Raw genomic sequence first — 56,478 nt, 5'->3', positions numbered from 1 at the left:
CTCGAGTCGGCTTCTCCGGTCCTCTGGCGTGAGATGGAGAAAGGCGTTGACGATCACCAGCTTGTGGACCCGTTCGGGCCGATGCGCAGTGAATGACAGGCCGGCGCGAGCGCCTTTGGACAGGCCTATGATCGACACCTGATCGATCTCGCAGTGGTCGAGCGTGGCCTCAATCGCGTCCCGGTATTCCCGGAAAGACACGTCGACGCCCGTGGAGCGACCGTGTCCGGGCAGGTCCAGCGCGATCACGCGGTGGGTTCTCGAGAAGTGACGGCGCTGGTGAAGCCAATTACTGGCGTTCCCTCCCAGACCGTGCAGGAAAAGGATGGGCGGACCTGTCCCCTCATCGGTGCAGTGCAGCCTTTGCTTTCCCCAGTCGAACATCATCGCGGTGTCCTCCCTTGCCGCTCATCGCATCGCCGGCGGTCGAGTGCCTCGCGGGCCGCACTGCACCCATGCCCGGCCATGAGGCGCGGAGCTCAGGCGTTCTTCTTGTGTCGCGTGTAGTGGCGGCGGGCCTTGGTGCGGTTGCCGCAGACGGCCATGGAGCACCAGCGGCGGCCGCCGCTCTTGGAGATGTCGTAGAAATGCAGCACGCACTCGGGGTTGGCGCACTTGCGGATGCGGCCGGGGTTCTCCTCCAGTAGTCGCAGGTAGGCATCGGCCGCCTTCCAGGCCGGGAGCCAGCTGGGGGAGTCGGTGTCGACGACGGTCTCGGGACCTTCGGGGCCCAGCCGGCGCTGGAGCCTGCCGTGCCGGAGGGTCTCGTTCAGCCCATTGACGGCCTGCCGGCGATCGGCCTTCTCGTCGAGGAGTGCGGCAAGTGCCGTGCGGGTGGTCAGGAGCGCGTCGAGGGTCTCCTGGGTGTGCGGTGCGGTGTCGGCGAGACCCGCGGAGGAGAGCCAGATCCCCACTCCATCGGGGTATTCCAGCAGGTCGTGCGCACCACTCTCGTCGATCCAGCGGCTGTTGAGCAGGTCCAGCGGCAGTGGCTCACCGATGAGGGGGCGGGGGTCCGCGCCGATGGCGCGGGCGGGGTCACGGTTCATCAAGATGCCCTTTCGCGTCGTGTGGCCAGGATAACCGTTGATCCACATTTTACCGGTTGACCCCGACCAAGGTAACCGCTAACGTTCGTTTCAACGGTTAGATCGGACTGGTCTTGTCCGACTCCGTACAACGGAAGGCGTCCCTCATGCCCCTGTCCCTCGCCGGCGCACCCCTGCAGACCGGCCACGTCGGCCTGAACGTGAACAACCTCGACACGTCGCTGCCGTTCTACAACCGCGTCTTCGGCTTCGAAGTCATCGCCGAAGGCAAGGACGAGGCCCAGCGCTGGGCTTTCCTCGGCCGCGACGGCCGCCTCGTCCTGACCCTGTGGCAGCAGAGCAGTGCCTCGTTCGCCACCGGAACCGCGGGCCTGCACCACCTGTCCTTCCAGGTGGAATCCATCGACGACATCAAGACCGCCGAGGCGGTCCTGCGGGAGCTCGGCGTCGATCTCATCCACGATGGCGTCGTCTCCCATGGCGAAGGCGCGGCATCCGGCGGCATCTTCTTCACCGACCCCGACGGCATCCGCCTGGAGATCTACGCACCCACCGGTGCGGAGAACGCCCCCGCCCCCGCGGGGGCCGCTCCGACCTGCGGGTTCTTCTAAGCCTGTATCGGGTTTCTGCCGGGCCGGCAGCGTCTTCCGCTTCCACCGCGAGTTGTCGTCGGTCGCCAGTGCTCCGCGGTCACTCCCTGCCGCGCCCTGCTTTTGAAACCGCGTGACGCCGCCCCGTTGATCCAGCCGGAATGACGACATGGGCCTCCGCGCTCGGTACATGACCTTGGCTGGGGGCGGCTTCTGGTGCGGCGCGTCACATGGCCGCCCGCCGGCCATGGCACAGGCAATGTCACCAGACGTCATGAGTGAGCCCGTGAAGGTCGCGGGCATCCGGACATTCCGGCTCCTGGGCTGCCGCTCCATGCGGCAGCCCAGGAGCCGCCATCCACCGACCCGGAAAGGAGCCGGACATGGGCGCCTACCATCACGGCGAACGCATCGCGCAGGAACGAGCCGGCCTGCTGGACAATGCCGACTTCTCCTCCGCGGCCATCGGGGCGGCGATCCCCGGCATCGCCCGCGAGTTCCTCGCCGAACAACCCGTGATCGTCATCGGCGGCACCGACGCCAACGGTGACGTCTGGGCCTCACAACTCACCGGCGAACCCGGATTCATCTCCGCCGGCGGCCCAACGTCCCTGGACATCGCCGCCATGCCGGCACCCGGCGACCCGCTCCACGAAGCACTCAGCCACCCCACCCACCTCGGCATGCTCGCCATGGAGCCCACCACCCGGCGACGCATGCGCATGAACGGCACCGCCCAACCCACGGCCGGTGGCCTCCACATCACCCTCGACCAGGTCTATGCCAACTGCCCCAAATACATCCAAAAGCGGGAACCCACGAAGCGACCCGCCATGCCCGCCGCCCCTCGCCACAGTCGCGAACTCAGCACCGAACAAACCACCTTCCTCACCGGAGCCGACACCTTCTTCATCGCCACCACCGACCAGGACGGCAATGCCGACGCCTCCCACCGCGGCGGCAACCCCGGCTTTCTCCAACCCCTCAGCCCCACACGACTTCGATGGCCCGACTACGTCGGCAACGCCATGTTCAACACCCTCGGCAACATCCAGGTCAACCCCCACGCCGGCCTTCTCGTCCCGGACTGGGCCACTGGCACCCTCCTCCAGCTCACCGGCACTGCCACCGTCGACTGGGATCCCCACCACGCCGAAGCCATCCCCGGCGCCCAACGCATCGTCGAATTCACCATCCACCACATCGTCCAGACCGACCACGCCTCCCCTCTGACCTGGAGCACCCCCCAGTACTCCCGCTTCAACCCACCCCCGCCCCGGCCCATCGAAGGAGCCACCGCATGAGCGCCACCGTCAACGTCACCGTCGACATGAACCTTTGCGAAAGCCACGGCCAATGCGTCTTCGCCGCCCCCGAGGTCTTCTCCTTCGACGACGACGACTATCTCGTCTACAACGCCGAGCCCGACTCCGCCCTCTACGACAAGGTCGTCAAGGCCGCTGCCTCCTGCCCCGTCCGCGCCATCACCGTCGAAAAATCGCCGTGACCACCACGCCCCACAACATCGTCATCGTCGGCGCCTCCCTCGCCGGACTCCGCGTCGGCCAAGCCCTGCGCGCCGGCGGTCACCAAGGCCCTCTCACTCTCATCGGCGCCGAACCCCACCCGCCCTACGATCGGCCCCCACTCTCCAAGGAATTCCTCTTCGGGCACGCCGGGCCCGAAGCCCTCACCCTGGAAAGCACCAAGCCACTCGGCCTCACCGAACGCTACGGACAGTGCGCCGTCCACCTCGACACCACCACCCACGAAATCCACCTCGACGACGGCTCCGTCATCCCCTATGACGGACTCGTCATCACCACCGGAGCAGGCGCCCGCACCTGGCCCGACTCCGTTCCCACCACCGGCGTCCACACCATCCGCACCCTCCGTGACGCACAAAACCTCAGAAACGACCTCGCCGCCGACCAGCGACACATCCTCATCGCCGGCTCTGGATTCATCGGCTGCGAGGTCGCCTCCGTGGCAACTCAACTCGGCCACCGCGTCACCCTCGTCGGCTCCCAACCCCTTCCCCTGCACAACACCGTCGGCGCCAAAGCCGCCAGTTTCCTGACCCAGCTCCACCACGACTCCGGCGTCACCGTCATCACCAACGCCTCCGTCACCAGCCTCCACGGCACCCACCGCCTCACCGGTGCCACCATCGCCGACAACACCGGCACCAGTCAGCACATCACCGCGGACACCGCGCTCCTCGCCCTCGGCGCCCGCCCGCACACCGACTGGCTCACCACCTCCGGCCTCCAACTCCACAACGGTGGCCTGACCACCGACGAATACACACGGACCCTCAGCACCGACGGCACCCCTCTACCCCACATCGTCGCGGCCGGCGACGTCACCCGTTTTCCCCACCCACACGCTCCCACCCGCATCAGCCTCGGTCACTGGAGCAACGCCGTCGAGCAAGCCCAGATCGCAGCCCACAACCTCCTCAACCCTCACCACCCCACCCCCTACCACCCCGTCGCCTCCTTCTGGTCCACCCAGTACGCCGTCCGTTTCCGCGCCGTGGGCCTACCCCACTACGCCGATCACACCGAAGTCCGCGAATTCGACCCCACCCACCGCCGCCTCGATGTCGCTTACTACCGCAACGGCCACCTCATCGGCGCCCTCACCGCCAACCGCGCCGCCCGCATCACCGCCTACCGCACTCAACTCGCCGAGCACCTCGCGACCCAGACCCACCCCTGACCCGCCCGGCCGACAGGGCACCTGCGCCCAGGCGGCAGCGATGAGATCCACATCGCGCCGCCTTTGACGCTTCACATCACCGCGCCGCCCTCACTTGCCGGTCGCCGGGCTCGTTTCAATGCCGGTTCCCGCCGTCAGCCGGCTGAGAAATAGTCAGCCTCATCGACGCAGGGCGATTGCAAAGTCCGATGATCTTGGGTTGACGCTGGTCAGCTGAGTCCGAGGAGGGTCAGCGGTCGCTCGAAAGGTCGGAGGTCCATCTCCCGTAGTCCGGCCGCGATGTTGGTGTGGCCGGCGGCACGGAGCTGGTTGATGGCGAAGCTACGGAGGGCGGCCATGTTCTCCGGGCCGTGTCCGGTACGGATCTTGGAAGCGTCCTCGCGGTAGGCGGTGTCGCGTACGAAGTGGAGCCGGTTTTCGATCACCCACTGTGATCTGACGATCTTCGCGATCCGTTCCGGGGAGGCTTGCCTGCTGCTCAGATCGGTGATGACGTAGACGGTCTCGCGGCTGCGTTTGCCGGTCGTGACGCTGGTGCGGTGCCGCACGATCTTCGCGACCTGGACGGCGTGCGGAAAGTCCACGCCGAGTTCGGTGACGGTCAGCGCTTGCACCACCCGGGTCTCCAGGCGTCCGTGTCCTGTGGTCCGGTCGTAGAACTTCGCGGTCGCCTGCTGCCAGGGCAGGGTGCGCAACTGCTCGTACAAGCCCTTCTGGTTCTTCTTCACGGTGAACGCGTAGTGGGGCCTTCTTGCCCTCCACCAAGAATCGGGCGTGGTCACGCTGGGTGTGCAAGGCGTCTGCAGTCACCGTGACGCCGGTCAGGTCGAAGGGCTCCAACAGGGCGGCGAAGCAGGTGATTTCGTTTGTCTTGTCCGGCACTCGCAGCTGGGTGACGGCCTGCCCGCCGCCGGTCATCGCGGCTGGCAGGTGGGCGGCCGGGGTGGTGCCATGACGCGAGCCGCGGGCGCTCTTGCCGTCCACAGCCACCGTCTCGCTCCCGTCCGGCTCGCATCCCAGCAGGTCGGCCAGACCGCCGGGGCAGGTGTGCAGAATGACCCGGCGGATCGTCGCTCCACTCGGTGCCACCCGCACACCGAGCGCGGTGGCGGTGCGCGCCCCGAGCCGGATCAGGACGTAGTGCGGCGCGTTCTTGGCCCACTGCCCGATGGCCGCGAAGGACTGTGCTCCGGCGGTCACCGCCGAGCAGGCCACCAGCAGCACCGCCACGAACGGGTGACGCCTCCCGCGCCGCGAGCGCGGATCAGCCAGCGTCTGCAGCCGCAGCGCCAGCGGACCGATCGACCGATGCTGACGGCTGGGCCACCTGGTCAGGCAGACGGTGGCAGACTGGCGGCACATCGAAGCTCCGTTGGGCGAAGGCGACTTGGGAAGGTCACCTCCACAACGGAGCTTCGTTGCGTTGCGTCGCGCGCCCAGCAGACATCGTCACACCGTCGTGACCTGCACACTCACAAGATCACTCAGAATTTGAAATCACCCTGATGGCGGAGGGCCTGGTATCCGCTTCTGTGATGTTTCGAAAGAGCGCTGCGCTCTCTTTCGACTCTTTCGGTTAGGGGATTCGAACCACTCGCCGAGCCTTTGCCATGTGGCGGCGTAAGCATGACAGATTTTGGCCGCCTCTTTCGGTGGCAGCTCGGAAACTCCTGAGGCATCGGCGTCGAGCAGCTTGTCGAGCCATTGCTGGCTCTTACTGACCACCGACGCGCGCCCGTTTAGATCCGTGTGCAGCTTATCCAGGAGATCGGGGAGATTCTTTGGGGCATCCTTGGATTTTGGCTTGCCTTCCAAGTCTTCTGGGGACGGAATACCTGGAGGGACATTCCCCATTCCAGTGACTGCTACAGGGGATGCCTTTCTGACCTCTCGTATCAGAGCAACCCTGGTCGGCCAGTCGCGAGCGCTTACCGCTGCGACCTTCTCCACCGAATCCCAGACGCTTTTCTCCTTACGGAACCACTCAATCATGGAGTGAATATCGGCACAGGAGTTTCCGCTTCGTCGATGCCAGGCTTGCTCCATAGCGCGGGCTTCTGCTGCTAGGAATTGTTCGTCATAGGTGGCCATCTGGTGCTGAACGACACCGGGAGGAGTTTTGGAGAGCGCTCTGGCGTGCGGGTACATATGGCCCACAAAATCCCTGAAGGCATCCGTCTTCCTGAGATCTGCCAAATCGGGATCAATGGCAATCAGCCACATGTTCTTCTCGGTCTCGACGGTAGTGTAGGAACTGTCGGAAGCACGCAGCGCCTTCTTCAGTTCGTCAATTGCATGTTCGGCTAGGAGTGGATCACGTGTCTTCTTATACGTTTTCTGTCGTGTCTCATCGTTTTTCGGATCCCATATTTTTCGACTATCTCGCATTGCGGCCCCGTACACGCAGGCCGCGTTGTAATGATCCTGCCACTGCCTGCTTTCCGTTCGCAGCGGCCAATCCATGCGCAGCGGCCAGTGCGAAAAGTAGAGGTACTTCTTGACCCGTTCCCTTAGGGCATCGACGGACAAAGGTGACGGCAGTCCGGTAAACGGCCGATGCGTTGTTCCCCGCCAGCCGAATCCTGGGAGAGCGATAGGGTTTTCCCCAGGCTCCGCCTTTGAATACTCATCCCACGCCCGGGACAATTCCAGAGGGACCAGCAGGTCACGGCAGATTCGCAGATTGGTCCATGTGCGAGTCCTGGAATTCGCGCCACCTGGGACGATGAAAGCGAGCTTACAGTCTGCGGCAAGTCTGACCATCTCCTGTTCAGATGCCCGCTGGAAGAACAAACGGACTCGCCTGCAAGAATCGCTGCTAAGAATAGCTTCGACACACTTTCGCGCATCCTCCCTTTTCTTTGGATCCGCACCTTCGAAGCTCCGCAGCCTCTCGGCTTTGACCATTTCCAGGTAGCCGATGGGCCAGTATCGATTCGCCAATATTGGAATCAGTCGCCGGCGGATACCTTCGCGTACCCTCGCGCGCGAATCATCTCCATTACGCTTGCACCACTGCGTCGCCAGGTCCCGATCATCGTTCCGGTCATCCGCAGGGCGTCCGTGCCAAGGTCGACAACGCGGGCGCCGGTTTTCGCCCTCGTCTCGGTCATCGAAGAGTCGAAGCAACATCGCGTGGGCGTATCGCACTTCAATCGCGTCTGGACGTCGCCGCAGATGCAACAAATATCGGGGGCGGCGGAGATGTCCGAATGACTGCCAGAGTCGCCGCGTGTAGTCGTCTTCCCGCTGTCCGTCAGATATAAGCGATCCTTGGATCATGTCAAGGGCATCGATGTACAGGCCGCATTCCTGCTGCACTTTCGACAATTCGAATCGTATATAGGGGTTGAGCGGGTCAAGTTGCAGCGCCTTGTAGTACCAGTGCATTGCCTCATCATTTTGGTGAACTTTGTGGAGCTGATTTGCTCTCTGGACTGCCTCAAACAGCTCAGGGGGAATATCACGCCCTACCCAGTCACGCCAGGGAAGGCGCTTGCCTGCTCGGGTGACGGGCAGGAGCGACGCGACAACCCAGTACGCGGCGCTGCTGACAGCCTCTTCCCAATTTGATCCCCACACCGTTGTCATTCGGCAGCCGCCGAGCGCGTACGAGGTAACGGTCACGGTTAGGCCGTAGCGCGGTTCTTGGTCGCGAGCCCGTAGCTCTCCCCTGACCCGGTATGCGAGCTTCGGCCTCAAGCGCGCCAGGAACCGCATCATGCTTGCCCCGAGACGCTTTGGGTCGGGGTCCATGTCCCCGACCAGGTCGAGAACGCTTTCCTCAGGTGGCTCGGGGACACCAGGCGGCGGGTACAGGCTTGTCTCCGAAAGCTGTTGGCGAAACTGCGCGGTCAGACCGGCGACTGGCGGAGTAGTAGCGGACGTCCCGGTGGCATCCTGAAGCGGCTGTACTTCGACTGGCCCAGGCTTGTACGCACTGCGAGCGAGCAGCGCACGCCGCCAAGCCGCGAATATCCACAGGAGCAGCGCGAGTGCCGCAAAACGGGCACTCGCCGGTACGTTTTCGCCCCCGTTACTTCCAGTCACCAGCCCTGCGATACCGCCAAAGAGTTCATTCAGCCACGCCCACGAGTGCCATTCAGCCGAACTGCTGCCCTTCCACATATGACCGGCCCAATAAGCCATGGCGAGGAGTCCAGCCAGCAGGACGCCAAAGTACAGCCACCGGCGCCCTGGGTATCGGAGCGGGAGGGATGAGGGAGCCACTCGGGCCCGCTTCGGATGCGTCATCATGGATTTCCCCATGCATCTCGGATCCGTATACTTCCCAGCCTGAAGCAGGATCCCGCAGCATGCATCTCGGCGCAATGCCAGCGGAGATGGCTGCAGCAAAGACGATCCGCGCACGGCAACTCAGTTCCGGTCTGGGCGGCGGGGCCGGGAGCCCAGGGTGATTTCAAAGTCTGAGTGATCTTGTGAGTGTGCAGGTCACGACGGTGTGACGATGTCTGCTGGGCGCGCGACGCAACGAAGCTCCGTTGTGGAGGTGACCTTCCCAAGTCGCCTTCGCCCAAAGGAGCTTCGATGTGCCGCCAGTCTGCCACCGTCTGCCTGACCAAGTCGCCCAGCCGTCAGCATCGGTCGATCGGTCCGCTGGCGCTGCGGCTGCAGACGCTGGCTGATCCGCGCTCGCGGCGCGGGAGGCGTCACCCGTTCGTGGCGGTGCTGCTGGTCCATCGCATCGTGGCCACCTGCGTCCGCCTCGGCATTCCCGCCCTGGCCGACCTGGCCTACCTCGGCGCCGGCGGCACCTTCGCGACGCCCACCCGACGCCCGCCCCGCAACGAGCTCACCGCCCGGCAAAGATCGATGAACCGCTCGCACGCCCGGCTCCGTTATCCCGTCGAACGCGGCATGGCCACCCTCAAGCGCTGGCGCATCTTCCGTCACGCCCGCTGCAGCCCCAACCGCCTGTCGTCAGCAGCCAAAGCCATCCTCACCCTGGAGTGGCAACGCTGAAATGGCTCAGTGGCTTTACCCCGGCGGCCCGTGCGTTCGAGGACCGGCACGTTCGGCTCACTCGGTCCAGAAGTCAACGCCGTGCTGCCCCGCGAGGAGAGCGCCGCGGTGGAGTGGACAAGAGGGGTGGCAAGTCTCCGGCTCGTTGAGGTTGTGAAGATGCGGGTGGCCCGCCAGCGTCGCTGGGCCGGGATGACGGCCTCGAGTTCCTGAAGTTTCGGGGTCGCCGTCTCCCCGCCGCTTCTGCTGCGGCCTGCAGCAGGCGGGCGGGCAGCGTAAAAGCCGGCCAGATCCGGGCGAGGTGCCGGGCGGCTGGTGTCGCGTACCAGCGGGTGCAACCGCCCGATCGGCAGCGCGTCCAGCCCGGCCGCGGAGTGCCGGGTCAACTCGACACTTCCTCCGGTCGCCGGTCATCGCTGGCTGTGGCGGGGATGGCGTTGTCGATGAGGACGGCGGCGATGGCGGCGGCGGTGGGGAAGGCGTCGGCGTTGAGGACCCGGGTGCGGGCCGCGGCGCCGTCGATGAGCAGCGCGAGCTGCTCGCCGAGCTGTTCGGGGTCGGGGGCGCCGGCTTCGCGGGCGGTGTCGGCGAGCCGCGCGGCGACGGCTTTCTTGTAGTCGCGTGCGTACTGGGACGCGGGGTGCTGGGGGTCGTTCAGTTCGACGGCGGCACCGATGTAGGGGCACAGGGGGGTGGTGGGGGGGATGTCGAAGGCGGCGAGGAGCCGTTCGCGGGGCGTGAGGTCGGTGCGGTCGAACACGCCGGACAGAACGGAGGGGTCGAACCGGCGCAAATACTCGGCGACGAGTTCGTCCTTGCTGGTGAAGTGCTGGTAGGCCGTGCGCTTGGACACCTCGGCCGCCGCGCATAGCTGGTCCATGCCGGTGCGGTTGATGCCCTGCTCGCGGAACAGCTGCTGGGACGCGCTGAGGATGCGCTCGCGGGCGCCCCGGCCGCGGCGGCGGCCCGTGGGGCCCTTCTCCAACTCCGTCATAGACCCATGCTACCCGACATGGGTAACGGACGGTGTACATAGTTGCACCCCGGCCGCCCGCCCCGTACGGTACGTACACAGGGCGGTGTACATAACGCCGCCGTCCCAGGTGCGCACGGCACCACCGACTCAAGGGAATGACTATGGGAAAGCTCGACGGCAAGGTAGCGGTCATCACTGGCGGCACCACCGGCATGGCGCTGGCCGGCGCGAAGCTGTTCGTCGACGAGGGAGCGCACGTCTTCATCACCGGCCGCCGCCAGGAGGCCCTGGACGAGGCCGTGAAGCAGATCGGCCGCAACGTCACCGGCGTCCAGGGCGACGCCGCCGACCTGGACGACCTGGACCGCCTGTACGACACCGTCAAGCGGGAGAAGGGCAGTCTTGACGTGCTGTGGGCCAGCGCCGGAGGGGGCGAGCCCGCCCCGCTCGGCGAGATCACCGAGGCCCAGTTCGACACCTGGTTCGGGCTCAACGCCCGCGGCACCCTGTTCACGGTCCAGAAGGCCCTTCCGCTCTTCAACGACGGCGGCTCCATCCTCATGACCGGCTCCAACGCCTCCCTCGGCGCCTTCCCCGGCTGGAGCGTCTACGCCGGCAGCAAGGCCGTCCAGCAGGCCTGGGCCCGCATCTGGCTCAACGAGCTCAAGGACCGCCGCATCCGCGTCAACGTCCTGACCCCCGGCCAGGTCGCCACCGCCAAGCAGGAAGAACTCTTCGACGAGGCCACCAAGCGCCAGTTCGAGTCCCTCATCCCCCGCGGCCAGATGGGCCGCCCCGAAGAGATCGCCACCGCCGCCCTCTTCCTCGCCTCCGACGACTCCAGCTACGTCAACGGCATGGAGCTCGTCGCCGACGGCGGCACCACCGCCCTCTGAACCGGACAACATACGACCAGGGCAGGACATCTCATGAGCAGCATCAGCATCATCGGCACCGGGAACATGGCCCGCACCATCGGTGCGCGGGCGATAGCGGGCGGCAACACCGTCGAGGTCATGGGCCGTGATCAGTCCAAGGCCGCTGACCTGGCCAAGGCTCTCGGCGGCGGCACCACGACGGGAGAATGGGGCACCGCCCCGGCCGGGGACATCGTCATCGTGGCCCTGTTGTACGACGGTGTCGTGCCGGCCGTCGCCCAGTACGGAGACGCTCTCGCGGGCAAGGTCATCGTCGACATCAGCAACCCCTTCAATTCCGCGTTCGACGGGCTGGCCCACCGCGAGGAGACCTCGATCGCGCAGGAAGTCGCCAAGGTCGCCCCGGCCGGCGCCAGCGTGGTGAAGGCGTTCAACACCGTCTTCCGCCATGTCCTGGAGAAGGGGCGGCCCGACGTCTTCATCGCCGGCGACAATGCGCGGGCCAAGGCAAGTGTGGAGGCGTTCATCGAGAGCCTCGGGATGCGCCCGCTGGACGTCGGCGGCCTGAAAATGGCGCACTGGCTGGAAGGAGCGGGCGTGGTCACGGTGGGCCTCGCCAACCACGGGGTGGGGAACTTGGACTTCGCCCTCAGCATCACCGAACTTGCCGTCTGAGCAGCCGGTTGACGGATGCCCGCGCCGGTCTGTGCGGTGAGCGTCCCGGCCCACTGCGGATCGCCGGGGACCGCCTGGAGAAGCTGAGTGTTGATCAGGATCAGCCTGGATCGCAGGAGATGGAGAGCGAGCATGGAGACCTCGGCGTGCTCGCGTTCGGCGCCGGTGAGGACGCTCTCGCGGCCGTAGGAGATCTCGTCGTTGGTGGAGTTCCAGCTCTCGACGACCTGTAGTCCGCCGTTGATCTCGCGCCGGAGATGCTCATCAGCGAGATAGTCGCAGGCGGAGATCGGTCCTGACCGCCGCCCGAGTTCTCGGCTTCAGGAGTTCGAGGCCGTGACCGGGGCGTGTACCGGTGGTTCTGGAAATCGGTGAGGCCTCTCCGCAGCGTTGGAGGGGCCTCACTGGTCATGCGGTCAGATCCGTACCGGCTTCGTGCGTCGGGTCGTGGAGGTTCGATCTCAGGGTTTGCCGGCGCCGGCGGAACCGCTGCCTGCGACGCCGCCTACGCGGGCAGCGCGCCGCTCTGTGCCGTCTTGCGGCGGCGCGCGGACAGGCGGGAGCCGGACTCGCGGCGGGCGGCGCGGCGCAGGAGGGGCACCGCGAGGAGGAACCCGAGGACGGCCCAGGCGGTCAGGACCAGGGCGACCGTGGGCAGTTCCCAGGAGCCGGCCACCTCGGCGGTCCGTGCGGCGTCCGGCAGCAGCACCGAACGCAGGCCCTGTGCCATCCACTTGAGCGGGAAGACGGAGGCCACCTGCTGGACCGGCACGGGCAGCGAGGTGATCGGGAACATCACTCCGGAGGTGATCAGCAGCCCCATGGTGGGCAGCATGGTCCACGCCAACGCCTCGCGCGGGTTGGGCAGCACGGCGCCTATGGCCGCGCCCAGCGGTACGACGGCGAGCAGCCCGAGCGGGGTGACCCATAGCAGCGTCAGCCAGCCCCCCGGCCCGCGCGGCAGTGGCCCGTCCACCAGCAGCGCCCCGGCGACCAGGAGCAGGGCCAGGGTGCCGAGCGCCATGACGACCACCAGCAGGCACTTGGCGACGAGGAAGGCCGGTATCCCGCCGGGCGTGGCGCGCAGCCGCAGCAGGGCGCCCTCCTCCCGCTCGGTCACGAGGATCTGCGGGAGGTAGATCAGCCCGACCTGGAATAGCAGATAGGCGGCGAAGCCCGCCAGCACCAGATGAGTCATCGGGGTATGGGTACCCGGCACATCGTCGTCGATGTAGGCGGCGACGAGCAGCGCGACGACCACGTTGGTCAGATGGCCGGACACCTCCCTGCCGTTGCGCAGGAGGTGTCGCAGCTCGATTCCGCCGCGCCGGAGCCCGGCACGCCAGATGTTCGTCCTGTTCGTCTTGTGTGCCACCCTCATGCGGCCCGTGCCTCCTCGTCCGCGTCCCTGTCCGTGCCGTCGGCCCCATCCGTGCCATCGGCCTCCCGGTGCACCATGTGCAGATAGGTGTCCTCCAGCGTCGGGCGGCGGATTTCCAGGTCGGCGATCGGTCCGGCGGCGTGCCGGTGGAGTTCCCAGACCAGCCGTGAGGGGTCCTCGGTGCGTTCGCGGCGGGGCGTCCCATCGTCGGCCGTCCAGCGGACCTCGGCCTGGGCGGCGGCTCGCCGGGCCAGTTCCGCGGGTGGGCCACAGGCCCTGATCCGGCCGCCGACCAGCATGGCGATCCGGTCGGCGAGCCGCTCGGCCTCCGCAAGGTCATGGGTGGTGAGCAGGACGGTGACGCCCTCGTCGCGGGCCAGCCGTTCGACCAGGACGTGGAACTCGTGCCGCGCCTGGGGGTCGAAGCCGGTGGTCGGCTCGTCCAGGAAGAGGAGTTCGGGGCGGCCGACGATGCCGAGCGCGACGTCGAGGCGCCGGCGCTGGCCGCCGGACAGTCGGTCCACCTGCCGGCCGGCCTGGTCGGTGAGGCCGACCAGGGCCAGCAGTTCGGCCGGGGCGCGCGGGTCGGGGTAGTAGGTCGCGAAGTGCGTCAGCAACTCGGCGACCCGCCAGCGGCGGTGGTCGCGCCAGGACTGAAGGACCAGGCCGATCCGGGCTCGCCACGCGTCGCCGCCCCGCTCGGGATCCGTGGCGAGGACGCTCACCTCCCCGCCGGAGCGCTGCCGGAAGCCCTCCAGGATCTCGACGGTGGTGGTCTTACCCGCGCCGTTGGGCCCGAGCAGCGCGAAGACCTCGCCGCGGTGGATGTCCAGGTCGACGCCGCGCAGGACGTCGACATCGCCGTACGCCATGGTCAGATCGCGTACGTGGATCACGGGCTGGACGCCGGTGCGCCCGAACGTCGTCATCGGCCCGCCTCCGCGGGGTACTGCTGTTGTGCCGCCCCGGTCGCGGGTCCGGCGCTGTCAACGATGGCCCGGAGTGCCGCCACATGTCCCTCGAAGGCGGTGCGCCCGCGGTCCGTCAGCCGTACCTTCGTACGGCGGTTGCGGCCGCCGCCCTCCTTCTGGATCTCCAGGTATCCGGCCCCCTCCAAGGTGTGCAGCTGCTTGGAGAGCGCGGAGTCGCTGAGCGAGAGGCTGTCGCGGACGAACGCGAAGTCCGCCGACTCGGTGGCGGCCAGCAGCGCGACCACTGACAGCCGGGTGGCGGGGTGGATCAGCTCGTCGAAGCCGGCGGGGGTGCTCATCGGCCCGTCGCCTCGCCGACCGCCGGTTCGCCGCCGCTCCGCACCGAGTCAGCCGCCCAGCGGTTGGCGGGACCGAGGGAGAGCAGGTACACGGCCACCGCGGCCGTGGCCTGGATGGGGCCGGAGTAGATCGGCGCCAGCGGCTCGGTCAGGTGGTCCGACAGCACGATCGTCCCACCGACCAGCACCGCCGCCGCACCGAACGCGGCCCACGTACGCCCGGGGCAGCGAGTGTGATGCAGTCGCATCCGGCTCCTGCGGCTGCTCATCACGACCAGCACGCTCAACAGGCCGGCGTAGGCGGCCATGAACAGTCCGACGCCCCACTGGGGCAGGTCCATGCCCACGCCGGCAAGGAACACCCACATGAGCGCGGCCGTGCCGTAGGCCATGCCGCGCCCGCCGGACACGGAGCGCTCGAACTCGTCGTACACCCGCTCCTGCGGCACTCGGATGCGCTGGAGATCCTTCCATGCCTGTTCGGCATCCACCGGCATGCTCACGGCCATCACCCTCCTGTCCCCGATAACTTTCCTATCAGGAAAGTTACTCTTGGCTTTCCTGGTAGGCAAGACGGAGGGAACTTCGTCTTCACGCCTCCCCGCCTGGAGCAGGCCGCGGTGGACATCGGCGCGGGAGGAGCAGGCGGGACCGCGCTTCAGGACGGCCAGCCGGGCACCACCAGCTCGGTGGACAACGGTCTCGGCAGCGTCGCGCGCGCATTCGGCGGCAGCGGCGCGCGGTTCGCCTCCACCGGTGGCTCGGGCGGCAACGCCTCCTGTCCCGGGCAGGGCACGGTCCGAGAAGGCGCCGCCGGCGGGGCCCGGCGGGACCACCGCTCCGCCGGGCCAGGGAGGTCGTCCCGCGGTGGACGGCGTCATCCAGCCGGCACCGTCGAATGCGGGCATCGGCGGCACAGGCGGCAGCACCTCCAGCCCCAACACCGGCGAGGCCGGCGGTCCCGGATACGTCGTCATCTGGTGGTAGCCCACGGGCCCCCGCAGACCTATGTGCGCCACCGGAGTCCCGTCGCCACGCAGGGCCCCGACCGTCCGCGGTCGGGGCCCTGCCCTCGCCGTGCGATGGTGAGAACGACCGGCTTTCCGCCGTTGACGACCAGGTTGGAGACCTTCGTCGTGCCGGCCTGCTCGTCACCCCGGGTCCCCGGTTCGCCGAAGGCGCGGATGACGGTGCGCCGGACGCTGCCGCCTTCGTCGTCGACGGCCGTGGCCGACGCGGCCCCGGCCCGCAAGATCTGGGACGGCCCACGCACCGCCTCCGCTGTGAAGCTGTGTTCCGGCCTCGCGATCGGGGTCGGCCTGAAGGGTCTTGCGGCCACCAACACGGTGCCGCAGGGCGGCGCACGCCCTGTGTCACGTCAAGGCCACAGATTCCGGTGACCGGCCTGCTCGGGCACGTCCCGGTGGTAACTTCCACCGATCACTTGACCCTGCCTTTACGAGATCCAGGGGGAATCACGATGGCCACTCCGCCGCCACCGCCCGGCACCAACCCGTACTCCCAGCAGCCGCCCGCCCCGTACGGTCCGCAGGGCGGCAACCCGTACAGCGTGCCCGGCCCTCCGGTGCCCGCACCCGCGCGCCGCGTGAGCGTCAAGGCCATCGTCAGGGGGATCGCCGGCCTCGTCGTGATCGGCTTCGTGGTCTACGGCGGCTACACCGTCTGGTTCGGGGGCGCCGCGACCGCGGACGCGGGCGACTGCCTGCACGCCGGGAACGCGGCGGCCACGGGCGTGATCTCCGTCGGGGACCCGGAGTTCGAGATCGTGGACTGCGGTGACACGAAAGCCCAGTTCAAAGTCGTCAGCAGGCAGTCCGGGACGGACGGCACCTGCGACGACCCGTACCGGACGTACAGCCAGGGCGGCGCCGGCCGGGACTTCACGCTCTGCCTCGAACCGGTGAAGTGAGCCCTCACCCTCGCCCCTGAGGCCCGCCCCGGCCACGGTGCGGTCCCGGACGTCGGCGCCGACGTCGTCAGCGGCGACGGCGCCGCCGGCGGCTCCGCGCCTGCGTACACCGCGGCCCGCGAGGGTCCGCGAGGGCCACTTCGTCCGCACCCCGGGGCGACGTGCCCTTCGGCGCCGCCAAGACCGGCGACACCAGCCCGCTCAAGGCCGCCCTGGCCGGCGGCGCCCCGATCGTCAGCACCGACCTCCCCGTCCCGGGCCTCGCCGCCCGCTCGGCAGCGCCTACGCCGCCCAGCCCCCGGCGGCGGGCCTGCCCGCTGCGACCCGTTGATCGCGCCGAAGTCCCGCCGCTCCGTCAAGGGCTGACCGACGGCGTTGCGACGCGAGAGGGCCGGCCGCCTGGCGTCCGGCCCCTTGCGGTACCGACGGCCGGGCGTGAGTGGGCGCAGCGGTGGGCGGGGGTGCGACGCAGCAGCGCGAGCAGGGAGAACGTCACAGGGCGCGGCGTACGCGTATGCGCAATCGCAATCGTTTTGTGCGCCGTCTGTGCAACCCGCCTGCGGCGCGGCGGAGTAGTGATGGGTGAGCGGATTACCGGCGGTGGGGCACGGCGGGGTGCGCATGAGGTTCATCAACCGAGGAGGAGCGTCGAGTTGTCCGGATTCAGAGGTGTCGCAAGGGCGGCCGCACTGCTGGGCGGAATCCTGTTGCTGACAGGGTGCACGGGATCCTCCGGGTCCGACTCCGCCGCCCGTTCGGCCACTTCACCCTCGACGGACGCCTCCGCCACGCCCGGCCCGTCGGCGAGTGACTCCCCCTCGGCGCTGCCGTCCCACTCCGTCACGTCGCCCTCCGCCACGGCCCCGACGCCCTCGACCCGCTCCACCGCCCCCGCCACCTCACCCAGCACGCGGCAGGCCCCCGCCCGTCTGCCCGGCTGCGGCAATCTGACCGTCAGCGGCGAGGTCAAGGCCGCGGTGACGCGGGCGTACCGGAACCGTTCCCCGCGCCTGGTACACATCGAGCCGGCGCCGCAGCGGTTCTTCTACGGTCAGTGCGGTACCGTCCGCTACGCCGCCGCCCAGTTCCAGCCCACGAGGGGCGCGACCGAGGGCGAGCTGGTGAGCTTGCAGGACGAGGGCAGCGCGATGAAGTACTTCCGCGCCGCCTCCGGGAGCGACTGGGTCTACATCGCCACCGACGGCTTCCCCGCGGGCGAGGGCGGTTGCCGCGACATCCCGCAGATCCCCCGGGCCCTGGCCACGGCCTGGCGGAATTGCGCCGTCGCACGCTGACGGCACGCCGCCGGGCAGGGCGGCGGCGAGGACTCCGCCCTGCCCGGCGTCAGGGCGACCCCTGGACGGCCACGCGCACCGGGGCGGAACCTCCGGGCGGATCGCGCCGCCGGGTCCGTCAGGTCGCGGGCCGCAGGACTGGCCTGTCACCAGGACGGCGCAGCGCGGCAGCGGCGTTCCGGACCAGGCGCGGCCCCCGGCGTGGAGGGGGATCGCTGGTCAGGGCCGCCCGTGCGGTCGCGCCCTGCCCAGCGGGCAGCCTTCCGCTCGTCGCGCCGAATGTCCCGTTTGGATAGATTCCCAGGGAACCGCCCTGAGGTGTGGACACCCGCGACGCCTCCCGGCGCAGGGAACCGAGTGCGCGCCAGGGCAAGCGGCGGCCGCCACGGCCGCCCGTCCGTACGGGACAACAGGACCTTCGGCCCGTGGAGGCCGCCGAGGAACGGGGAACCGACGATGGCCACCGACTCACCCGTGCAGCTCGGCATGATCGGGCTCGGCCGCATGGGCGCGAATCTCGTGCGCCGGCTGATGCGCGACGGCCATCCATGCGTCGTCCACGACCTCAACCGCGACGCGATGCTGGAACTGGAGAAGGAGGGGGCGACGGCAGCCGCCTCCCTCCAGGACTTCGTGGAGAAGCTGGCGCCGCCCCGGAACGTATGGCTGATGGTCCCGGCGGGGGTCGTGCAGTCGACGCTCGACGAGCTCGTCGCGCTGCTGGAACCCGACGACACCGTCATCGACGGCGGCAATTCCTACTACCGCGACGACATGGCCCGCGCCCGGCAGCTCGCCGAGCGGCGAATCCACTACGTCGACTGCGGCACGTCCGGCGGCGTCTGGGGGCTCGACCGCGGCTACTGCCTCATGATCGGCGGCGAGGACGAGCCGGTGGCGCGACTGGACCCGGTCTTCCGCACCATCGCGCCGGGCCGTGGGAACGCCGAGCCCACGCCCGGCAGGACCAGGACCGACGGGACGGCCCCGGAGGGCTATCTGCACTGCGGGCCGAGCGGCGCCGGCCACTTCGTGAAGATGGTCCACAACGGGGTGGAGTACGGGATGATGGCCGCCATCGCCGAGGGCCTCAGCATCATCCGGCACGCGGACGCGGGGCTGGGCCGCAGGGACGTCGACGCCGAGACCGCACCGCTGCGCGAGCCTGAGGCGTACCAGTACGAGATCGACGTGGCCGAGGTCGCCGAGGTGTGGCGGCGCGGCTCCGTCATCGGCTCCTGGCTGGTCGACCTCGTCGCCGACGCGCTCGCCCGTTCACCGCGGCTGGACCAGTTCACCGGCCGGGTCTCGGACTCCGGGGAGGGCCGCTGGACGGTCCAGGCGGCCATCGACGAGAGCGTGCCCGCCCCCGTCATCAGCGCCTCGCTGGCCGAACGGTACGCCTCGCGCGGGCTCGGCGAGTTCGGCGACAAGGTGCTGTCCGCGATGCGCGGCGAGTTCGGCGGCCACGCCGAGAAGACCGGGTGACGGCGCCATGTCCGGCCGTTCCCCCTCGCCGAGTCACGGTCCGGTCCCCGAGGACCACGTGGTGGTGCTCTTCGGCGCGACCGGCGACCTCGCCCGGCGCAAGTTGCTGCCCGGCCTGTTCCACCTCGCCAAGGCGGGGCTGCTGCCGGACCGCTACCGGATCGTCGGCTCGGCGCCGGCCCAGAGCGCGCTGAGCGACGAGGACTTCCGCAAGCACGCGCGGGACGCGGTCGCCGAATTCGGCCGGTCCAGGCCCGAGGGCCGCGCGTGGCAGGAGTTCGAGGCCGCCCTGTCGTTCGGCGCGTGCGATCCCGGCGCCGCAGAGCCGCTGGTCGCGGCCGTACGGGAGGCCGAGCAGGCCGTCGGCGGGAAGCCGCGGCGCCTGTTCCATCTGGCGGTGCCGCCGAGCGCCTTCACCTCCGTGGTGGAGACGCTCGGGGCGTCCGGCCTCGCCGAGGGCGGCCGGGTGATCGTGGAGAAGCCCTTCGGCACCGACCTCGCCTCGGCCCGGGCGCTCAACGCGTCGGTCCACGCCGTCTTCGACGAGTCCCGGGTCTTCCGCATCGACCACTTCCTCGGCAAGGAGTCGGTCGACAACATCCTCGCCCTGCGTTTCGCCAACGGCCTCTTCGAGCCGGTCTGGAACCGCGACCACATCAGCCATGTGCAGATCGACGTGCCGGAGAGCATCGGCATCGAGGGGCGAGCCCAGTTCTTCGAGGGCACCGGGACCTTCCGGGACATGATCGTCACCCATCTCTTCCAGCTCCTGGGGTTCGTCGCCATGGAGCCGCCCACGGCACTGCAGGCACAGTCCCTGCGGGACGAGAAGGAGAAGGTCTTCGAGTCGCTGCAGCCCGTCGACCCGGCCCATGTCGTCCGCGGGCAGTACGAGGGGTACCGGTCCGAGCCGGGCGTGGACCCGAAGTCGGACACCGAGACGTTCGTCGCCCTGCGCGTCGGCATCGACAACTGGCGCTGGGCCGGCGTGCCCTTCTACCTGCGCTCGGGCAAGTCCCTGGCCGAGGCGCGGCATGTGGTGACCCTGGGCTTCCGGGAACCGGCCCTGCGCATGTTCCCGCTGGCCGCACGGGGCCACTCCGGTGCCCGGAGCAACGCGCTGGTGATCGACTTCGACGACCCGGGCCGCATCACCGCCTCCTTCCTGGTGAAGGAGCCCGGCCCCGCCATGCGCCTGAGCACGGCGGAGATGGTCTTCGGCTACGCCGACTCCTTCAACACGATGCACGCGCTCGAGGGCTACGAACGCCTCCTCCTGGACGCGATGCTGGGCGACCAGTCGCTGTTCACCCGGTCCGACGGCATCGAGCGCCTGTGGGAGGCGTCCACCCCGCTGCTCGACGATCCGCCGCCGGTCCAGCCGTACGCACCCGGCTCCTGGGGCCCGGAAAGCGTCCACCGGCTGATCGCACCGCATCACTGGAGCCTTCCCGGCCACGCGTGAGAGGCAGGCAGGCGAGCCGGCCTCCTCTGTCCGCGCCGCGGCGGGTCACCGGCGGGCGCCCTGGAGACCGTGACGCCTTCCGTCCGGACCGCACTGCTCGACGGGGGCCGTGTCCGGGCCGGGGGCCCGACTCCCCGCCGGCTCGTGCGGGGTCGCCCGTTCCAGGAGGCCGGACATCGCAGGCGCCTCGGCGGCGCAGATGCCGCCCACCGTCCGGTACCGGAGTACTTCTCCCCTCGGCGGTCCGCCACGTTCCGGCAGGTCCGTCATGTACGCGACCGTCGCCGCGACTTCGCCATGGGGCTGCGATTCGGTAACGGCATGCTCTGCAAGTTGGTTCGACTGTGCAAAGTTTGCATAGTCTAAAGCCATCAGGAGGTCGGCCGCCGGATCCCTGTACGCCCTCGCGCCTGCCCGGGATCCGGTGCGCCACACCTCACATCGCGCGATTCCGGGGAGTTCATCTTCGTGTCACCCAGCCATAGCCTGTCCCGCAGGACGTTCCTGACCAGCGCTGCCGCTGTCGGTGGATTCGCGGCCGTACCCGGCCTGCTGTCGGGGTGCAGCTCGACGGACAGCTCGGACGACCTGCTGGCCACGATCCGCAAGCAGGGGTACGTACGCATCGGCTTCGCCAATGAGGCGCCGTACGGGTTCAAGGACGGCGGGCAGTTGGCCGGCGAAGCCCCCACCCTGCACAAGCAGATCTTCAAGGCCCTCGGCGTCCCGCAACTCAGAGCCAGCATCGTCGAGTTCGGAGCGCTGATCCCGAGCCTCAACGCCAACCGGTTCGACGTGGTGAGCGCGGGGATGGCGATCACTTCGGAGCGATGCGAGAACGCCATCTTCTCCGAGCCGGAGTTCATCTCGCCCACGGCGCTGATGGTCCGCAAGGGCAACCCCAAGAAGCTCGCGGACCTGGGCACCTGCTCGTCGGCCGGAGTCAGGGTAGGGGTGCTGACCGCCGCGGTGGAGAAGAGCTATGCCCAGGCCGCGGGCGTGAGCAATGACAAGATCATCTCGATCCAGGGCCAGCAGGACGGGCTGGACGCCCTGGTCGCGGGCCGGATCGACGCCTTCGCGTTGACCGGCATCTCGCTCAACTGGCTCGCCAAGGCCAACGCGGGCGCGCCCGTCGAAGTGCTCTCGCCCTTCGTGCCCATGGTCAAGGGAGAGAAGCAGTACAGCCCCGGCGGCGCGGTGTTCCGGTCGAAGGACACCGCTCTGCGCGATGCCTTCAACGTCGAACTGAAGAAGATCACCTCTGACCCCGACCGGTATGTCGGCCTCGTCGGCAAGTACGGCTTCGGCAAGTCCGAGATCCCACCCGCCGACCTGACGACCGCTGCGCTCTGCAAGAGCTGACGGCGGCTGGTCATGGAAGACTTCTTCACCGAGTTCTTCCGCTCATGGCCCGGTGTCCTGGAGAGCCTTGCGGTCACCGTGGAGGTCACCGTACTCGGGGCCCTGCTCGCGCTGGTGCTCTCCTTCCTGCTGGGCTTCGCCGCGGGTGCGCCGTGGCGACCGGTCCGGGGCGCGTGCCGCACCGTCGTGGAGTTCTTCCGCGGCACTTCGCTCTTCGTGCAACTCTTCTGGCTCTTCTACGCCCTCCCCATCATCGGCTACCAGCTCGTACCTCTGGCCTGCGCCGTGGTGGCGCTCGGTCTCAACTTCGGCGCGTACGGCTCCGAGGTCGTACGGGGAGCGCTGGCAGCCGTTCCCCGGGAGCAGCGGGAGGCCGCGATCGCGCTCAACATGACGGCGGGCCAGCGGATGCGTCTGGTGGTGCTGCCGCAGGCGTGGCCGCAGATGATCCCGCCCTTCAACAACCTGCTGATCCAGGTGCTGAAGTCCACCCCGCTGGTCTCCCTGATCACGGTTGCCGACATCACATTCCGGATCCAGCAGTTGCGCTCCGCCACGGGTGAGACCAAGAACGCCTACCTGGTCCTGCTCGTCCTGTACTTCGTGCTCGCGTACGTCCTCACCCTCGCCATGAACGCCCTGGAGAGGGCGGGGAAGGCCCGCCTGGGCCAGGGGAGCGCACGCACGACCCGCCTGCGTGGCACGGGCACCCCGCTGAACGCGGCTGCGCCGAAGGGAACCGTGTGATGTGGAACTGGGACAACGCGGCCGACTCGCTGCCGATCCTGCTGCGCGGATTCCAGCTCACCCTCGCCGTCACCGTGCTGGGCTCCCTCGTGGCCATCGTGCTGGGACTGGTCGTCGCGATGGCGTACCGCGGGCGGACATGGATTCGCCTGCCGGTTCGGGCCGCGGTCGAGTTCGTGCGGTCGACACCGGTGATGATCCAGCTGTTCGCCGCCTGGGTACTCCTTCCGCACCTACCCGTGATGACGATCGGCGTCGCCGTACTCGGAGTCCACTACGCCGCCTTCACCTCCGAGGTGTACCGGGCCGGCATCGACGCCGTGCCCAAGGGGCAGTGGGAGGCCTGCGTGGCGCTGTCACTTCCGCGTCGCCGGATCTGGCGGGCCGTCATCCTGCCGCAGGCGGTGCGCAACGTGGTTCCGGCACTGGGCAACTACGTGATCTCGATGTTCAAGGAGACGCCCTTCCTCAGCGTGATCGGCGTCGCCGAAATGGTCCACCAGGCCGACGAGTTCGGATCCGAGCACTTCGCCTATCTCGAAACGCTGACGCTCACCGCCGCGATCTTCCTCATCGCGAGCTATCCGACCTCGGTCGCCATGCGCAAACTGGAGGAGCGCCTTGCCAAGCCCTACTGAATCCGTACCGCTGGAGACGTCCTCCACCGAACCCGTCGGCAACGGCATCGACCGGATCACCTTCGACGGCGTGGTGAAGCGGTTCGGTGATCACACCGTTCTGGACCAGCTGGACTTCGGGGTCCGGCGCGGTGAACGCGTGACCTTGATCGGGCCGAGTGGATCGGGCAAGACGACCATCCTGCGGTTGCTGATGACGCTGGAACGCGTCAGCGAGGGAGTCATCTACCTGGACGGGCAACCGTACTCGCACATGCCCGGACCACGCGGAGAACTGGTGCCGGCCAGCGAGAGCCACTTGCGGCAGCTCCGCAGGCGGATCGGAATGGTCTTCCAGCAGTTCAACCTGTTCCCCAACATGAGCGTGCTCGCGAACCTCACGGAGGCGCCCGTACACGTGCTGGGCATGGACCGGGACGAGGCCGTCGAACTCGCAAGGGAACTCCTCGCCCTCGTCGGACTGAGCGACAAGGCCGACGCGCACCCGACAACGCTGTCCGGCGGACAGCAGCAGCGTGTGGCCATCGCCCGCGCCCTGGCCATGCAGCCAGAGGTGCTGCTCCTCGACGAGGTGACCTCATCGCTGGACCCCGAACTGGTCGCGGGCGTCCTCGACGTGCTGCGGGACATCGCCCAGACCGGCATCACCATGCTCTGCGTGACCCACGAGATGGGTTTCGCCCGGGACATCTCGCACCGGGTCATGATGTTCGACGGCGGACGCGTCATCGAATCCGGACCCCCGGAACAACTGTTCAACGATCCGCGGCAGCAACGCACGCGCGAGTTCATAAGGGCGGTTCTGTGATGGATACGGGCTCTGCCGTGGCAGTAACCCCCTACGCCGGAGTGACCTTCAAGCGGCCCAAGATCCAGGACGGTGCCGGGATGTGGCGGCTGGCCCGGCGAAGCGGGACGCTCGATCTGAACTCGTCCTACAGCTACCTGTTGTGGTGCCGCGATTTCACCGAGACGTCCCTGGTCGCCAAGGGTCCGGACGGCGAGCTCTGCGGATTCGTCACCGGCTACATACGACCGGAACTCCCCAACACCCTCGTGGTCTGGCAGATCGCCGTGGATACCGAGCTGCGCGGCCGCGGCGTGGCAGCAGCCATGCTGGACACGCTCGTATCACGTACCGGCTCCGCCGGGGCGTCGCATCTGGAGGCGACCATCACTCCGGGGAACACCGCTTCCGCGCGGCTCTTCGTTTCCTTCGCCGGGCGGCACGAAGCCCCGGTCACACGCGAGGTCCTCTTCGACACCGTTGTCTTCCCCGATGCACACGATACGGAGTTGCTCTACCGCATCGGGCCGTTCACCCCCACTCTCGCCAGGAGGTAACCGGTGGCTCTTCCCACCGCACCGACCACATCCGTCTTCGAAGCCGTGGAATCCGAAGTACGCAGCTACTGCCGTGACTGGCCCACCATCTTCGACCTGGCGCAAGGCAGCCGCATCCGCGACGAGGAAGGCCGTTGGTACCTGGACTTCTTCTCGGGTGCCGGGGCGCTGAACTACGGCCACAACAACGCAGGACTCAAGGACGCCCTGCTGGAGTACCTCGGACGCGACGGCATCACCCACGCCCTCGACATGAGCACGGTCGCGAAACGCGAATTCCTGGAAACCTTCCGCGATCTGGTCCTGCAACCGCGCTCCATGGACCACAAGGTGATGTTCCCGGGGCCCACCGGGACCAACGCCGTCGAGGCCGCGCTGAAGGTCGCACGCAAGGTCAAGGGACGAGAGGCCGTCATCTCGTTCACCAACGCCTTCCACGGCATGTCGTTGGGCTCGCTGGCCGTCACGGGCAACGCCTTCAAGCGGGCCGGCGCGGGCATCCCGCTGGTGCACGGAACCCCGATGCCGTACGACAACTACTTCGACGGCTCGGTCCCCGACTTCCTGTGGTTCGAACGGCTCCTCGCGGACCGCGGGTCCGGTCTCAATGAACCGGCTGCCGTGATCGTGGAGACGGTCCAGGGGGAAGGAGGGGTGAACGTGGCACGACCGGAGTGGCTTCGGGCCCTAGCCGACCTGTGCCGGCGCCACGACATGCTGCTGATCGTGGACGACATCCAGATGGGCTGCGGCCGCACCGGCACCTTCTTCTCCTTCGAAGAAGCAGGCGTCGTCCCCGACATCGTGACGCTCTCCAAGTCGATCAGCGGGTACGGCCTGCCCATGTCCCTGGTACTGCTACGGCCGGAACTCGACGTGTGGGAACCAGGCGAGCACAACGGAACCTTCCGGGGCAACAATCCCGCTTTCGTCACGGCTGCGGCCGCCCTGCGGTCCTACTGGTCCGACGACGTGCTGGCACGGCAGACACGGGCCCACGGCGAGGTCGCGCGGGCGGCGCTCGGGGCGATCTGCTCACGGCACGAGGGCGCGGTGCACCGCGGACGGGGCCTCGTGTGGGGGCTGGAGTTCCCCGACCGGTCCAGAGCCGCAAAGGTGTGCGCCCGCGCCTTCGAGCTCGGCCTGCTGGTGGAGACCTCCGGTCCGGAGAGCGAGGTCGTCAAGCTCCTGCCCGCGCTGACCATCTCCCGCGAGGAGCTCGCCCAGGGCCTCGGCCTGCTCGCGCAGGCCGTCGACGAAACCTGCTGACGGCAACACAGGAGGCAACGACAATGATCGTCCGGACCTTGCACGAACTCGAGGGAACCGACCGGGACGTCTCCGCCGAGAGCGGCACCTGGCGCAGCAGGCGCATCGTCCTCGCCGGAGACGGTGCCGGCTTCTCACTGCACGAGACGGTGATGTACGCGGGTACCGAGACCACCATGCAGTACGCGAACCACATCGAGGCCGTGCTGTGCATCGACGGCACGGGCGAGGTGACCGACCACGAGACAGGCCTGACACACCGCCTCTCACCCGGCACCCTGTACCTGCTCGACGGTCACGAGCGGCACACCGTGCGGCCTGCCACCGACCTGCGGTTCGTCTGCGTGTTCAACCCCCCGGTCACCGGGCGGGAGGTACACGACGCGACCGGTGCCTACCCGCTGATCACCGAGACCGAAGAGGTGTGAGCCGAGCATGACCGTCCCCATGACGAACACGGATGTCTACCCCACCCGAGGCGTGGCGGAAGTCATCACGTCCCGCCTCGACCCGGTCGTCTGGTCGGAACGCCCCGGCCCCTTCGCGACCGACGAGTTGCGCGGCTACGAACGCAACGGCTTCCTCACCGTGGGTGCCCAGATCACCGCGCAGGAGCTCGGCGTCTACCGCGCCGAGCTCGAACGCCTCCGCACGGACCCGACCGTCCGGGCCGATCCGCGCGCCATCGTCGAGCCCGCCTCTGACGAGATCCGTTCGATCTTCGAGGTCCACAAGATCAGTGAGACCTTCGCGCAACTCGTCCGGGACCCCCGGCTGGCCGAGCGGGCGCGCCAGCTCCTGGGCTCCGACGTCTACGTCCACCAGAGCCGGATCAACCTCAAGCCGGGCTTCGGAGCGGCCGGCTTCTACTGGCACTCGGACTTCGAGACCTGGCACGCCGAGGACGGACTGCCGAGGATGCGCACCGTGTCGGTCTCCGTCGCCCTCACCGACAACCTCGCCTGCAACGGCGGACTGATGATCATGCCGGGGTCGCATCACCAGTTCCTGGGCTGCGCCGGCGCCACGCCGCCCGATAACTTCCGGCGCTCGCTCCAGATGCAGGTGGCCGGCACTCCCTCCCACGAGGCCCTGACCGGCATGGCGAGGCGGCGCGGCATCGAACTGCTCACCGGTCCTGCCGGATCGGCGGTCTGGTTCGACTGTAACTGCATGCACGGCAGCGGCGACAACATCACCCCCTATGCGCGCAGCAACGTCTTCATCGTCTACAACAGCGTCGAGAACGCCGCCGTGGAGCCCTTCGCCGCACCCACTCGGCGCCCGGAGTACATCGGCGCGCGCGACTTCGCGCCACTGGGCTGAGCCCACGGCGGGAACCCCGCGCAACGGAAAGGGGTTCGTTCGAGGCGGAAGTCACGGCAGATGCGGCTCGGTGCCGGTGAGGGCGTCGGTGTTCCCCTCTCCGGCACCGGGCGTCTGCGGGTGGTGTCAGCAGCGGCGGCCGCTGTTGATGCAGTACACGGCTCGGCGCATGAGACGGTCCGGCATGACGTTGATGAAGTCGTCGTGATCGGTGATGGGCTTGTGCAGTTGTTCGGGGAAGCCGTCCACGGCGAAGTTCGGTTTCGCCGGGACGTTGTAGACCAGACGCATGACGAGCTGCGGAATGGCCCGGAAGCCCTGGGGGCAGCGGCCGTCCGGTCGGGCGAAGGCGACGTGGCTTCGGTGGTTGGCGCTGTCGGTGTTCTTCCCGTCCCAGCAGTTCTGGAAGGCGTAGCTGCGGACGACCCGGCTGCCGCGCGGACACAGGGGGTACTTGTCGGTGAGCTGGACCCGGTTCTCGTAGCCCGTGCAGCTCCAGTGGGCGTTGGCATTGGCCGTGCCGTTGGTGAAGGCCTTGGCGTCGCCGGTGATGATGCGCAGGAAGCGCGGCATGGCGGTCACCTTCCCGACGGGGCTGCCCCGGAAGCTGATGGTCGCCTGATCCGCGGTGACGATGCGGCCGATGTTGCCTTCGAGGCCGCCGCCGAGCTGGTCGGCGTCCGTCTCGCGGGTGCCGTCCTGGACGCGCAGCACCGGCCAGTAGTACGAGGACTTGTCGCCGTTGGTGCAGCTGGTGCCGGCCGCGGCGAGGCTGTCGTCCGTGGACTGGAAGTCGGTGGAGTCGTTGCCGACGTAGTCGTGGGTGTGGTGGGCGCCGTTGGGCACGCCGGGAGCAACGATGACGTTGTCGGTGTTGCGTCGCTTCTGCGCGTTGACGCCGCAGCGGGACACGAAGGTGCCGGTGGACGCGCCACGACGATTGCGGACGTGCTTGACGTTCGGGGCGACGGTGGTGATGTCCACGAAGTCGTCGGCGGTCGGTCCGCTCGGGAGCGTCGCGGAGGGGGAGGCGCTGGGTCCGGCGGAGCTGGGGATTCCCTTCACCGTGCAGGCGGCGAGCGAGACCAGGCCGCTGGGGCGCGCCGCGACCCGGTCGATGGCGGTCGCGATGCGATCGAGCGTCGCCTTGCGCTTGGCGCTCAGCGGGCCCAGAACGGCGTTGCGCACGAAGTCCTCGTCGGCCTGTCCTCGGCGCTGGGCGGTCCGCAGGCGCCGGTTGGCCTCCTCGATCTGCGCTCCGAGCTGCTCGAGGTTGCGGCGCACTTCGGCGCGTGCCCGGCTGGGGACGTCCGGCAGGTGCCTGCTCACCTTTGGGCAGTCGACGGTGGGCGCGGCACCCTGCCGGTTGCGGTACTCCCCGGCGCTGGCGGAGACGTTGAGGGTCGCGATGACGCCGCCGCCCAGGAGGAGGGCGGTGGCCGCGACGAGCGTGGTGTTCCTTCGCCTGGCGCGTGAGCCATTGCGGGTCATGGGTCGCATGGGGTTACCTTCGGTCGGGCGGTCGGGGTCAGTGGGGTATGGAGGAGGCGACGTCCTCGAGCGTCGCGTCGGTGACGAGGCCGGTGTCCTCCAGGACTTCCATGTGGTCCTGGACGGTGTCGTTGGCCTGCGTTGCCAGGCGCCGGACGAGGGGGTTCTTGGTGGTGGCCCGGACCTCGCCGATGACGATGAAGACCTTGCCGTGGGAGTTGCGCAGCAGGTCGACGAAGAGCTGGTCGAACTGAAGCCCCTGGGCGTTCTCCAGTTGGCGGACCCATGCCTGCTGTTCCGGGGTGGCCTGGTCGGGTATGGGGACGCCGAGGCCCCTGGCGTCCTCGCGTACGAGTTGGTCGAGCTTGCTGTGCCCGTCCAGTAGATGCATCCCGGCGCGTTTGACGGCCTCGCTGGAGGCGTGGGTCTGGGCGAGTCGGCCCGCCGGGATCTCCCACAGCCCGGCCTGACGCACCTTCGTCAGAAAGGTCTTGTCCAGGTCCGTGAGGTTCCCCGTCGTGTTCGACCTGGTGGCGTTCGGAAGGCCGGCCGCGACGGCCTCGCTGGAGAGACCGTCATGACGGGAATCGAGCAGGGAGACCGCGGCGATGACCGCCGCCACGACAAGGACGACGGCCGTGGCCGTAACGCGGCGGGAGGAGTAACGGGCTTGTCGGGCATGGGAGTTCACGGGGTGCCTCCTGGCTATGGGGCGTCAGGGCACCCGGCACGCTACCTTTGCACAATGCAAAGTTCTCTCTTTTGACGATTCCAGCCGCCGCGGGGGGTGCCCGGGCTACACTCCGCCGCCCTCTCTGCGCTCTGTACGGATTCGCGCACCGATGCGTTCAGCGTCGCGTCCGCGAGCGCGGCGAGTACGCGCGCGCCGGGCCGGATTCGCGCGGCTTCCGTCCACGGCGTGCCACGGGGCGCGGAATCGATTAGACTGTGCAATGTTTGCATGGCCTAATCAATTGGCCGGGAGGTGGCGCCATGCCTCACAGGACCAGGACGGTTCAACCCCCGACCGGGCTGCGGCGCACATTGCTGCGGGCGCCGATCCAGCTGTACCGATGGCGTCTGGGCTGGCTGCTCGGCAGCCGGATGCTGCTGCTCACCCACACGGGGCGCGACACCGGACTGCCCCGGCAGGTCGTCCTCGAGGTCACGGGCCGGGACCCGGACACCGGCGCATACCGGCTCGCCGCCGGCTTCGGCGAAGGATCCCAGTGGTACCGCAACATCCGGCGCACTCCGTGGGTGACGATCCAGACAGGGCTCCGAACCACGCCGGCCGTCGCCCGACCGCTCCCCCCGGACGAATCAGGCCGGCTCATGGCCGCGTACGCCTCGCGGCACCCCCGCCTGGCGCGGCGGCTGATGCGCCTGTGCGGCCTGGAGACGGACGGCAGCGCCGACGACTACTACCTGATCGGCCGGGACCACATCCCGTTCGTCGCGGTGACCCCGGCACCTCCTGACGAGTGATCCGGGCGACGATCTTCCACGCAGATAGGCGAGTTTCCATACTTTTGCGCTGGGCAATAAAATGGACATCCACCCACACAGTGGAGGAGATGGCACATGAACGACAGGGGAAGCCACGAGGCGTACTCGTTCGTCTGCCTTGGCTGCGGACGCGGGTGGGAGCAAACGTACGAGATTCGGCACGCCACCGACGTGTCAGGACGGCCCTTGACCGAGTACCACGCGGACGGCGTGCATGTGCCGTCCCCGTTGGCGCATCCCAGGTGTCCCTCATGCACCAGCACGCAGATCCGCATCCTGCGTCCTGGGCGTGTGGACGGGGCCAAGCCCTGAGTCCGGGCGCGGCCGGGTGGGCCGCTCCCCGTATCACCAGCCGACGTGCCGCTGCGTCCCGTCGGTCACGGACGGCTCGCCGCCGGCCTCGGTGAAGGCCTGCAGGGCACGGATCAGATGGCGCCGCTGACCGGGTGGCATCGCGTCGACGATGCCGGCGATCTGGGACCTGCGATGTTCGGTGGCCTCGTGCACGGTTCGCCGGCCGGTGGCGGTGAGGGAGATCACGCTGGTGCGCCGGTCGGTCGGCTGGTGGCCGCGCATCACCATGTGCACGGCTTCCAGGCGGTCGAGCATGCGCATAGCGGTCGACGGCTGCACACCCAGCTCGGCCGCGAGCTGTGACAGGCTCAGCGCGCCGCGGGTGTCGAGGACGACCAGCATCCGGAACTGCGGCAGTGTCAGGGCGTCCTCGACGGCCGCGAGCGAGCGCGCGGACACCGCGACGAGGAGGCGTGAAGCGGTCAGCACAGCACTGACCATCGCCTCGGCGTCGGATTCGGAAGCTGGGGTTCTGGCGGCCATGGGTCATTTGTACAACGTGCCTCCACACACGTGGTGGCACACCCCTGCCTGAGGCGGATGTCCGGTGCGCGGCGCCGGTGCCGCCGGACGGGCCATGTGCCGGATCCCACCCGGGCGAGAGCCCGTGCACCCAAGCAAATGCCGCAGCCGCAACCGCCCGCCGCACGGTCCGCAACCTCGGCCACTGCGCGCGTCGTCGGCGGCATCGGGCAGCTCCGTCCCCGGCCGGTGCCCGCGGACCGGTCGGCGCATCAGGTGCGGGCGAGGTCGGACAGGAGTACGGACAGGAGGCGTTCCTCCATGACCGCCCGGCCGGACCCCGCCAATGCCCGGGCCAGTCCGGGGTCCCAGGGGCTGGGTGCGGGGGGACCGGCAAGGGGCGTGGATTCGCCGTAGCCGAGGGCGGCGGTGTAGTCGGCCTCGGTCATCCGCCAGGGTTCGGCGCCGTGCCGGGCCAGGGCCGCGGCGGTGATGCGCAGGCCCGGCCAGTCGAAGTCGGCGCGCCAGCGCAGGCGTACGCCCGCGCGGGCGGCGTCGCCGAGCAGCCGGTGGCAGGCGGCGGACGGTACGCCCTCGGTGCAGACCAGGGCCGCGCCGCTGCCCTGGAGTTCGGCGGCGGCCGCGCGCAGGACGGCCGGGTTCTCGCAGACGAAGACGGTGCGGGCGGCCGGGACGACGGGGTCGGGGGCGGAGGCCAGCTGGTGGAGGGTGAGCCGGAAGGGGATGCCGGCCTCGGCGGCCTCGCGCAGCCAGCGGCTCACCGGGCCGTCGCCTCTGGCGCCGGTTCCCAGGACGAGCACCTGGCTGGCGAGGTCGTCTGCGACGACTCCGGCGCTCTCCCACAGGACGCGCCGGCCCACCCGGTCGCGCGGCACCTCGCCCGGGGTGCCGCCGCGTTCGGCCAGCGCCCGCAGCACGAGCTGCTCCAGGGGGCCGCCGGCGGCGAGGGACTTGGTGTCGCCGGTGGCCCGTTCGGCGAGCACCGGCAGCGGCACGATCCGCGACGGGTCCTCGGGGAGCCGCTCCAGGACCCGGACGGCGGCGCCGAGCAGCGGCGGTCCGGTGCGGCGCACCAGGCGTGTGAGGGTGCCGTCGGCCGCGATCTGGTCCAGCCAGCGGGTGAACCAGGCGTCGCCGGCCAGCCGGCTCGCGCGGGCGGCGTCCAGGGCCGCGGCGCGGCGGGTGTCCTCGGCGGCGCGTTCGGCGGGCCGGTCGCGCAGCGGGCCGTCCAGCCCGGCCAGGGTCTGCGTCAGCCCGGTGCCGTAGCGGCGCCGCAGGTAGTCGTCCAGGTCGCGCAGCGGCACGGTCAGGCGTGCGACGGTCTCGGGCCGGTAGCGGCCGGTGATGCCGATGACGGTGCGGCGTTCGCTCTCGTCGGGCGCGGTCAGTCCGATCTCGCCGTCCAGCGCTCCGCCGCTACGCTCCAGACGGCGCCGGGCCGCGGCCAGAAGCCTGGCCCAGCCCGCACCGCGCAGTTCCTCGTGGGCGGCCGGAGGGTCCTCAGCCGGCAACAGCGGCCTCCGGTTCCGCGGCCGGAACGCGCCGGGTACCGGGCGAGCCGAGGGCGGCGGTCAGGTCGCCGGTGTCGTCGGCGAGCAGCCGGGCGCCGTCCCAGACCAGCAACAGCGCGGAGACGGTGTGGTCGATCGCCGAGTGGGCGAGGTCGTAGTGGGCGGCGGCGGGGACCTCGGCGTGAGCGGCCCACAGGTCGTACCCGGTCATGAACAGGTCGAGGTCGAACTGGGCGGCCAGCGACATCAGTTCGCCCCGCCCGGTGTCGTCCACCCCCGCGAAGGCCTCGTCCAGGGCGAGCAGCCGAGGGGCGTGCGGGTGGGCGGAGTTGAGCATGGCGTGCGCGGCCGCGAACAGCGGAAGGTGCAGCGAGACGGACTGCTCGCCGCCCGACAGCCGGCTGTGCCGGGCGCGGGTCAGCTTCTCCTCGGTCTTGTCCGGGCGCACCAACTGGAACGCGAACTGCCGCCAGCGCCGGTAGTCCAGTACCTGGGTGAGCAGGTCGCGGTAGGGCAGGTCGCGGTGGCGGGCCCGGGCGTTCTTGATCTGCGCGGCGAAGTGGACGCGCATCCGGGTCAGCCCGTCGGGGCCCAGCCGGGCGGCGTCGGCGTCGAGCAGGGCGCAGACGGCGCGCTGCTCCTCGTCGAGCTGGTCGGCCAGCAGCCAGCTCACGCCGACGGTCGTGCCGGAGGACATGGTGCGGCTGCGCATGTCGGTGTTCATGCGGCGGATCAGGTCGCGGGCGTCGACGGTGCGGTCGTGGATCTGCTGGGCGAGCCGGGTGAGCAGGGCGTCCTCCAGGATGCGCTGCTCGGAGTCGCTGAGGAGTTCGGCCTGGTCGCGGCGGTGGGCGGCGATCTTCTCGGCGAAGGAGCCGACGGGCAACGGGCCCTCCTCGTCGGCGACGCGGACCAGGATCACACCGTCGGAGCCGTCCCATTCCGGCCGGTAGTCCTGGCCCGCGGCGGCGAGCTGCGCCTGGAGCTCGTCCAGGGCCCGGGTGAGGCGGGTGACGGACTGCTTGACGCTGTTCTCGGTCGGGGTGAGGTCGCGGGTGGCGGCCAGGACGGCCTGGTGGACGGCGTCCACGGCGGGCGGCAGGTCGTCGCCGGCCCAGTCGGCCTCCTGCGCGGGCCAGACCAGGCCCGGCGGGCAGCGCAGGATGTCCAGCAGTTCCCGGGCGGCGTACGGGCGCAGGCCACGGGCGGTGTCCTTCTCCTCGGCGGCGGCGACCGACCGGGCGTCGGCGGCGGCGGTCCGGCGGGCCTCGGCCGCGGCGGTGGCGGCGATCGCGGTGTGCTGGGCGGCGCGGGCCGCCTCCGCCTCCCGGGCCAGGCCGTCGATGCCGTCCTCGGTCTCCTGGACCTGGCGCATCACCTCCTGTGCCTCGGCCCCGACGGCCTCGTGGAGGGCGTCGAGCTTGGCCGCCTCCTCGGTGTGCCGGCGGCGCGCGGAGCGTTCGGCGTCGGCGGCGGACTCCTCGTCCTCGGCCGCGGCGGTGAGCCGGTCGGCGGCGGCACGGGCCGCCTCACTCTGCGCGGCGTGCTCACGGCGGCGCGCGGTCACGTCGCGTACCGCCTGTTCGAAGGCCCGGGTGGCGGTCTCGACGGCCTCGGCGCGGTCGGCGGGGATGCCGTGCTCGGCGGCGGCGCGGTGGAGCGCGCGCTGGGCGGCCGAGCAGGCGGCGACGGACTCGTCGTAGGCGTTCTGGGCGGTGTCGGCGGTGTCCCGGGTGGCGCGCAGGGCGGCCGCCGCCCGGTCGAGTTCGCGCAGCGCCCGGAGGACGGCGCCGGTCCGCGGCAGGGCGGCGCGGGCCGCCGCGTACGCCTCCACCGCGTCCTCGGTGCGGGCCCGGGTGCCCGCCAGTTCGCCGAGGGCGGCGGTGAGTTCGGCGATCCGCTCCTCGCAGGCGGCGATCCGGGCGGCGCGGCGGCGCTCGCGGGCGGTGGCCCCGACGTACTCGGCGTGCTCCTTGCTGTGCGCGCCGACCAGGATTCCGGCCGCGTACCGGCCGTCCGGGCTGATCTGCGGGGCCGAGGCGGAGAGGTCGCCGGTGACGGAGACGGAGCGCAGCACGGCGGTGATCCGCTCGGCGGGCAGGGCGGTGCCGTCCTCGGGCCGCAGCAGGTCGGCCAGGCTGGGGCCGTCGACCGGGGCCCCGGCCCGCAGGTAGCCGTCGCCGCATCCGGCGGGCACGTCGGTGTCCTCGGCGGTGACCAGGGCGTCGAGCAGGCCGGAGGCCTCCAGGGCGGCTTCCAGCCCGGCGCGCCGGCGGTCGCTCAGGTCGTCGGCGAAGTCGACGAGTTGCCACAGCGGCACGCCGTGGCCCCGCGTCCGGTCCGCGGTGCGCCCGCGGGCGGGGGGCGGGGCGTCGTCGTGTTCGGCGGCGATCCGGTCGCGCTCGGCCTGGCTCTCGGCGCGCCGGCGCTCCAGGTCGGCGGCCTGGGCGCGCAGCGAGGCGAGGGTGTCGCGCAGTTCCTGCACGGCGGGCGCGGTGGCCTCGGCGAAGACGTCGGCGAGGCCGGCCGCCTCGGGTTCCCCGGTGCGCTCCAGGGCTTCGGCGAGCAGGCCGGCGCCTTCCGGCGGTAGGAGTGCGCCGTGGTCGGTGTGCCATCGGGCGAGAGCGGTGCGGGCCTGTGCGCGGGTGGACTCGGCCGCCGATTCGGCTTCGACTTGCGCGGCCCCGGCCGCCGCGACGGCTTCCTGGGCTCGGTCGAGCGCGGCCCGGGTCAGGTCCCGGGTCTGCTCCGCGGCGCGCGATGCCTGCTGGGCGCCGCGCACGGCCCGTACGCCCTCGTGGCGGGCGGCGGCGAGCGCGGCGGCGCGCCGGCCGATCCGGTCGGGTTCGGCGTCGGCCGGGATCCAGGGGATGCCGGCCGCGTGGGCGTGGTCGGCGACGGCGGCGGCGTCGCGGGAGACGGCGGCGTCGAGTCCGGCGAGAAGGTGCTCGGCCCGCTCGGCCTCGGCGCGGGCGCGGCCGGTGGCGGCGGCGCGGCGTTCGCGTTCGGCCGTCGCCTGCCGGGCGGTCTGCTCGCAGGTGCGGACCAGGCGTTCCAGGTCGGCGAGCTGCTCGACGGCCTGGTAGGCGGCGGAGGACCGCAGTTGCTCCAGACGGGCCCGCCCGGCGGCCAGTGCGGCGTCGGCGGTCTCGGCGCGAGTCCCGGCGGCGGCCTGCTGTTCGCGGGCCGCCGCCAGCTCCTCGCGGGCGGCGTGCAGCGCGGCGGCGCGCTCGGCGGTCTCGGCGCGGCGGGCGGTGAGCCGGTCGGCGGCGGTACGGGCGTGGACCCGCAGGTAGGTGGAGTAGGTGAGCAGGAAGGCCCGGGTGGCGTCGTCGGCGGCGGTCAGGCCCTCCAGGGTGCGCTGCACGGACTCCATGTCGTCGAAGGAACGCGCGGCCTCGGCGATCAGGTCGTCGTCGAGCGGGCGCAGTCCCTCGCTGAGGGTGCCGGACAGTTTGGCCGGGTCGAGGTTCTTGGCGAGCTGGGGGCGGCGCAGGGTGAGGATCAGGGTGAGCAGCTGCTCGTACCGCTCCTGGCCGAGGCCGAACAGGCGGCGGTCGACGGCGGCGCGGTATTCGGTCGCGGAGGCGATCGGCTCGTGCCCGAGTTCGGCGGCCAGCTGCTTCCTGGTCATGGGCCGGTCGTCAACGGTGAGCAGGGAGAAGTCCCGTCCGACGCGGCCGTCGGCGACGAAGTGCCAGCGGGCCGGGGTGTCGCGGTGCCGCTGGGCGTGCAGTCCGATGCCGCAGGTCACGGCGTCGCCGGTGGCGGTGTGCGTGAACTCGATCCACACGTAGCCGAGTGCGCTGTCCTGCCCGCGGAAGAGCAGGTTGGACTTCATGGTGCGGTCCTCGGCGGCGAACGGGTTGAGCCGCTTGGGGTCGATCCGCCCGTCGAGGACGAAGGGGAAGAGGACTTCGAGGGCCTTGGTCTTGCCGGAGCCGTTGGGGCCGCGCAGCACCAGCCACCCGTTCGCGAAGGAGAACTCCTCGTCCCGGTAGTCCCACAGGTTGATGATCCCGGCGCGGGTGGGGACGTAACGGGAACGCGGGGCGGGGGACTGAGCGGGGATGCTCACCGGGTCGGGTCCTTCACGGTGTCGTCGGTGGTCGGAGCGGGCGGCGGCCCGGCCGGTGGGCGCGTGGGGGTCCGGGTCTTCACCTGGGCGGTGACCCCGCGGTAGCGGGCCAGCAGCGGCAGGGCGAGGACGCCGCCGTCGACGCGGGCGATCAGCGACATGGCGGCCAGCAGGCCGAGGGCCTGGTCCAGCAGCCGGTCGGGGTCGCCGCGCAGGTCGGCCGCGAAGCCCGCGCCGTACTCGACGACGATCTCCTTGAGCCTGCCGCGCAGCCAGGAGTCGGTGACGAAGGGGTGGCGGGCCGCCTGGGGCCCCGGGCCGTGCTCGTCCCGCGGCTCCGGCTCCTTCCCGTACGTCGCCGGCCGGTACCCGTACGGCGGTTCCTCCGGCTCGGACCCGGCTTCCGCCAGCCCGCCCAGGACCCCGCGCGCCGGGAGGGCGCCGTCGATGCGCCGGGCCCTGTCCGCCAGGCGTTCGGCGGCGGTGGGCGCGGAGATCAGCTCGGGGGCGTGCCGTCCGGTGCGCTGTGCGGCGGCGCTGATGCGGGCGCCCAGCAGCAGCGCGGCCTGAGCGACCGTGCCGCCCCCGGGGAAGCGGAGGTCCGACAGCCTGCCGGAGGTGTCGAGCAGGGCCACGCCCTCGGCTCTGCGCTCCACCGTGAGCCCGGTCAGGCGCTCCAGGTCCTCGGTCAGGGCCGGTGCGCGCAGCTGGCCCACGAGGCCGGGGTCGGCGTCGTGGTAGTAGGCGACCGGGTTCTCCAGCACCAGGCGTCGGGCGCGGCGGGCCTGGTCGCGGCGCTGGGCGGCGCGCCCCGAGGACAGGCTCAGCGCGCTGCCGGTGCCCAGCAGCGCGGTGACCGAGGTCAGGTGCTGCAGGACGCGGGTGGGGTGGTGGATCGCGGTGAGGATCTCACGGTCGATGTCGTACAGCGCCTCAGCCCGTTCCGGGTCGCCGGCCCAGGCGGTGGCGGAACCGTCGGCGAGGCCGAGCGCGCCGCGCTCGGTGAGCCAGGTGACGGCGTCCACGAAGGCGTCCCGGTCGGACTTGCGGGCGGTGTCCAGGCCGAGCCCGTCGATGCGCGCGGCGTCGGCGGCGACGGTCTCGGCCAGCTCGCCGAGGGCGACCTGTGTGCCGTGGCGGCCCAGGGCGGCGATGGCCAGGGCCAGGAAGGCGTAGCGTCGCCGGTCGAAGGGGCGGCCCGCGCGGGTGAGCGCCGGGCGGGTGGCGTCCAGGCCGTCCTGGACGCGCTGGAGTCGTGCGGTGTCGGCGGTGGTGACCAGCCGGTACCCGAGCGTGTCCATCAGATCGGTGCGCAACTGCTCGGCCCACCGGCGGACCACCGGCAGCGCGGTGGTGTCCGGATGGGCGGCCGTGATCAGCGGATGGCGCAGGACCAGCCGCACGGCCTTCTGGTAGTCGGCGAGTTCGAGGGGGGAGACGCCCTCGGCGACGCGGCTCACGCTCCGGTCCCCCTTCGCACCGCTGGGCGTGCCGTCGGCGCGCATCCGTCCGTCCCGTCCGTCCTCGCCTCGCTTCGCCGGCTCACGCGGTGACCTCCAGGCGCAGCCCGTCCAGGTGGAGCCGCCCGCGTACGGTGTCGACGGTGGTGGAGCCCTCGGCGGGGACGAGGGTGAGACGTACCCCGTGGGCCGATCCGGACCCGGCGGCCCCCGGGACGGTGCGGCTGGCGGGCACCCTGGCGGCCAGCGCCACGTCCAGCAGGCCGAGCAGCGCCCGCGTCTCGGCCTCCCCGAGTGTCCTGCCGTACGCCCCGCCCGACGCCAGGGACGCGGCGGCGTCCCTGCGTTCGGCCTGTTCCTTCAGCTGCCCGGCGCGCAGCCGGGCCCGCTCCGCGTCGTTGCGTTCGATGCGGCCCGGGCCGTGCAGGGCGGGGGTGCGCCCGGACTGCACCAGGGTGCGGGCGAGTTCGACCGGCTCGGCGTCCCACCAGGAGGTGCGGCCGGGGATCTGCTCGGGATCGGCGTACGGCACTCCGGCGTGGCGGGGGGCGCCGAGCCCGAAGACCGCCTGGAACAGCGCGTGCGCGTCCTCGTCGCTCCCGCAGGAGGTGAACCACTGCGCCAGGTGGCGCAGTTGGCTCTCCCGGCTCACCCCGCCCCGGCGGGCCTCGGTGACCCGCCGCAGCAGGGCCAGGACGGAGCGGATGGCGGTGACGGTGGCGTCCTGGAGCCGCTCGGCCTCGCTGTGCTCGCGCTCGGCGAACCAGTGGACGATGCCCTCCCACCGGTGCCGCCAGTCCGCGAGCCGCTCCGCGGGGCTGCGGAAGAGCCGCTCGTCGGCCTCGGCCGCGTACTCGACCATGCGCTCCACCCCGGTGGCCGCGGCCTTCTCGACGGCCTCGGCCAGCAGCGGGGCGTAGCGCCCCAGTTCGGCGGTGAACTCCCGCATGTGCGCCAGCAGGGTGTCCTTGTGCGCGAGGAACACCTCGGGCCGGGTGTCGTTGGTGCGCGCCAGGTCGCCCAGCATGAGGTAGAAGCGCGCGGCGCGCTGCGCCATCTCGTTCAGCACGGAGTCCAGGCGGCCGAGCTTGCGGTAGACCTCCTCGGCGTCCCCGGCGGTGTTGGCCTCGGCCAGCGCGTGCAGATCGGCCAGGACGTCCGGGAAGACCAGCCTGGACAGCTGGGCGTCCTCCAGCCGCGCCCCGAGCACCTCCTCCACGGCCCGGTAGGCCCGGTACCCGGCCTGGGTGAACTGGTAGACGTAGTGACGGTTGCGGTACTCGGCGAGGTTCGCCGCGCGCGTCCCGTCGTGCGAGCGGTCCAGGATCCGCCACTCGGCGAGCGCGTCGAGCAGCGGCTGCACGTCGCCGACGGCCGCCGCGGCGGGGTGCTCGGCGGCGAGCCGCTCCAGCAGCCCGGCCGCCTCCGAGGCATGGAGCAGCACCTGGTAGTTGGCCCGTCCCCGGTCCAGGGCGCGCAGCAGCCACAGGTACTCGCCGCGCTTCTCGGCGGCGGCGAAGTGGAACAGCCGCAGCCGGTCGTCGAGGGTGAAGGCGTCGATACCGAACGCGCCCTCGGACGCGGTCTCGGGGGCGTCGAGCTCGTCATTCACGGGCGGGGCGGTCTTCCTGTCTGTTCGCGCGGGCGGACGGACATCAGTCTGCCGCACCGGGACGGGTGCTGGGGCCGGGGCATCGATCACGCCGGACCGTGACCGAAAGCGATCACCCGGTGACCCGTGCCGGACCGCACGTGTGCTGCGCGGGCCGGTTTCGGGGCCGGAGTACGGGTCTCGCCGCCGGCCGGTGGCTGCAGGGCGAGCGGGTCAGAGCGAGACCACCACGAGAGCGCTCTCCAGCCCCCGGAAGTCATCGCCGTTGCGCGTGTACAGAGGGAGCCCGTGAACCGAGGCGATGGCCGCGATCATGAGGTCCAGCCGCCGGGGGCGCGGGTCGCGCTCCGCCCCCAGGACCAGGGCGACCAGGGTCCCGTAGCGCGCCGCGGCGTCGGCGTCGAAGGGCAACGGCTCGAAGTCGGCGACGGCCGCTCCCAGCATCTCCATGCGCTGAGCCCTGGCTACGGGATCCTTGGCCATGGCGACGCCTTGCTGCAACTCCGCCATCGTGACCGCGGTCAGCTCCGGGTGCACCGGCAAGGCCAGCGGATCGAGCACTGCGAGATCGATGTACGCACATGTGTCGAGCACACCCGCGGGGTGCCGCTCAGCCACGCTCGCGCTCCCAGGGATCGTCGCCGCCCACGCGGTCCGCTCCGCCGAAGAACTCCTCGGCCTCGCGCCTCATCTCGCCATGGTCCACGCGGGGCAGCCGGTGATGCCGCGCAACCAACTCCTCGGCGCTCGGACGACGCCGTCGCCGTATGGGACGGAGCTCTGCGACCTCGACGCCGTTCCGGGTGATGTGGAACGTCTCCCCGCTCGCCACGGCGTCCATGACGGCGGCGGAGTTGTTGCGGAACTCACGTTGCGTGATGGTCTTCACACGTCCAGTGTAGCGAGCCGTGTCTCGCTGTGCTACATCTCGAAGGAGTCACGACGCGCGCAGGGCCGTGGGAACCGGCGGGTACCGGCGTCCGCCCGGCGGGCGGCTGCCGCGACCGCCCACAGGTCACCACGGCCACGCGCGGCCCACCCCGGAAGACCTGCGAGGTGTGCCACCCCATCTGCTCGGCGGGGACCCGCGCGCTGCGAGGCTGCGCGCCGAGAACCGGACGACCGGCCAGGACGGCGACCTGCCCGCGTGCGGACGGGCTCACCCCGGTCCCCGGACTGCCCGTCCGAGGTGAGTCCGCAACTCCCCGACACCGTCGTTGACGAGGTGGTGAAAGGGGTACGCGGGACTCGTGCGGCGAGGTGGACCGTACTCGCCCGGTAATTGGGCCAGTTCGAGCTCGACGTCGGTGTAGCGCAGCGGCTTGTGCGGCGCCCGTTCCCCGTTCTGCGACCACTGCCGCAACTCCCGCACATGTTGCGTCCATTCCACGGGTGGACTCTCACAAGGCGCCCGAAGTGTACGAAGCCCACCTGGAGGTCGGCCGCTCGCGGCACGACCGGCGCCCTGTTGTCCGGGGGCCGGTGATCCGGGGCGGGGCGCGGACGGCCAGGTTCCGGTGGTCCGGGTGGCACCTACCAAGGACTGTGAGGAAAGAACCGGAAACCCCGCCCCACCCGGCCTCACCGGCAAGCGGTCACCCGTAGGGGTGACTTGGCGGCGCGGGGCCGGAAGGTGGGGGTATGGTCGCGGCAAACAACCCCATACAGACGAACGGCCCCGGCAGGGACTAGCGATCCCGGCCGAGGCCTGACCACCCAGGAAGAGAAGACCAGCCCTCACCCGAGCCCATGCCGCAGCCTGCCTCCCGACCCGTCCCCAGGCCCGCACCGGCGACGGCACCGCCGGCTGCCGAGGCGGTCGCCGTGCTCGCCGCCCTGCGGCTCAGGGACCCGCGACTGCTGCTCTCCGAACGGGACGTCACCCGGCTGGCACCGGCCGTGGACGACTGGCTGCGACGCGGGATCGCCCCCGGCAGGATCGCGGCGGCGCTCAGCGCCGACCTCCCCGGGCCGATCCTGCGCAAGCCGGCCGGGCTGATCGCCTACCGCCTGCACCACCTCAAACCGGTCGAGGCGGCACCGCTGCCCGCCCCTCGTGCCCAACGCCCGCACGTCCTCCCCCTGCAGAACTGCGACGTCTGCGACCGCGCCCACAGAGCCGAGCACCCAGGGCTGTGCCGGGACTGCTCCACGACCGCGAGTGCGTTCCGCGACACACGCGACGGCGGTACTCCCCCGCCGGGCGCGCGCTGGACCGTCAGGTCCAGACCCGGGCGTCCGGAGGGGCCGAGGCAGCGGCCCGGCCGTCTTCCACGGCCGGCGTCACGTCCACATGCCGGCCGGGCAGGGGTGGCTCGTTGCCTTCGCGGCCCGTCACCGGAGTCGGTCGCCTAGTCTCCCCGGTACCGCTGCTCTCGCCATGGGTCTCCGTAGTTGTGGTAGCCGGCGCTCTCCCAGAAGCCGGGCACGTCGCTTCGCCGCAGCTGGATCTCGCGCACCCACTTCGCGGACTTCCACAGGTACAGGTGCGGGACCAGCAGCCGAGCGGGGCCGCCGTGTTCGGGGTCCAGGTCCCCGCCCCCGTAGCCGTAGGCGATCCACGCCTTGCCGTCGACCAGGTCGGCGAGGGGGATGTTGGTGGTGTAGCCCCCGTACGAGGTGACGAGAACGTGCTCTGCGGCCGTCTCCACGTCCGCGAGAAGAACGTCCAGGGACACGCCGCGCCATTCGGTGCCGAACTTCGACCACTTCGTCACACAGTGCAGGTCGACGGTCGGGGACTCCGCCGGGAGTGCCATCAGCCCTGCCCAGTCCCACACGTGCTGCTTCCCGGCTTCCGTGGTCACGGACAGCTTCCAGTCCTCCCGACGGATGCGCGGGGTGGGCCCGGCGGACAACACCGGGAAGCGGGTCTCCTCGTACTGCCCGGGGGGCAGCTTCGTGCCGGCCGACGGCCTTCTGCCGTGGAAGCCGCGCGAGATGAACGCCATGCTCGTCTCCGTCCTCATGGGTCCGGGGCGGCCCCCTGTGGGGCCCTTCGAAGGTGAGCGCCCGGACGAGGCGGTTTCTTACCTCCGGCCCGGTACCGGCGACCGTCGAGCCGGAACGCGACGCGCCGGCGGCACGGGGCGGCTCCCCTTGGCTCCGGGGCACCTCCACCGCATCACGCCGACCGCCCACGCGTGTACGCGGAAGGTCGGTAGTCACTCACCCTGTCCGGTCCCGGCGGCATGCCGAGGATGTCAGCCCAGGGCGGGGTAGCCGCCGACAACGAGGTCATCGATCAGGCTCGGGTGCGTGTCCCAGCCGAACCGTTCCCGGGTCAGCGCACTCGACGACGGCATGTCGAGGGCGAACAGGCGGCCGATGAGGCCGAACCGCTCAGGCGGCGCCGACTCGACCGGCACCCCGAGAACGCCGCCGATCGCCTCGGCCAGCGACCTCATGGTGTCGCCCTCGTCGGCCACCGCGTGCAGGACCGTGCCCGGCGCGGCGTCCTCGAGTGCGGTGCGGAACAGCGGGACGGCGTCAAGCCGGTTGACCGCCGGCCATCGCTGGGTGCCGCCGCCGACGTACGCCGACACGCAACGATGCTCCTGGTCGGTGCCGGGCAGTTCCGCGGTGTGGTCGCGCGCGATCTTCTGCAGTTCCTGTCCGTCCAAGGTGATCAACTCCTCTGCCGGCTCGGGTGCCTGGCGGGTGTCGGTTCGGGTCCTTGCGCCGGCCGCCGGCCGCCGGTCGTGGCGTGGATCAGGGCCATGACCGGCCGGCCGGTGGACGTCCCCTGCCTACGGCAGGACGCGGATGACGGTCTTCCCGAGGCGTCGCGTGGTCGGGTTGAGGGCACCGACGGCATCATCGAGGCTCGCGACGTCACCGATGTTGGTCCGCAGCCGTCCGTCCCGCACCCGCTGCACGATCTCACCGAGTTCGGCGCGATCGGCTTCGACGACGAAGTCAATGGCCAGGCCGTCGGCGGGCCGTGCTTCGACCGGGCCGACGACGGACACCAGTGTTCCTCCGGCCCTGATCAGGGCGGCGGACTGCTTTTGGACGTCGCCACCGATGACATCGAAGACCAGGTCGACGCCGCCGACGTCCTTGAGCGTGTCGTTCTCGAGGTCGACGAACTCGTGCGCGCCGAAGTCGAGCGCCTTGTCGCGGTCGGCGGCGCGTCCGGTGCCGATGACGTAAGCGCCGGCTTCACGTGCGAGCTGGGTCACCATCGTCCCGACCGCCCCGGCTGCGCCATGGGCGAGGACGGTCTGACCGGCCTGGAGGCGGCCGTGCGTGAACAGGCCCTGCCACGCGGTCAGACCCGAGATCGGCAGCGACGCGCCTACCGTGAAGTCGACGTCGCCCGGCAGCGGTGCGAGGTTGCGGGCCTCGATCGCCACGTACTCCGCGAGGGTGCCGTCGCGGTGCCAGTCGGCGAGGCCGAACACCCGCTGCCCGACAGAGAGCCCCGTCGTGCCGTAGCCGAGGGCGGTGACCACTCCGGCCAGCTCGTGGCCGGGGATCGACGGTGTCTTGTCACGGCCCGCGCGATCGGCCCAGGTGGACGGCCACTCCATCTCTGTGGGGACGAAGCCCGACGCATGGATCCGGACGATGACGTCGTTGATCGCTGCGCGCGGCTCAGGCCGCTCCGTCAGCGTCATTCCTGCCGTGCCCGCGGACTGGTCGGTGACCACAATGGCTTTCATTGAATTGCTCTTCCTCGAATGTGTGGGGTGGGTTTCGGTTACCGGGTGGGTTTTAAAAGTAGGTGAACACTGGTCCACTTCGCAGCGCGAGACCGGGGTGGTGTACACCCTTTCCGGGCCGGGGTAGCCGGCGGCCGACAGCACCGTTTCAACGATGACGGGCGTGGAGCGCAGGAACCGCAGCAACTGCTGAAGGGTTTCCTCCGGCATGGTCTTGCCGGGTCCGAAATACCTGATGCCGCTCGTTCATGAGCCTATCGGGATTCATCTCGATCCGCCTTCATCTCGGGGCTGGGTAAGACGACCGCGGCGCCCTTCGGAGGAAGGCGTGTTCCCGGCGGCGGCCTCTTCCTCTTCCGCCCCGGGTGGACGACTGCCAGGTCCCCGGGATGTGTGCGACGCCCGATCCGAGCTCCCCGGTCAGCGCTGCCGGGCCGGCGTCGTCGCCGCCGCGTCAGCCCGCAGCGCTGAGATGTCCGCCGGCCATCAGCCGAGCCCGCAGTTTCCTACGGGCGTCGAACATCGTCTTGTAGAGCGCGTTGCGGTTCGTCTCCAGCTCACTGGCGAGCTTTTCCAGGGGGACCCCGTTGACGACGGCGGTGAAGACCTTCCGCTGGCGGGCGGTCAGTGCCGTCTCGACCGCGTCCCGCGCGGCTTCGACCAGCTCTCGCGCCTGCCAGTGGCTGACCGGATCGGTACCGGAGCGGTCGGGCACTTGCGCCCATTCGTCAAAGTCGAACCGGGTGTTCGAGACACGCCGGAAGTGGCGGCTCAGCGCGTTGGACACTTCGAGCACGACAAATCGGAATGCCCATGTGGTGAACCTGGCATCACCTCGGAACTGCTCAATTTTGTTCGTAATTCTCATCAGTGCGTCGGCTGCCGCCTGATGGGCGAGATCGTTCAGCTCGGGCCCGGCAATTCGGTAACGAGGACCCCGGCGGAACACCTCGTCCATGGCGATCCGCACCAGCAGTTCATGAAGCCGCGTGCAGGCCTGCTCGTACCGCGGCCCGCGCCCGCCCTCCAGCGCGTCCACCCAGGCGGCGGACTCGGGGTCGAGTCGCCCTCGGCTCGCGGCGGGCCCTGCTGCCGGGGCGCTGCCGCCGGTTCCGGCCTGCGCGTCCGGAGCGGGGCGGCAGGTCTTCTCAATGTCTGCACAGTGCATGGTTCTGTCCCCAGGTCCTCTTGTGCGGACAAGCCAATCACGTGGCCATCTACCGGCCGTCTACGCGAAGTCGCTGTTTTCTCTCTCGCCGTGTCCGCATCCCCGGGATTTCAGGGACGGGGTTCCGGCGTGTTTTCGCGAGCGCCCCGCGCGCAGCGTGAGGCGTGCTTTCCCGTGCTGTCGAGAGCGGCTGGTGAGCGGGGCGGCCGCGGGGGCCCTGCACGCCGGTGCGAGCGGACACGCTGTGCGCAACTCGGGCGGGTACGGCGGCGGCAGCCGACCGGGCCTGCCGCCGCTCCCCGGGCATGCACGACATCATGGCGCCCACGTTGTCCCCGTCGTTTCCGCGATCTCGCGGTAGGAGACGCGCGGCGGTCGCTCAGGAGTCCTCTCGGGTGTCGGGCACCACGTGGACGGCGGCCTCTTCGGCGGAGGCGGCGCCGTTGTCGATGCCCACGTCCCGCGCCCAGTAGTCGTCGCCGTCGTATCCCTCGGCGAGAACGTCCGTGTCCCAGGCGAGGAGGCGTCCCGCGCGTTCGTCGCCGACCTGGTCGTCGATGAGCTCTCCGTCCGTGCCGATCGTGTCGCCCAGCCCGTCGCCCTCGTCCGATGCGCTGACTTCCGGCACCTCGCGCCTGAGCCGATGCGCGAGGTCCTCGTGGGAGGCGCCCTCCCGCGCGGTGACGCCCCAGTCGTTGACGGCGAGGGGCCTGTCGGCGGGTGAGTAGCCCCGGTCCAGGACGTCCTCTCCCAGTTCGTCCTCGTCGTACTCCTCCTGCGAGCGCAAGGGGTTGGAGTCGGCCAGGTCCTCGTAGGACGGGAAATTGTCCGGTGAAGTCATTACGGCCTCCATGCCGTCGGAGCCCCGTGACGGCTCAGTGCCGGCGCCTCGGTGACGGCGCGGCGGGAGAAGACCATTCAAGCGGCCCGGTATCGACGCGGCGTCTATCCGGCATGGTCACCCGGGCGGCGAGGTCGGGGCTCGGAGCTGCCTGGGATCGGTCGCGGCGAGAGTCGCCGCCATTCGAGCGGCGGTCTCGTCGGCAGCCTTGAGCGAGGTCTTTTGGCTGCCCCGCCCGGGGTGGGTGTCAGGTGGCCGCCCCGGGCGGGGCATGAGGGATACGTCTAGCTGCGGCCTGCCATGACTCCGCCGTCGACGTTGAGGATGGCGCCTGTGGTCCAGCTCGAGGCCGGCGAAAGGAGGAAGACGATCGCGGAGGCCACGTCCTGCGGGGTGCCGACCCGGCCCAGCGGGTGCAGTCCGCTCAGCTGATCCATCGCGTCGTCCAACTGGTCCGCGGGAAAGACCTTCTCGAACAGGGGTGTCCTGGTGACAGCGGGAGCCACGGCGTTCACACGGATGCCCTCGCCGGCGAGCTCGATGGCCAGGTTGTGCGTAAGGGCGTGCAGGCCGGCCTTGGCCATCGAATAGGCCGATGACGGTGTCACGGCGAGGGCCTGGTGCGCCCACATGCTGCCCACGTTCACGATGGCGCCGCCCTGACCGCCGGCGACCATGCCCCGGACGACGGTCTGCGTCAGGAAGAAGGTCGCCCTGTTGAGGTCGTGGTAGGAGTCGTAGTCCGCGACCTCGTAGTCGAGGAAGGGCTTGGGCAGGAAGAACCCCGCCGAGTTGACGAGGAGGGTGGCGTCGGGGTGGTCCTCTGCCAGTTGCTTCTGCGCCTCGACGACCTGGTCCCGGTCTGCCAGGTCGGCCTCGATCGGCCATGCGTTGCCGGAGCGCGACAGGCTTGCGACGGCGTCGTCGAGTTTCCGGCCCGGGCGGCCGACGATCACCGCGCTGCCGCCCGCCGCGATCACGTCCTCGGCGACCTTGAGGCCCATGCCGCTGGCGCCACCGATCACAACGAGCTTCTTGCTTTCGAAGTCCGTGGCCATGCGAATCACTCTCCACTGAGCAGCGAACACTTCTTGCCTGCAATCAACCCTGCCACGGCGGGATCTACAGCAGCTCTACAAGGCCCCTACGGCGCCTATCGCAGCGGCCCGGCGGTCAGGCGAACGGGAGCTGCGTCGATCCGTTCTGCCCGCCGCCTCTGGTCCTCCGCGTGCTGTCGCGCGGAGATGGCCCGCGCACAGGAGCCGCGGTAAAGCCGCTGTACGGTCCGCTGCCCGGCTGCGGCCTCCCGAGACCGCGCCGGCCTCTGTCGACAGCCGGGCCGGGCCCCGACGGCCCGCGGTCGCGGGGCGCGGCTGCGGCACGGCCGCGTGCCGTCGGCGAAGCCGGCCTCGACACCATCCTCGGTGCCTCGGCTGCGGAGGATCCCCGGCTTGACATCGCGCTCCCGCGGGGAGGGACGGGCACCTGCCGGGGGTGTGCACGCCGCGTAGATCTCGAGGGCGCGACGCACCCGGCGTGCTGCCCTTGAGGGACAGGGGGCTGTTTGCCGCCCCGGGGACGCGCCTCGCGTCTCATGTGCGCCGGACGACCAGCACGGCCACGTCGTCGAGGTGGTCCACCGCGGCCACCGCGTCGAGTATGCGGTCTGCGGTCGCCTCGGCGCCGAGCCGCTCCTTGAGGGCTCGGCCGGCCAGCGCTCCCACGCGCTCCAGTCCCCCCTCCAGGGTCAGGCCCGGCCCTTCGACGACACCGTCGGTGACCATGACCAGCGCGGTGCCCTCTTCCAGACCGAAGGTCTCCTCGGGGTACTCGGTGCCGGGCACGATTCCCAGGACCGGCCCGCCGGGAAGTGTGCGGACGGTGTGGCTGCCGTCGTCGCGTGCGTGGAGCAGCGGCACGTGGCCCGCGCTGGCGCCGGTGACCTGTCCGTCCTGCGGATCGACGTGCAGCATGGTGCAGCTCGCGAAGCGCGGCGCGTCCATCGCGACGAGCAACTCGTTGGTGCGCGTCAGCACCGTCCCCGGCCCGGGTTCGTGGGCGGCGATCGCGCGCATGGACGAGCGCACCTGGCCCATGAAGACCGCGGCATCCACGTCGTGCCCTTGAACGTCGCCGATCTCCAGCGCGACCGCGCCGTCGGGCAGGAAGAACGCGTCGTACCAGTCGCCGCCGATGTCCAGCCCGTCCCGGCTGGGCTGGTAGCGGGCGGTGATCTCCAGGCCTGGGAGGTGCTCCGGCAGCGTCGGGAGCATGCTCTGCTGGAGCGTCGTCGACAACTCGACGTGGGCTTGCTGCAACCTGATGCGCCTCAGCGCCTGGCCTGCCAGATCCGCCAGAGCCGTCATGAAGGCGAGCTTCTCCGCGGACGGGGGGTGCTCACTGTCGTACGTCACCACCCAGGCTCCGAGCGGCCGGTCATCCGCCGGGCTGAGGGGGGTGATCGACAGGCTGGTGCCGGAGTCGGGGCCCGCCAGGGGCAGACGGTCGACATGCGGCCAACGGCGCGTCAGTTCCTCGTGGTTGCGGAAGAACTGGGCCTGACCGGTTCGGATCACGCACGGCAAGGGCCGGTCCTCGTCCAGCGACAGGCCGTGCAGAGCGTCCGCCTCCCACGTGGGGATCCCGGCATCCGAGGAGACCCGCAGGCGCCCGTCGTCGACGAGGGCGAGGAGCGCGCCGGAACCTCCGACGACGGAGGCGAGCCGGGCCAGGACGACCTGCTGCAGTTCCTGCTCGGTGGCGGCGGTGAACAGGGCGGAGGAGAACGCGGTGATCCCGTCGGCGCGTTCCCGCTCCACGCTCACCTGGGCCAGCATCTCCTGGCGGTGCGCCTCGGAGTGGGTGTCGTCGCGGACCACCCCGAAGACCCGTTCGGGGCCGCCGTATCCCAACTGGATCCGACGGGCCTGGCCTGCGAGAACACGCCAGCCAAGGCGCTCGGCGAGGAACCGCGACCTGATCCACGGGGACTGTGCGGCGGACGAGCGCACAAGCCGCCGCACGTCCTTGCGGTCATCGGGGTGCACTCGCCTGATCACCGTGGACAGGGACACGGACTCCTGCGGGAAGAGCGCGGCCAGGGCGGGTGCGCCACCCAGCCACTCCATCTGGCGCTCACCGGTGGAACACATGAACAGGCCGAGGCCGGCAGCCTTCGCCGCAAGCTGGAACGGGATCAGCAGCCCACCGAGGTCGTGCCTGGCGTCCAGCGAATGCACCCACACAAGCCGCTCGCCGCTCGAGGGATCCGTCACCGGCCGCGCCTCGACGAGGCAGACCACCGATGCGGTGCTCGTGCCCGGAAATTCCAGCACACGCATCGCGAGCCTGTTCGCCGTGGCCCCGTGTGCCAGCAGGCTCCCGGCCGGGACGCGCTGATCCTCGGAGAGGAGATCACCGAAGCCACGGCCCACGCACTGTTCCTTCGGCCTGCCCAGTGCCATGGCCATCGCCGCGTTGAGGGAGCGGATGACGCCGTCCAGAGTCAGGAGAGCCGACGGTGTGGCCCCCTGGAAGAGTTCGTCCGAGACGTCCATGTCCCGGTCCCTGACCATCATCGTCGAGCGATATGACCTCGTCCCTCAACCACAGTATCGGGCCTACGCCGGCCCAGCCGGTCCGTCGCGCCGATGCGCGCGGTGACCGACGTTGCCGTCGGCAGGCGCGGGCGGTGACCTGCTCAGGGCCGGGCGAGGTCTTGATGACGGTGAGGTTCGCCGCGATGACCGGCCGTGTCGGGTGTTTCGGGTCGTGCCGGTGTGGGGTTGCGTGCGGCGAGGACGGTGAAGAGGGTGGCCGCGACGGCGAGTCCGCCGTATCCGAGTGCGATCCGCGGCAGCGGGAGGGCGTTCGAGAGCTGGCCGGATACGAGGCTGGGGAAGGCGGCGCCGCTGTAGCAGATGAGGTAGATCGCGCTGAAGATCGGTGCCTGGTCGGCCAGGGTGCTGTCGTGCAGCAGGCCGCGGGTGGCGGCACTGATGGCGATGCCTTGACCGACGCCGGCGACGATGGTCGCGGCGATGAACAACGGCAGTGTGCCGATGGTGATCGCTGTCATGATGCCGGTCCATCCGGCCAGGAAGATGATCATGCCGATGCGTTGGGCCGCCGCGGATGTGAATCGGCCGCCGATGGGAGCGCCGAGAACGCTGAGGGCCATGTAGGCGGCGAACACCAGTCCGAGGATGAGCGGGCTGTGGGTGTGGAGTTGGTCTTCGACCAGCGCGGGCACGAAGGCCTGGTAGAAAGCGCCGGTCGCCCAGGTGGCCAGGAACACCGCGGCCGTTGAACAGGGGGATCGGTGCGGCCGACGCGGCAAACGCGGCCACCAGGGAGATCACCGCGGATGAGAATGCCAGCCGGAGCTTCCTGCCCCGGCGCGCCAGATTGATCACTGGTGCCGCGTCTTGCACGAGCCGTGCCTTTCTCTTGTTTCTGGTTTCCGGGGGACCCGGGCTGTGTCTCGGCCCGATGGACCGACGCCGGGCTGAGCGAGGTCGGCGCACCCGAGTTCCGGTGCGAGGTGCCCGACGGGGCACGTATCCGACGTTGATCCGCGCGGAGGGCAGGACCGGTCGATGAGGGCAGGACCAGCCGCTGTCCTCGAGCCCTCACGGACGAATGCCGGTGATCATCTTTCGGGTGATCCGCTCGGGCGGGTCGAAGGCGGCGACGGCGTCGTCGGGGGTCGAGACGTCGCTGATGAGTGTCCGCAGCCGTCCGTCCCGGACCCGCCGGGCGATCTCCCCCGTGGGGCGCGATCGGGCACGGCGACGAAGTCGATCACCAGGCCGTCCGCGGGCCGGGCCTCGGGCCGCCCGGCGATGGTCACCGGCGTTCCCCCGATCACGCCCGCGGGCCGCTTCCCGATGTCCCCGCCGATGACGTCGAACACCAGGTCGGCTTCGCCGGCGTCTTTCAGGGCGTCGTTCACAGGCATGCGCGTCTGAACGCCGGAGGGCTACGCCAGGTCGCGCTCGATCCCGGTGAGTTCACCGCCGTGCCCGCCTTCCGCGGGTGGGCGCCTGGGGTAGGCGCCGGCGCCGGGATGAACGCTGTCGATGAGGTCGGCGTACTCGGGATTGCGGTCGATGAACTCACCCACCACCGGGCAGATGATGGTGATTTTCTTCCCGCTCTCGCGGATTTCGTCCAGCACGCGCGAGATGAGCTCCGTGGCCACCCGGTTCTTGCGGTAGGCGGGGTCGACCCAGGTCGTCAGCAGCACGACGCGGCCGCCCACGAACCGGTACGAGAGCTCGCCGATCCCCTCGTCACCGAGGGCGGCGATCCAGCGACCGTGCTCCGCGTCGTCGAGCACATCGAGCTCCCACTTCGACTCCACCTCGCCAGGACTTTCCTCACCCAAAGCAGCGATGAGCGCAGCGTTGTTCTCCGCACGGGCGGACGCCTCGGCACCGGGATCGAACATCATGGTCACACTTCCTGTCGACGGAGCTCATGGGCGGGAACCGGACCCATCAGGTGTGGCCCTCGGCTGCTCCCGGCGCTTGGGCTCGATGAGGTGGGCGCTTTCCGGAGGGCTCTCCTCGGCGGGGAACCGACCGCGTGCTGTGGGTGGCCGACCGGAGGAACATCACGGCGGTGTCCGGCCCGGACCGACAGGCCGACCGTGCGGAAAAGGCCCCCACCGCAAACGTCGCGCGGCCCCGTCGCGGTCACCGCGCGAGCCGGTCCCGACAGGTGGTCCTGGCCGATGACGGGCATAGGTCCGGGCCACGGGCCGGTTGCACGTTCGGCCTTCATTCTTCGCTGCCGGCAGTGATCGGTGTGCCCTGTCAGTTCTCGACCCTGACCTGACGTGCGTCGAAGGCGACATAGCCGCTGAAGTCCCGACCGACACGGGCCGCCGCCGACTCCTTGATCGCCGGGTAGGACCAGGCCCCGTCCCTGAGCACCGTCTCGCCGACCACTACGTCGTGATACTGCGCCTTCCCCTTCCAGGGGCAGGTGTAGGGGGTGCCGCTGTCGCTGAGCGCGCCTGCCGCAACCGAGTCCGGCGGGAAGTAGACACTTCCCTCGATACTGATGACCGCCTCGCTCGCGGCCTCGGCCACGACGGTCTCCCCAACCACTGCCTTCATCGGTCTTTCCTTTCATCGATCCCTTTGCCGAGGCCGTATCCGCCCTGATGCCCGGCCGCGTGAGCCCGGAGGAACGCATTGCCTGTGCGGTGGCTCTCCACCTCGCGATCAACGGTTCGGACCGCCGGCTTCGGTCGGGCGTCCAGCCGGTGCGGTCACAGCCGCTCGCGGATCCGGCCAGAGGTCGGCGTCGGGTGGGCTCGGCTTCTTACCCGTGTCTCGACACTACGGGCGATCGGGGACGTGGGCTCATCGGCGCCGGCCGGCCGCGCCGCATCACTCTGCTCAGCGGCCGGGGTCGTCGCATTGCGCCACCCGGAGCTCGCGGCAGCACGCCGTGAGGCCGCGACCGGACTCCTCGGAGAAAACCCCTGACCGCGGCCGGCGGTCTCAGCCACCGGCCGCCGCCCGCGCCGACTCGGCCGCAGCACGATCGGTGCAGCCCGGGTGGCGGGCGTCGACCAGATCGGCGTAGGCCGTGGTTCGCGCGAGGTAGTCGACCACAAAGGGGCAGATCACGGTGATCGTGCCCTCGCGAGCGCGGATCTCGTCGAACACCCGCCGCACCAGCGCGCTCCCCACACCCTGATGCTGACGACCTGACGCGACCTCAGTGTGCCGCAGGGCGTACCGGTTGGGCTTCAGGTGCGTGTAGTAGAGCCAGCCGGCCAGGTCGTCGTCACGGCAGAGCTCGAAGCGGCCCTGATCGACGTTGTCGATCAGCCGCTCGTTTGCCGGCACCCGCTCTTCGCTGCTCATCGCCTTACCCCTCCCACATCTCGTCCCGCCGACCCTCCGAGAACAGCCTCGGACCCTACAGTCCAGTGCGACGCTTCGTCATCTGCAGATATTCCAGTAATCTTGAAGCACATTGGACTATATAGTCCCTTCATGTGCGGTGAGGACCACTCGGGGCCCACCAGCCGAAGAGAACGGCGGGAAGAGACATGGAGCCATCACCGGCTGCCGTCGAGGTGCACAAGGACGAGGCCACCCGCCTCTACGAGGCACTGCTCGACGGCCAGGTCGTCGGCAGCCTGGCCTACGAGACCGCGGGCGGACGTGTCACCCTCACCCACTCGTACGTGGACCCGGACCAACGGCATCGGGGCATCGCGTCGGCCCTGGCGCGCCACGCCCTGGAAGACCTGACGGAAAGTCCGTCGAAGGTGGGCATCTACTGCGGTTTTGTCGCCGACTACGTCCAGGACCACCCTGAGTGGAACGACTCCGTCGACATCAGCCGCTCGGCCTTCATCGCCACTCGCACCGCGCGAGACACCACCAGCGGGCACTGACACCACGGACGATCCGCACGTCGCCATCGAGCCCGAGCACATCGTGACGTGTCGCCCCGTGGATGGGCTCGTCGCCGCCTCGCCCCCCTGTCCGCCACGCTCGTTCCGGCTCAGCCGCAGACGTCATCGGTTCTGCTGCCCGGCGGGGCCAGAGCCTTCTCCGCCGACGACAGGCCGCGCCCCGCCACGGCGCAGAGCTTCTCCAGCCAGCGCTCCGGGTCGAGTTCGAGGACGTACCCGTCCGAGCCGTCGACCATGCCCATGGAGGCGCCGTTCTCGGTCAGATCGGCGGTCGCGCCGTACCCCGGTGTGAAGCCGTAGCGCTCGGTGCCGCTGCGGACATCCCAGGTGGTGTACTCGTTCAGCGTGCTCTGGGTGCTCAGGGTGGACCCCGAGGCGAAGGCGCCGAGCCATTGGACGCCGCGGTACGTCAGCGGCTCCAGCCACTTGTCCTCGCCCTGCTTGTCCGTGTCCCACACCCGTACTGCGCCGTCGTAGGTCAGCACCGCGAGGTATCGCCCCGTCGGGTCGAAGGCCAGCTGCTTGACGACGCCGACCTTCTGGGCGTTGATGGACGCCGCCTCCCGGCCGTCCTCGAAATCCCAGATCACGATGTCGTACTTCCCCGAGTGTGTGCGGACGGCCGCCTGCGCGTGCCCCGGGCGGGCCACCGCCCAGGTGCCGGCGGCCGCGATGGACACCTCGACCGGCTCCTGGGTCCTGGGCCGGTAGGGCGTGCCCACCGCCCGGCCGCGCGCCAGGTCCCAGCGCACCACGTACGACAGCGCGGAGATCACCACATGGTCCCGGTCGTCGAAGGTCGTGGTGATCCACGCCGGTGTACGGCCGGAGCGCGGGTCGGGGCGCGTGGGGTCGATGCCGGGCGGTCGTGGCAGATCGATCGGGTCCCGTTCCCGCAGGGTGTTCCCGCGCACCTCCCAGACCAGGACGGTGTGGCTGTCGGCGGCCGGTGTGAGGACCCGTGTGCCGTCGGGGCTGAACGTGGCGTACAGGGCGGCCAGCGGACGGGACGGCCGCACCGCGGCCAGCTGGCGGTGCGTCCGCAGGTCCCACAGGCGCAGCGCGTTGCCGTCGGCGTCGACGCTGACGACGCGGTCGTGGTCGGCGTCCACGGTCCTGATCCGGGCGGTGAGCATGGCGCTGTCGAACCCGGACGGTGCCGGGACATCCGCCACCATCACCGTCGCCCCGACACCGACCGCGGCACGGAGCTTGCCCGGTGGTCCGGTGAGCGCCACGGCGGGCGGCTGGGAGTCACCGGTGAACGACTCGTCCTGCTGGGCGGGCGCGGGCAGGTCGAGGGTGGCGGGGCGCCCCTCGGCCAGGTCGAGCACCAGGAACCGGAACCTGCCGAGCGCGGTACCGAAGCGCTGCACCGGGTTGAGGAGGAAACGGCCCGAGCGGTCCAGGCGCGGCACGTACAGCGGGCAGACCAGGCCCAGTTGCCGGGTGCTGTACTGCCGACGCACCTTCGGCGTGCCGGTCAGGTCCCAGGACTGCAGGATCCCGTCCTGGGTGCACCGCACGAGCGTCCGGCCGTCGCCGCTGACCGTGACGGGACCGGTCAGGTCCGTTCCCCACGGCGACGGATCCCGCAGGCCGTCGGCGAGGTTCCAGCGCACCAGGCGGCCCTGGGCTCCTTCGGCCGCGCCTTCCTGGGTGATCCGGCCGATCACCGTCCCCTCCGGGCCGAACCACGCCTGGGCCGTCTGCCAGCCCTTCGGCGGGCGCAGCTCCCTGCCCACGCGCCTGCCGGTCTCCGACTCCCAGACCAGGACCCCTTCGCCGGGCTGCGCGGCGAGCACCCTGCGTCCGGTGCCGTCGAAGCGGAGGTCGGTGGCGGCCCGGGCGTTGGCCCGTACGGCGTCGCCGTCCCGCAGGACGACCGTGCGCCAGCGGCCGTCCGCGTCCGGCCCGATCCCCAGGGACACCTTCCCGCTGACGGAGGCCCGGGCGGAGATCCGTCCGTCGGGCGAGAGCGCGACGATCCTCGAGCCCGTCGGCAGGCCCTTCCGGTCCACCTTGTCCGTGCCGAGCGTGAGGCCGACGGCGTCGCCGTTGGTCATGCCCACATTGAGGCGCCGGCCGTCCTTGCTCATGGCGACATCACGGACCGGGGCGTGGTCGTCCCACACCACGCGCTCCACGTGCCGGAGCCGCAGGTACTGCCTGATCAAGGCGGTGCGCGCCGCCGGCTCCTGGGCCGTGCGGTACGCCGCCCCCGAGAACAGGGCCGACGTCACCACCGAGACGTCGTCGAGCTGCTCGGCCTGCGTCGCCAGTTGCTGCGACGCGGCCCGCCGCAGCTGGCCGCCGAGCTCCGCGTTGCGCCACAGAAAGAGCCCGGAGGCGACCAGGGCGAGCACCGTCAGGACGGCGAGCCCTCCGATGAACCACCGCTTCTGCCGTACCCGGCGCCTCGCCAGCTCCTCCTGGGCCGCGCGTCTGCCGACGGAGCAGTCGATGA

General features: G+C 70.3%; 52 protein-coding genes and 3 pseudogenes (2 of these 55 running past the window's edge). 21 read left to right on the top strand and 34 right to left on the bottom strand.

The annotated features are described in order from the left end of the window. Together AC3EUJ_RS16635 and AC3EUJ_RS16630 are read right to left on the bottom strand one after the other, a co-directional pair. Positions 1–387 carry the 5' portion of an alpha/beta fold hydrolase gene (locus tag AC3EUJ_RS16635; protein ID WP_431962003.1) on the bottom strand. 411 nt of this gene lie to the left of the window's left edge, so 387 of the gene's 798 nt are visible here — the first part of the coding sequence; it begins with the start codon at positions 385–387; its stop codon lies off the left edge, out of view. 92 nt (positions 388–479) lie between these two features. Continuing rightward, on the bottom strand, positions 480–1,049 hold the full coding sequence (locus AC3EUJ_RS16630; RefSeq protein ID WP_431962002.1) for a CGNR zinc finger domain-containing protein: 570 nt from the start codon (positions 1,047–1,049) through the stop codon (positions 480–482). A gap of 146 nt (positions 1,050–1,195) precedes the next feature. Between AC3EUJ_RS16630 and AC3EUJ_RS16625 the strand changes: the two genes are divergently transcribed. From AC3EUJ_RS16625 to AC3EUJ_RS16610, 4 genes are all read left to right on the top strand, one after another. Next, positions 1,196–1,660 carry a VOC family protein gene (locus tag AC3EUJ_RS16625; RefSeq protein ID WP_431962001.1) on the top strand — a complete coding sequence of 155 codons (465 nt, stop codon included), beginning with the start codon at positions 1,196–1,198 and terminating at the stop codon, positions 1,658–1,660. 362 nt (positions 1,661–2,022) lie between these two features. Beyond that, positions 2,023–2,943: a pyridoxamine 5'-phosphate oxidase family protein gene (locus AC3EUJ_RS16620; RefSeq protein WP_431962000.1), complete on the top strand. Its 921-nt coding sequence runs from the start codon at positions 2,023–2,025 to the stop codon at positions 2,941–2,943. Continuing rightward, entirely contained in the window at positions 2,940–3,146 is a 207-nt protein-coding gene (locus AC3EUJ_RS16615) for a ferredoxin (RefSeq protein WP_431961999.1), read from the top strand. The genes AC3EUJ_RS16620 and AC3EUJ_RS16615 overlap by 4 nt, the downstream gene beginning before the upstream one ends. Continuing rightward, entirely contained in the window at positions 3,143–4,363 is a 1,221-nt protein-coding gene (locus AC3EUJ_RS16610) for an NAD(P)/FAD-dependent oxidoreductase (protein ID WP_431961998.1), read from the top strand. Before AC3EUJ_RS16615 ends, AC3EUJ_RS16610 begins: the two co-directional genes overlap by 4 nt. A 209-nt stretch (positions 4,364–4,572) precedes the next feature. Here the strand turns inward: AC3EUJ_RS16610 and AC3EUJ_RS16605 are convergent, their stop codons facing one another. The 3 genes and pseudogenes from AC3EUJ_RS16605 to AC3EUJ_RS16595 all read right to left on the bottom strand — a co-directional run bounded on the left by AC3EUJ_RS16605 (position 4,573) and on the right by AC3EUJ_RS16595 (position 8,512). Further along, positions 4,573–5,145 (bottom strand): ISAs1 family transposase, encoded by a 573-nt coding sequence (locus tag AC3EUJ_RS16605; protein ID WP_431961997.1) that lies wholly within the window; start codon positions 5,143–5,145, stop codon positions 4,573–4,575. Between the two features lie 265 nt (positions 5,146–5,410). Continuing rightward, positions 5,411–5,725: pseudogene (locus AC3EUJ_RS16600) on the bottom strand (transposase family protein); the annotation flags it as partial. Between the two features lie 135 nt (positions 5,726–5,860). Beyond that, positions 5,861–8,512: a hypothetical protein gene (locus tag AC3EUJ_RS16595; RefSeq protein WP_431961996.1), complete on the bottom strand. Its 2,652-nt coding sequence runs from the start codon at positions 8,510–8,512 to the stop codon at positions 5,861–5,863. 399 nt (positions 8,513–8,911) lie between these two features. On the opposite strand from AC3EUJ_RS16595, the gene AC3EUJ_RS16590 reads away from it, so the two are divergent. Next, a complete protein-coding gene (locus tag AC3EUJ_RS16590) occupies positions 8,912–9,346 on the top strand; it encodes a transposase family protein (RefSeq protein WP_431961995.1) in 435 nt (144 codons plus the stop codon). A gap of 382 nt (positions 9,347–9,728) precedes the next feature. Here the strand turns inward: AC3EUJ_RS16590 and AC3EUJ_RS16585 are convergent, their stop codons facing one another. After that, on the bottom strand, positions 9,729–10,340 hold the full coding sequence (locus tag AC3EUJ_RS16585) for a TetR/AcrR family transcriptional regulator (RefSeq protein ID WP_431961994.1): 612 nt from the start codon (positions 10,338–10,340) through the stop codon (positions 9,729–9,731). A 143-nt stretch (positions 10,341–10,483) separates the two neighbouring features. Between AC3EUJ_RS16585 and AC3EUJ_RS16580 the strand changes: the two genes are divergently transcribed. Both AC3EUJ_RS16580 and AC3EUJ_RS16575 read left to right on the top strand, forming a co-directional pair. Further along, positions 10,484–11,218 (top strand): SDR family NAD(P)-dependent oxidoreductase, encoded by a 735-nt coding sequence (locus AC3EUJ_RS16580; protein ID WP_431961993.1) that lies wholly within the window; start codon positions 10,484–10,486, stop codon positions 11,216–11,218. Positions 11,219–11,251: 33 nt separating this feature from the next. Continuing rightward, on the top strand, positions 11,252–11,875 hold the full coding sequence (locus AC3EUJ_RS16575) for an NADPH-dependent F420 reductase (RefSeq protein ID WP_431961992.1): 624 nt from the start codon (positions 11,252–11,254) through the stop codon (positions 11,873–11,875). A gap of 47 nt (positions 11,876–11,922) precedes the next feature. Here the strand turns inward: AC3EUJ_RS16575 and AC3EUJ_RS16570 are convergent. The 6 genes and pseudogenes from AC3EUJ_RS16570 to AC3EUJ_RS16545 form a co-directional block, all read right to left on the bottom strand. Continuing rightward, a pseudogene (locus tag AC3EUJ_RS16570) lies at positions 11,923–12,180 on the bottom strand (Tn3 family transposase); the annotation flags it as partial. Between the two features lie 200 nt (positions 12,181–12,380). Next, on the bottom strand, positions 12,381–13,256 hold the full coding sequence (locus AC3EUJ_RS16565; protein ID WP_431961991.1) for an ABC transporter permease: 876 nt from the start codon (positions 13,254–13,256) through the stop codon (positions 12,381–12,383). Beyond that, positions 13,253–14,185: an ABC transporter ATP-binding protein gene (locus AC3EUJ_RS16560; RefSeq protein WP_431961990.1), complete on the bottom strand. Its 933-nt coding sequence runs from the start codon at positions 14,183–14,185 to the stop codon at positions 13,253–13,255. Before AC3EUJ_RS16560 ends, AC3EUJ_RS16565 begins: the two co-directional genes overlap by 4 nt. After that, entirely contained in the window at positions 14,182–14,526 is a 345-nt protein-coding gene (locus AC3EUJ_RS16555) for a transcriptional regulator (protein ID WP_431961989.1), read from the bottom strand. The genes AC3EUJ_RS16560 and AC3EUJ_RS16555 overlap by 4 nt, the downstream gene beginning before the upstream one ends. After that, positions 14,523–15,023 carry a hypothetical protein gene (locus tag AC3EUJ_RS16550; protein ID WP_431962016.1) on the bottom strand — a complete coding sequence of 167 codons (501 nt, stop codon included), beginning with the start codon at positions 15,021–15,023 and terminating at the stop codon, positions 14,523–14,525. Before AC3EUJ_RS16550 ends, AC3EUJ_RS16555 begins: the two co-directional genes overlap by 4 nt. 509 nt (positions 15,024–15,532) lie before the next feature. Further along, positions 15,533–15,799 (bottom strand): hypothetical protein, encoded by a 267-nt coding sequence (locus AC3EUJ_RS16545; RefSeq protein ID WP_431961988.1) that lies wholly within the window; start codon positions 15,797–15,799, stop codon positions 15,533–15,535. Between the two features lie 207 nt (positions 15,800–16,006). Between AC3EUJ_RS16545 and AC3EUJ_RS16540 the strand changes: the two genes are divergently transcribed. The 12 genes from AC3EUJ_RS16540 to thpD all read left to right on the top strand — a co-directional run bounded on the left by AC3EUJ_RS16540 (position 16,007) and on the right by thpD (position 27,393). Then, a complete protein-coding gene (locus AC3EUJ_RS16540; RefSeq protein WP_431961987.1) occupies positions 16,007–16,456 on the top strand; it encodes an LppU/SCO3897 family protein in 450 nt (149 codons plus the stop codon). Positions 16,457–17,109: 653 nt separating this feature from the next. Next, positions 17,110–17,751 (top strand): superantigen-like protein SSL4, encoded by a 642-nt coding sequence (locus tag AC3EUJ_RS16535; protein ID WP_431961986.1) that lies wholly within the window; start codon positions 17,110–17,112, stop codon positions 17,749–17,751. 456 nt (positions 17,752–18,207) lie between these two features. Further along, positions 18,208–19,239 carry a phosphogluconate dehydrogenase (NAD(+)-dependent, decarboxylating) gene (gene gnd, locus AC3EUJ_RS16530; protein ID WP_431961985.1) on the top strand — a complete coding sequence of 344 codons (1,032 nt, stop codon included), beginning with the start codon at positions 18,208–18,210 and terminating at the stop codon, positions 19,237–19,239. Positions 19,240–19,246: 7 nt separating this feature from the next. Next, the gene (gene zwf / locus AC3EUJ_RS16525; protein ID WP_431961984.1) at positions 19,247–20,704 is read left to right on the top strand and encodes a glucose-6-phosphate dehydrogenase; all 1,458 of its coding nucleotides are present in this window, start codon (positions 19,247–19,249) and stop codon (positions 20,702–20,704) included. Between the two features lie 468 nt (positions 20,705–21,172). Beyond that, on the top strand, positions 21,173–22,069 hold the full coding sequence (gene ehuB / locus AC3EUJ_RS16520; RefSeq protein ID WP_431961983.1) for an ectoine/hydroxyectoine ABC transporter substrate-binding protein EhuB: 897 nt from the start codon (positions 21,173–21,175) through the stop codon (positions 22,067–22,069). A 12-nt stretch (positions 22,070–22,081) separates the two neighbouring features. Beyond that, positions 22,082–22,816 (top strand): ectoine/hydroxyectoine ABC transporter permease subunit EhuC, encoded by a 735-nt coding sequence (gene ehuC, locus AC3EUJ_RS16515; RefSeq protein WP_431961982.1) that lies wholly within the window; start codon positions 22,082–22,084, stop codon positions 22,814–22,816. Continuing rightward, positions 22,816–23,454, top strand: a complete 639-nt coding sequence (ehuD, locus tag AC3EUJ_RS16510; RefSeq protein ID WP_431961981.1) for an ectoine/hydroxyectoine ABC transporter permease subunit EhuD — start codon at positions 22,816–22,818, stop codon at positions 23,452–23,454. Before ehuC ends, ehuD begins: the two co-directional genes overlap by 1 nt. A 10-nt stretch (positions 23,455–23,464) precedes the next feature. Then, a complete protein-coding gene (gene ehuA, locus AC3EUJ_RS16505; protein WP_431962015.1) occupies positions 23,465–24,262 on the top strand; it encodes an ectoine/hydroxyectoine ABC transporter ATP-binding protein EhuA in 798 nt (265 codons plus the stop codon). 17 nt (positions 24,263–24,279) lie between these two features. Continuing rightward, complete coding sequence (ectA, locus tag AC3EUJ_RS16500; RefSeq protein ID WP_431961980.1) at positions 24,280–24,798, top strand: diaminobutyrate acetyltransferase; 519 nt, start codon at positions 24,280–24,282, stop codon at positions 24,796–24,798. 3 nt (positions 24,799–24,801) lie between these two features. After that, complete coding sequence (ectB, locus tag AC3EUJ_RS16495; protein ID WP_431961979.1) at positions 24,802–26,067, top strand: diaminobutyrate--2-oxoglutarate transaminase; 1,266 nt, start codon at positions 24,802–24,804, stop codon at positions 26,065–26,067. 23 nt (positions 26,068–26,090) lie between these two features. After that, complete coding sequence (locus AC3EUJ_RS16490; RefSeq protein ID WP_431961978.1) at positions 26,091–26,495, top strand: ectoine synthase; 405 nt, start codon at positions 26,091–26,093, stop codon at positions 26,493–26,495. A gap of 19 nt (positions 26,496–26,514) precedes the next feature. Beyond that, positions 26,515–27,393 (top strand): ectoine hydroxylase, encoded by an 879-nt coding sequence (gene thpD / locus AC3EUJ_RS16485; RefSeq protein ID WP_431961977.1) that lies wholly within the window; start codon positions 26,515–26,517, stop codon positions 27,391–27,393. A 126-nt stretch (positions 27,394–27,519) separates the two neighbouring features. On the opposite strand, the gene AC3EUJ_RS16480 is transcribed toward thpD, so the two are convergent. Continuing rightward, positions 27,520–28,893, bottom strand: a complete 1,374-nt coding sequence (locus AC3EUJ_RS16480) for a DUF1996 domain-containing protein (protein ID WP_431961976.1) — start codon at positions 28,891–28,893, stop codon at positions 27,520–27,522. A gap of 28 nt (positions 28,894–28,921) precedes the next feature. Then, positions 28,922–29,575, bottom strand: coding sequence for a DUF4142 domain-containing protein (locus AC3EUJ_RS16475; protein ID WP_431961975.1), 654 nt, complete (start codon positions 29,573–29,575; stop codon positions 28,922–28,924). 302 nt (positions 29,576–29,877) lie between these two features. Between AC3EUJ_RS16475 and AC3EUJ_RS16470 the strand changes: the two genes are divergently transcribed. Beyond that, positions 29,878–30,372: a nitroreductase family deazaflavin-dependent oxidoreductase gene (locus AC3EUJ_RS16470; RefSeq protein ID WP_431961974.1), complete on the top strand. Its 495-nt coding sequence runs from the start codon at positions 29,878–29,880 to the stop codon at positions 30,370–30,372. Positions 30,373–30,738: 366 nt separating this feature from the next. On the opposite strand, the gene AC3EUJ_RS16465 is transcribed toward AC3EUJ_RS16470, so the two are convergent. The 19 genes and pseudogenes from AC3EUJ_RS16465 to AC3EUJ_RS16375 all read right to left on the bottom strand — a co-directional run bounded on the left by AC3EUJ_RS16465 (position 30,739) and on the right by AC3EUJ_RS16375 (position 53,451). Beyond that, complete coding sequence (locus tag AC3EUJ_RS16465) at positions 30,739–31,230, bottom strand: MarR family winged helix-turn-helix transcriptional regulator (protein WP_431961973.1); 492 nt, start codon at positions 31,228–31,230, stop codon at positions 30,739–30,741. A gap of 251 nt (positions 31,231–31,481) precedes the next feature. Beyond that, positions 31,482–32,741, bottom strand: a complete 1,260-nt coding sequence (locus tag AC3EUJ_RS16460) for a TIGR02679 family protein (RefSeq protein ID WP_431961972.1) — start codon at positions 32,739–32,741, stop codon at positions 31,482–31,484. Next, positions 32,731–36,819, bottom strand: a complete 4,089-nt coding sequence (locus tag AC3EUJ_RS16455) for a TIGR02680 family protein (protein ID WP_431961971.1) — start codon at positions 36,817–36,819, stop codon at positions 32,731–32,733. Before AC3EUJ_RS16455 ends, AC3EUJ_RS16460 begins: the two co-directional genes overlap by 11 nt. Continuing rightward, positions 36,816–38,279 (bottom strand): TIGR02678 family protein, encoded by a 1,464-nt coding sequence (locus AC3EUJ_RS16450; protein ID WP_431961970.1) that lies wholly within the window; start codon positions 38,277–38,279, stop codon positions 36,816–36,818. Before AC3EUJ_RS16450 ends, AC3EUJ_RS16455 begins: the two co-directional genes overlap by 4 nt. 82 nt (positions 38,280–38,361) lie before the next feature. After that, complete coding sequence (locus AC3EUJ_RS16445; protein WP_431961969.1) at positions 38,362–39,891, bottom strand: TIGR02677 family protein; 1,530 nt, start codon at positions 39,889–39,891, stop codon at positions 38,362–38,364. 213 nt (positions 39,892–40,104) lie between these two features. Further along, positions 40,105–40,509 carry a type II toxin-antitoxin system VapC family toxin gene (locus AC3EUJ_RS16440; protein WP_431961968.1) on the bottom strand — a complete coding sequence of 135 codons (405 nt, stop codon included), beginning with the start codon at positions 40,507–40,509 and terminating at the stop codon, positions 40,105–40,107. Next, positions 40,502–40,780 carry a type II toxin-antitoxin system Phd/YefM family antitoxin gene (locus AC3EUJ_RS16435; protein WP_431961967.1) on the bottom strand — a complete coding sequence of 93 codons (279 nt, stop codon included), beginning with the start codon at positions 40,778–40,780 and terminating at the stop codon, positions 40,502–40,504. The genes AC3EUJ_RS16440 and AC3EUJ_RS16435 overlap by 8 nt, the downstream gene beginning before the upstream one ends. A 271-nt stretch (positions 40,781–41,051) precedes the next feature. Then, positions 41,052–41,281 (bottom strand): annotated as a pseudogene (locus tag AC3EUJ_RS16430) (phosphorothioated DNA-binding restriction endonuclease); the annotation flags it as partial. A gap of 961 nt (positions 41,282–42,242) precedes the next feature. Further along, the gene (locus tag AC3EUJ_RS16425; RefSeq protein WP_431961966.1) at positions 42,243–42,842 is read right to left on the bottom strand and encodes a molybdopterin-dependent oxidoreductase; all 600 of its coding nucleotides are present in this window, start codon (positions 42,840–42,842) and stop codon (positions 42,243–42,245) included. Between the two features lie 252 nt (positions 42,843–43,094). After that, complete coding sequence (locus AC3EUJ_RS16420) at positions 43,095–43,514, bottom strand: Rossmann-fold NAD(P)-binding domain-containing protein (RefSeq protein ID WP_431961965.1); 420 nt, start codon at positions 43,512–43,514, stop codon at positions 43,095–43,097. 126 nt (positions 43,515–43,640) lie between these two features. Then, the gene (locus tag AC3EUJ_RS16415; RefSeq protein WP_431962014.1) at positions 43,641–44,558 is read right to left on the bottom strand and encodes an NADP-dependent oxidoreductase; all 918 of its coding nucleotides are present in this window, start codon (positions 44,556–44,558) and stop codon (positions 43,641–43,643) included. 454 nt (positions 44,559–45,012) lie between these two features. After that, positions 45,013–45,597, bottom strand: coding sequence for a sigma-70 family RNA polymerase sigma factor (locus tag AC3EUJ_RS16410; RefSeq protein ID WP_431961964.1), 585 nt, complete (start codon positions 45,595–45,597; stop codon positions 45,013–45,015). Between the two features lie 508 nt (positions 45,598–46,105). After that, on the bottom strand, positions 46,106–46,567 hold the full coding sequence (locus AC3EUJ_RS16405) for a DUF5709 domain-containing protein (protein ID WP_431961963.1): 462 nt from the start codon (positions 46,565–46,567) through the stop codon (positions 46,106–46,108). Positions 46,568–46,851: 284 nt separating this feature from the next. Beyond that, positions 46,852–47,625 carry an SDR family NAD(P)-dependent oxidoreductase gene (locus tag AC3EUJ_RS16400; RefSeq protein ID WP_431961962.1) on the bottom strand — a complete coding sequence of 258 codons (774 nt, stop codon included), beginning with the start codon at positions 47,623–47,625 and terminating at the stop codon, positions 46,852–46,854. A 534-nt stretch (positions 47,626–48,159) separates the two neighbouring features. Beyond that, positions 48,160–50,124 (bottom strand): SpoIIE family protein phosphatase, encoded by a 1,965-nt coding sequence (locus AC3EUJ_RS16395; RefSeq protein WP_431961961.1) that lies wholly within the window; start codon positions 50,122–50,124, stop codon positions 48,160–48,162. A gap of 143 nt (positions 50,125–50,267) precedes the next feature. Further along, entirely contained in the window at positions 50,268–50,864 is a 597-nt protein-coding gene (locus AC3EUJ_RS16390; RefSeq protein WP_431961960.1) for an MFS transporter, read from the bottom strand. Positions 50,865–51,548: 684 nt separating this feature from the next. Then, entirely contained in the window at positions 51,549–52,022 is a 474-nt protein-coding gene (locus AC3EUJ_RS16385; RefSeq protein WP_431961959.1) for a GNAT family N-acetyltransferase, read from the bottom strand. Positions 52,023–52,386: 364 nt separating this feature from the next. Further along, a complete protein-coding gene (locus AC3EUJ_RS16380; RefSeq protein ID WP_431961958.1) occupies positions 52,387–52,692 on the bottom strand; it encodes a DUF427 domain-containing protein in 306 nt (101 codons plus the stop codon). 390 nt (positions 52,693–53,082) lie between these two features. Next, entirely contained in the window at positions 53,083–53,451 is a 369-nt protein-coding gene (locus AC3EUJ_RS16375; RefSeq protein ID WP_431961957.1) for a GNAT family N-acetyltransferase, read from the bottom strand. Between the two features lie 188 nt (positions 53,452–53,639). Here AC3EUJ_RS16375 and AC3EUJ_RS16370 point away from each other — a divergent pair, with 188 nt between their 5' ends. Next, positions 53,640–53,990, top strand: coding sequence for a GNAT family N-acetyltransferase (locus AC3EUJ_RS16370; RefSeq protein WP_431961956.1), 351 nt, complete (start codon positions 53,640–53,642; stop codon positions 53,988–53,990). Positions 53,991–54,100: 110 nt separating this feature from the next. Here the strand turns inward: AC3EUJ_RS16370 and AC3EUJ_RS16365 are convergent, their stop codons facing one another. Continuing rightward, positions 54,101–56,478 carry the 3' portion of an nSTAND1 domain-containing NTPase gene (locus AC3EUJ_RS16365; protein WP_431961955.1) on the bottom strand. The gene runs 1,909 nt beyond the window's last position, so 2,378 of the gene's 4,287 nt are visible here — the last part of the coding sequence; its start codon lies beyond the right edge, outside the window; it ends in the stop codon at positions 54,101–54,103.

This window comes from Actinacidiphila sp. bgisy160, from assembly GCF_057707815.1.
This window is presented reverse-complemented; position numbering and strand designations above follow the sequence as displayed.

Excerpts from the sequence above, each read along its gene's own strand:
- AC3EUJ_RS16630 (WP_431962002.1), bottom strand. The coding sequence starts at position 1,049 with ATGAACCGTGACCCCGCCCGCGCCATCGGCGCGGACCCCCGCCCCCTC.
- AC3EUJ_RS16625 (WP_431962001.1), top strand. The coding sequence starts at position 1,196 with ATGCCCCTGTCCCTCGCCGGCGCACCCCTGCAGACCGGCCACGTCGGC.
- AC3EUJ_RS16620 (WP_431962000.1), top strand. The coding sequence starts at position 2,023 with ATGGGCGCCTACCATCACGGCGAACGCATCGCGCAGGAACGAGCCGGC.
- AC3EUJ_RS16615 (WP_431961999.1), top strand. The coding sequence starts at position 2,940 with ATGAGCGCCACCGTCAACGTCACCGTCGACATGAACCTTTGCGAAAGC.
- AC3EUJ_RS16595 (WP_431961996.1), bottom strand. The coding sequence starts at position 8,512 with ATGGCTTATTGGGCCGGTCATATGTGGAAGGGCAGCAGTTCGGCTGAA.
- AC3EUJ_RS16590 (WP_431961995.1), top strand. The coding sequence starts at position 8,912 with ATGTGCCGCCAGTCTGCCACCGTCTGCCTGACCAAGTCGCCCAGCCGT.
- AC3EUJ_RS16585 (WP_431961994.1), bottom strand. The coding sequence starts at position 10,340 with ATGACGGAGTTGGAGAAGGGCCCCACGGGCCGCCGCCGCGGCCGGGGC.
- AC3EUJ_RS16580 (WP_431961993.1), top strand. The coding sequence starts at position 10,484 with ATGGGAAAGCTCGACGGCAAGGTAGCGGTCATCACTGGCGGCACCACC.
- AC3EUJ_RS16575 (WP_431961992.1), top strand. The coding sequence starts at position 11,252 with ATGAGCAGCATCAGCATCATCGGCACCGGGAACATGGCCCGCACCATC.
- AC3EUJ_RS16565 (WP_431961991.1), bottom strand. The coding sequence starts at position 13,256 with ATGAGGGTGGCACACAAGACGAACAGGACGAACATCTGGCGTGCCGGG.
- AC3EUJ_RS16560 (WP_431961990.1), bottom strand. The coding sequence starts at position 14,185 with ATGACGACGTTCGGGCGCACCGGCGTCCAGCCCGTGATCCACGTACGC.
- AC3EUJ_RS16555 (WP_431961989.1), bottom strand. The coding sequence starts at position 14,526 with ATGAGCACCCCCGCCGGCTTCGACGAGCTGATCCACCCCGCCACCCGG.
- AC3EUJ_RS16550 (WP_431962016.1), bottom strand. The coding sequence starts at position 15,023 with ATGCCGGTGGATGCCGAACAGGCATGGAAGGATCTCCAGCGCATCCGA.
- AC3EUJ_RS16540 (WP_431961987.1), top strand. The coding sequence starts at position 16,007 with ATGGCCACTCCGCCGCCACCGCCCGGCACCAACCCGTACTCCCAGCAG.
- gnd (WP_431961985.1), top strand. The coding sequence starts at position 18,208 with ATGGCCACCGACTCACCCGTGCAGCTCGGCATGATCGGGCTCGGCCGC.
- zwf (WP_431961984.1), top strand. The coding sequence starts at position 19,247 with ATGTCCGGCCGTTCCCCCTCGCCGAGTCACGGTCCGGTCCCCGAGGAC.
- ehuC (WP_431961982.1), top strand. The coding sequence starts at position 22,082 with ATGGAAGACTTCTTCACCGAGTTCTTCCGCTCATGGCCCGGTGTCCTG.
- ehuD (WP_431961981.1), top strand. The coding sequence starts at position 22,816 with ATGTGGAACTGGGACAACGCGGCCGACTCGCTGCCGATCCTGCTGCGC.
- AC3EUJ_RS16490 (WP_431961978.1), top strand. The coding sequence starts at position 26,091 with ATGATCGTCCGGACCTTGCACGAACTCGAGGGAACCGACCGGGACGTC.
- thpD (WP_431961977.1), top strand. The coding sequence starts at position 26,515 with ATGACGAACACGGATGTCTACCCCACCCGAGGCGTGGCGGAAGTCATC.
- AC3EUJ_RS16480 (WP_431961976.1), bottom strand. The coding sequence starts at position 28,893 with ATGCGACCCATGACCCGCAATGGCTCACGCGCCAGGCGAAGGAACACC.
- AC3EUJ_RS16470 (WP_431961974.1), top strand. The coding sequence starts at position 29,878 with ATGCCTCACAGGACCAGGACGGTTCAACCCCCGACCGGGCTGCGGCGC.
- AC3EUJ_RS16465 (WP_431961973.1), bottom strand. The coding sequence starts at position 31,230 with ATGGCCGCCAGAACCCCAGCTTCCGAATCCGACGCCGAGGCGATGGTC.
- AC3EUJ_RS16425 (WP_431961966.1), bottom strand. The coding sequence starts at position 42,842 with ATGGCGTTCATCTCGCGCGGCTTCCACGGCAGAAGGCCGTCGGCCGGC.
- AC3EUJ_RS16415 (WP_431962014.1), bottom strand. The coding sequence starts at position 44,558 with ATGAAAGCCATTGTGGTCACCGACCAGTCCGCGGGCACGGCAGGAATG.
- AC3EUJ_RS16405 (WP_431961963.1), bottom strand. The coding sequence starts at position 46,567 with ATGACTTCACCGGACAATTTCCCGTCCTACGAGGACCTGGCCGACTCC.
- AC3EUJ_RS16400 (WP_431961962.1), bottom strand. The coding sequence starts at position 47,625 with ATGGCCACGGACTTCGAAAGCAAGAAGCTCGTTGTGATCGGTGGCGCC.
- AC3EUJ_RS16395 (WP_431961961.1), bottom strand. The coding sequence starts at position 50,124 with ATGGACGTCTCGGACGAACTCTTCCAGGGGGCCACACCGTCGGCTCTC.
- AC3EUJ_RS16385 (WP_431961959.1), bottom strand. The coding sequence starts at position 52,022 with ATGATGTTCGATCCCGGTGCCGAGGCGTCCGCCCGTGCGGAGAACAAC.
- AC3EUJ_RS16380 (WP_431961958.1), bottom strand. The coding sequence starts at position 52,692 with ATGAAGGCAGTGGTTGGGGAGACCGTCGTGGCCGAGGCCGCGAGCGAG.
- AC3EUJ_RS16375 (WP_431961957.1), bottom strand. The coding sequence starts at position 53,451 with ATGAGCAGCGAAGAGCGGGTGCCGGCAAACGAGCGGCTGATCGACAAC.
- AC3EUJ_RS16370 (WP_431961956.1), top strand. The coding sequence starts at position 53,640 with ATGGAGCCATCACCGGCTGCCGTCGAGGTGCACAAGGACGAGGCCACC.